Raw genomic sequence first — 57099 nt, forward strand, 5'->3', positions numbered from 1 at the left:
GCGCCAGGCTTCCTGACCCCGGATCTGCTGGCCGTACTGAACGAGAAGTTTGGTCTGCGTTCAGTCACCACCGTTGAAGAAGATATGCAGCAACTGCTGAGCGCGTAAGGAGACAAGCATGACAATGCCAACATCACAGTGTCCGTGGCGGATGCAGGTTCATCACATCACCCAGGAAACCCCGGATGTATGGACGCTGTCGCTGCTGTGTCACGACTACTATCCGTATCGCGCCGGGCAGTATGCGCTGGTGAGTGTCCGCAACTCTGCGGACACCCTGCGCGCTTACACCATCTCGTCCACGCCGGGCGTGAGCGAATACATCACGCTCACCATCCGCCGTATTGACGACGGTGCGGGCTCCCAGTGGCTGACCCGCGACGTAAAACGTGGCGACTATCTCTGGCTGTCTGACGCACAGGGAGAGTTCACCTGCGAAGATAAAGCAGATGACCGCTTCCTGCTGCTGGCGGCAGGCTGCGGCGTGACGCCGATTATGTCGATGCGCCGCTGGCTTGAGAAGTATCGCCCGCATGCTGACGTGCAGGTTATCTTCAACGTGCGTTCACCGCAGGATGTGATCTTTGCCGACGAGTGGCGCAACTACCCGGTAACTCTGGTGGCAGAAAACAACGCCACCGAGGGCTTTGTTGCCGGACGTCTGACCCGTGAACTGCTGGCAAGCGTGCCGGATCTCACTTCTCGCACCGTGATGACCTGCGGCCCGGCGCCATACATGGACATGGTGGAAGAAGAGGTAAAAGCGCTCGGCGTGACCCGCTTCTTTAAAGAGCAGTTCTTTGTACCAGCCGTTGAAGCGGCGACCAGCGGGATCAAGTTCAGCAAACTGCAGCCAGCGCAGGAGTTCTTTGGCCGCGTGGGCACCACGCTGCTGGAAGCGCTCGAAAGCAACAAGGTGCCGGTGGCTGTCGCCTGCCGTGCTGGCGTCTGCGGCTGCTGCAAAACCAAAGTGGTGTCTGGTGAATACACCGTCAGCAGCACCATGACCTTAACGGAACAGGAAATCGCCGACGGCTACGTGCTGGCCTGCTCCTGTCATCCGCAGGGCGACCTGGTTCTCGCCTGATCCTCCAGTGCCCCCGCCCGGGGGCATTTTTTATCGATTGTTGCCATCCCGCCGCTGAAACCTTTCACGCCCTCTCCTGTGGTCTACGCTTTTAAGCAGTGCTTAAAAAAGGAGATGGAAAACCATGAAACAAACCGTGGCCACGTATATCGCAAAAACCCTTGAGCAGGCTGGTGTAAAACGGATCTGGGGCGTCACCGGCGACTCTCTGAACGGCCTGAGCGACAGTCTTAACCGCATGGGCACCATCGACTGGATGGCGACGCGCCATGAAGAGGTGGCCGCGTTCGCCGCCGGAGCCGAAGCCCAGTTGACCGGCGAGCTGGCGGTCTGTGCGGGATCCTGCGGCCCGGGGAACCTGCACCTGATTAATGGACTATTTGACTGCCATCGTAACCACGTGCCGGTACTCGCCATCGCAGCGCATATTCCCTCAAGCGAAATCGGCAGCGGCTATTTCCAGGAAACTCACCCCCAGGAACTGTTCCGCGAGTGCAGCCACTACTGCGAGCTGGTCTCTAACCCGGAGCAAATTCCCCAGGTACTTGCCATCGCCATGCGACAGGCAGTACTCAAACGCGGCGTCGCGGTCGTGGTGCTGCCGGGCGATGTGGCGCTGAAAGCCGCGCCAGAAAATGCCAGCAGCCACTGGTATCATGCCCCACAACCTATTATCACCCCGGAAGAAGAAGAGCTGAGAAAGCTCGCCCAGTTACTGCGGTATTCGAACAATATCGCCCTGATGTGCGGCAGCGGCTGTGCCGGGGCGCATAAAGAGCTGGTCGAATTCGCCGCGAAGCTGAAAGCCCCTATCGTCCACGCCCTGCGCGGTAAAGAACACGTGGAGTACGACAACCCCTACGACGTGGGCATGACCGGGCTTATCGGCTTCTCCTCCGGTTTTCACACCATGATGAATGCCGATACGCTGGTCCTGCTCGGCACGCAGTTCCCGTACCGCCCGTTCTACCCGACCGATGCCAAAATCATCCAGATTGATATTAACCCCGGCAGCATCGGCGCCCACAGCAAAGTGGACATGGCGTTGGTGGGCGATATCAAATCCACCCTCAGCGCCCTGCTACCGCTGCTCGAAGAGAAAACCGATCGCAAATTCCTCGATAAAGCGCTGGCGCACTACCGCGATGCGCGTAAAGGGCTCGACGATCTGGCAAAACCGAGCGAAAACGCCATTCACCCGCAGTATCTGGCGCAGCAAATCAGCCACTTCGCCGATGACGACGCCATTTTCACCTGCGATGTAGGCACGCCAACCGTCTGGGCGGCACGTTATCTGAAGATGAACGGCAAGCGCCGCCTGCTGGGATCGTTCACCCACGGATCAATGGCCAACGCAATGCCGCAGGCGCTGGGCGCGAAGGCAACGGCGCCCGATCGCCAGGTGATAGCGATGTGCGGCGACGGCGGATTCAGCATGCTGATGGGCGATTTTCTCTCGGTGGTGCAGATGAAGCTGCCGCTAAAAATTGTGGTATTTAACAACAGCGTGCTGGGCTTTGTGGCAATGGAAATGAAAGCAGGCGGCTACCTGACCGACGGTACCGAACTGCACGACACCAACTTTGCGCGCATCGCCGAAGCCTGCGGCATTACCGGGATCCGCGTTGAGAAAGCCTCTCAGGTAGACGAAGCCCTACAGCGAACCTTCAGCATTGATGGCCCGGTACTGGTAGACGTGGTCGTTGCCAAAGAGGAGCTCGCTATTCCGCCGCAGATTAAGCTCGAACAAGCCAAAGGATTTAGCCTGTATATGCTGCGCGCGATCATCAGCGGACGCGGCGATGAAGTCATTGAACTGGCGAAAACCAACTGGCTCAGGTAAAAAGGATGGCATTCCCCTGAATCAGATAAGGAAATGCCGTGATCGATTTACGTAGTGATACCGTCACCCGCCCGGGTCGCGCCATGCTTGATGCTATGATGGCCGCCCCGGTCGGGGATGACGTTTATGGTGATGACCCCACCGTTAACGAACTGCAGCGCTACGCCGCCGAGCTGAGCGGCAAAGAAGCGGCGCTGTTCCTGCCTACCGGCACCCAGGCTAACCTGGTGGCTCTGCTCACCCACTGCGAGCGCGGCGAAGAGTATATCGCCGGCCAGGGCGCGCATAACTATCTGTATGAAGCAGGCGGTGCCGCCGTGCTCGGCAGTATTCAGCCGCAGCCGATTGACGCCGCCGCCGACGGCTCCCTGCCCCTCGACAAAGTGGCGGCAAAAATCAAAGCGGACGATATCCACTTCGCCCGCACTAAACTGCTGAGCCTTGAGAACACCCACAACGGCAAAGTGCTGCCGCGCGAGTATTTACAGCAGGCGTGGGAGTTTACCCGCGAGCGCGGTCTGGCGCTGCACGTTGACGGCGCACGCATCTTCAACGCCGTCGTCGCCTATGGCTGCGAGCTCGAAGAGATAACCCGCTACTGCGACTCCTTCACCATTTGCCTGTCGAAAGGGCTGGGCACGCCGGTGGGCTCGCTGCTGGTCGGTAACGCGGACTACATTAAACGTGCCAACCGCTGGCGGAAAATGACCGGCGGCGGCATGCGTCAGTCGGGCATTCTGGCAGCAGCGGGCCTGTATGCGCTGAAAAATAACGTCAAGCGCCTGCAGGAAGACCACGACAACGCCGCGTGGATGGCGGAACAGCTGCGTGAAATCGGTGCCGACGTGATGCGTCATGACACCAACATGCTGTTTGTTCGCGTCGGGGAAGCGCGTGCCGCCGCCTTCGGCGAATTTATGCGCGAGCGCGGTGTACTGGTCAACGCCTCACCGATCGTGCGTCTGGTGATGCACCTCGACGTCAGCCGCGAGCAGCTGGCGCAGGTGGTTAAACACTGGCAAGCCTTTTTAGCGTAGAGGTATGAGCGTGTCGCAACCCATTCTGGTGCTCGGCGCCAGCGGCTATATAGGCCAACATCTGGTGACCGAACTGAGCCAGCGCGGATACGCCGTGCGGGCGGCGGCACGGCGTATTGAGCGCCTGCAAAAACAAAACTTGCCCGGCGTCAGCTGTCACCACGTCGATCTCAACCGCCCCGAAGGTCTGGCGGCGCTGCTGAACGGCGTGGGGACGGTGTATTTTCTCGTTCATGGCATGGGTGAAGGCGGTAACTTCATCGAGCATGAGCGCCAGGTGGCGATAAACGTGCGTGACGCGCTGCGCGACACGCCGGTTGAACAGGTGATCTTCCTGAGTTCACTACAGGCACCGGAAAGCCAGCAGTCCGATCATCTGCGCGCCCGCCAGGTCACGGCCGACGTGCTGCGCGAGAGCGGCTGTCCGGTGACCGAACTGCGCGCGGGCATTATCGTTGGCGCTGGATCCGCCGCTTTCGAAGTGATGCGCGATATGGTCTACAACCTGCCGGTGCTTACCCCGCCACGCTGGGTTCGCTCGCGCACCACGCCAATTGCGCTGGAGAATCTGCTGTTTTACCTGGTGGAACTGCTGAATCACCCGGCCACTCAGCACCGTATTCTGGAAGCTGCCGGGCCAGATGTGCTGAGCTACCAGCAGCAGTTTGAACACTTTATGCAGGTCAGCGGCCGCCACCGGCTGTTGATCCCCATCCCCTTCCCGACAAGCTGGATTTCGGTGTGGTTCCTCAACGTTATCACCTCCGTGCCGCCGACAACCGCCAAAGCCCTGATCCAGGGGCTGAAGCACGATCTACTCGCTGACGATAGCGAACTGCGCGCGCTGATCCCGCAAAAACTTATCGCCTTTGACGATGCGGTACGTCAGACGCTGAAAGAAGAAGAGCAACTGGTGAACTCCAGCGACTGGGGCTACGACCAGCAGGCTTTCGCCCGCTGGCGACCAGAGTATGGCTACTATGCTAAACAGGCAGGCTGCACGGTAAATACGTCTGCCAGCCTCAACGCCCTGTGGCAGGTGGTGAACCGCATCGGCGGCAAGGAGGGCTATTTCTTTGGCAATATGCTGTGGAAGATCCGCGGTGCGATGGATTTACTGGTCGGCCACCGGCTGGCGAAGGGGCGCCCGGCGCACCCGTATCTGCAGACCGGCGACACCGTCGACAGCTGGAAAGTCATCATCGTCGAGCCGGAAAAACAGCTCACGCTGCTGTTTGGCATGAAAGCCCCCGGTCTTGGTCGCCTGAGCTTTACGCTCAGCGATAAAGGCACGCACCGGGAGCTGGACGTTCGCGCCTGGTGGCACCCGCACGGCATGCCTGGCCTGTTCTACTGGCTGCTGATGATCCCGGCGCATCTGTTCATTTTTCGCGGTATGGCGCGGACTATTGCGCGCCTGGCAGAACAAATCACAGGCAAAGTCTCAAAATAGCGAACATTCTGGAACGTTTCCCATTGCATCGGGGTGAGATTCACGGAAGAATGCGCACGAAACTTTTCAAAAACAACGGACAGATATGAAGGTTCTGGTCACCGGCGCCACCAGCGGTTTAGGCCGCAATGCGGTGGAATACCTGCGCAACAAAGGCATTAGCGTAAGAGCAACCGGTCGCAACGAAGCGATGGGCAAACTCTTGACCAAAATGGGCGCGGAATTTATACATGCCGACCTGACCGAACTGGTCTCCTCCCAGGCCAAAATGATGCTGGCGGGCGTAGATACCCTGTGGCACTGCTCCAGTTTTACCTCTCCATGGGGCACTCAACAGGCGTTCGACCTCGCCAACGTGCGCGCCACCCGCCGTCTGGGTGAATGGTCCGTTGCCTGGGGCGTGCGCAACTTTATTCATATCTCGTCGCCATCGCTCTACTTTGATTATCACCATCGTCGTGATATTCAGGAAGACTTTCGCCCGCGGCGCTTTGCCAACGAATTTGCGCGCAGCAAAGCCGCCGGTGAAGAGGTTATCGCCCTGCTGGCACAGGCGAACCCCAATACCCGTTTTACCATCCTGCGCCCGCAAAGCCTGTTCGGGCCGCACGATAAGGTCTTTATTCCCCGCCTGGCGCAGATGATGCACCACTACGGCAGCGTGCTGCTGCCACGCGGCGGCGCGGCAACCGTGGATATGACCTACTACGAAAACGCGGTCCACGCGATGTGGCTCGCAAGCCAGCCGCAGTGCGACGCGCTACCTTCCGGCCGGGCATACAACATCACCAACGGTGAGCACCGCAGCCTGCGCAGTATTGTGCAAAAGCTCATCGACGAGCTGGATATCAAATGCCGTATTCGCTCCGTGCCCTACCCGATGCTCGACATGGTCGCCCGCAGCATGGAGCGCTTTGGCAATAAATCGGCCCGGGAACCGGCGTTTACTCATTACGGAGTCTCGAAGCTGAACTTTGATTTCACCCTCGATATCACTCGCGCCCAGGAAGAGCTCGGCTATCAGCCGGTGGTATCCGTCGATGAAGGGATTGTGCGTACCGCCGCCTGGCTGCGCGACCACGGTAAACTGCATCGCTGAGAAGCCTGCCTGCTATTGCCAAAAAAATACCCGCTGGCACTGCATTTGCACGAGCCTGCAGTTTCACTTTTCCCACGCGGTCTTTATCAGCTTTCAGCCAGCGCCCTACGGGCGCTTATTTGCATTTCTTACCCATCCTGTCAAAGCGAACTAAGCACCCGTTCCTTCACCACTTTTACCTCTTGATTCAATTCTTTAAGTTGTTCGTGTAGCGCATGCACATCGTCATTATCAGGAATAATCGCCATGCAGTCTCCGGCAATTTTGATCGTGATCCCCCTGCCGGTATCGAATCCGACCTCTCTGAGCCATTTACCACTTATATTTATCGCCGGAGCACTGGTATCACCCCAATTTGGCACATATCCCACGGTATAACGGCGCTGGGATTTATTAACAGGTTTTCTGGATGGTACACAAAGATATTACCACTGTGGTTTTAACCAGCCATCGGCAAAGAACAAATCTGGAAATTCGCTCGTAAAAATATAACAAAAATAAAAAATATCAATTACTCAACCAATATCCATCACGTTAATGAATATGGAAAAACATCACAGCACTTAGCATTAATTGCTTAACCACCTCTCAATTAAAGTTATTTAATACTCGAAACAACCGTCATTGAAAAAATAAAACCCACCGTGTATTTATCATTACACCACGAATCATAGGTTGCAATTATGAATACTAATGATATAGCAACACGTATTGCAGACGTCATCATATCTCCGGATGCAGCCATTGGTTTGATTCATGGAGTAATGTCTGTTCCTATAGACATTGGATACCTTGTCTACGGTTATCTTGATACGGACTCTCATTATTCACATCAAACTGAAAGGATAAGAATCGCGCGCGCAATTGAAAGAGGGGTTCTGAATCATGACAGAATTATCGATGCCGTGCAGATAATACTTACCGAATTTAATAAATACATTCCAGAAAGCAAACAAAATATATTGTATAGCCGCAGTCTATTTTCCATTTTTGGAAGGATAATCACTAACTCAATGCTATCATCAAAAATTGCTACAACCATTGCTGAAAGGGCAAGTGTACTGGTTGCAATAAGGGGAGGTGCTGTCGGGAACTTTCTATTAATTGGAGGAATGATTGAACGCTGTATCAGAACCTCCGAACAATTGGGACTCGAGGAACCACAAGTCTATTCCCTTTTGCGAGCCAGAGATTATGACCTTCTCTACTTTTTATTTGAACCCGCGCTCAAACCATTTATTGATGCCTTAGCTGTAAGGCGAAACCAGGGTAATTCATCATTCATGAACATATTGAAGATAGTAGAAGATAAGATCAGCAGCCATCATAAAATCATCCTAGAAAGTTAAATTATGAAGATCTTTATAGGTGGAATCATAGGTGGCCTTGCCGTTTGGGCCGTATTTTTCTTTATTTTTTATTTTGAAACATGGATAACTAGAGCTATCTCCATTTTTGTTCTGTGCGGATGCATTTTAATACTCATAAAAATATTAGATAACCCCCAACAATGAAAGTATGTAGAAATATTATTTTAATGAATTAAAGGATATACCATGTCAAATCCAGCGTATCTATGGTTAGAAGATGATAGTGGCTCCCCAATAATCGGAGAATCTCTCGTATCAGGCAGAATAGGTGCTATTGAACTTAAGTCTGTCACTCATCACATGTTCATTCCCACCGATGGACATACGGGAAGACTAACCGGTACAAGGGTTCACTCCCCAATTGTTTTTCAAAAAGAGTTTGATCGGGTTACCCCCATTTTATATCGAGCCCTGAGTGAAGGCACAACACTCAAAAGCGCTACAATTAAAATGTACAGAATCACTGAGGCTGGACTAGAGAACGAATACTTTAATGTCGCCTTAGATAACGTAAAAATAGTCGCCATCTCACCAAGCTTATACCCTAGTGGGGCAACAGGTACCCATATAGAGACTATCCAAATCCGTTATGAAGTCATTACATGGAAACACTGTGATGGAAATATCCAATATAAGGATGCATGGAACCATAGAGTCACAGCTTGATGAGACAGAAGGCTACTATTTTTTGTAGCCTTCCTTATTTCAGCCCTGCCCATACTTCTCGAGCAGCGCTTCGGCGATGGCCTGCGTTTCGGCATCGGCGATACCATCCCAGCGCGTCGGGCGGAAGTGCATCTGGAATGCCATGATCACCCGTTTCTGCTGGGCCTCACTCATCTCTGGCGTCACTTCATAGCCATAGCGAGAGAGCAGATCGAGCACCGAGGCGGTATCCACCGGCGCGGAAGGGATGCGTCCGGCAAGGTAAAACGCTACCCGGTCGGCGTTCGGCCAGGCACCAATCCCAAGCTTCGCCAGCTGCTGCCATGGGAACAGCGGCCCGGGATCGTCTTTGCGCTGCGGGGCGACATCGGCATGTGCTACCACGTTCTGCGGTTCAATCTGGTAGCGAGCGATAATGTCTTTCGCCAGCGGGATAAGCGCAGCTATCTGCGCCGGAGCAAACGGAGTAAAACGCTTCACTCCGGCGGTCTTCTGCCAGCCGCGGTTCTCCAGCTCAATGCCTATCGAGGTATCATTAATCCGGGTCGCGCCGCGCCAGTAGCTGATCCCCGCATGCCAGGCAAGCTTATCTTCCGGCACCAGTTGCCAGATTCGCGGTTTACCGTTAAAACGCGGGGGGATCTCCGGGATCAGGTAATGCGCGCTGACGTGCTTATCGGTAAGCGTTGTCAGCGACACGTCGAAATCATCTGCCGTATAGTGGATAACCAGCACCTTCACCCGCGGGTACGCGTTCTGCGCGGGATGACGGGTATCCAGCTGATACCCGTCCTTATCGATAATTCCGGTCTGGTTTGCACAACCGGCAAGCAGCAGCGCAAGCAGGATCAGCAGGCGTTTCATCGGCGAGTTTTCACCGCCGTACCGCTGACGCTGACCATCAGCATACTGGCATCTTTGCCCACCGTTTCGTAGTCGATATCAATACCGACTATCGCATCCGCGCCCAGCGCTTTCGCCTCTTCGCCCATTTCCTGGAAAGCGATTTCACGCGCTTTACGCAATTCTTTCTCATAAGCGCCGGAGCGACCGCCGACGATATCGCGGATCCCGGCGAAAAAATCGCGGAAGATATTGGCGCCCATAATCGCCTCGCCGGTCACCACGCCGCAGTACTCGACAATGGTCTGGCCTTCCAGCGTTGGGGTAGTAGAAAATTGCATACTATTTCTCCTTCAATACCTTAGCTCTGTTAATCAAACACAACATTGTACCGATACGCTATGCTTGAAAACACTAATACCGTAGTCCGTTTATAAGGAAATCACCATGCGCTACTCCATTGCAGCCCTGTTAGTTCCCTGTGCGCTTCTGCTCAGCGCCTGCACCACCGTTACCCCAGCCTTCAAGGATATTGGTACCCGTAGCGGTCCTTGCGTGGATGGTGGCCCGGATACTGTGGCACAGAACTTTTATGACTACCGCATTCAGCATAAAAATAACGATCTGACCGCACTGCGCCCGTACCTGAGCGACGGACTGGCGAAACTGCTGAATGATGCCAGCCGCGACAACGCTAACCGCGCGCTGCTGCAGTCAGATCCGTTCTCCAGCCAGAGCACCGTGCCGGATAGCGCTTCAGTCGCCAGCGCCTCCACGATACCGAATACCGATGCGCGCAATATCCCGCTGCGTGTTGACCTGAAACAGGGTAGCCAGAGCTGGCAGGATGAGGTGCTGATGATCCGTGAAGGCCAGTGCTGGGCCGTTGACGATGTGCGCTACCTTGGCATCAACTCCCACGCCCCGGCAGGCACGCTGCGCCAGTCGCTGGAAAACCGCTGATTATCCCGCAGCATCGGGGCGCTGAAACGATAACCCCGGTAAAATGTCTGGCATTCTGCGAGGAATGCCGACATTTGTTCCCCTCCCCCCTCGCAGTCGCTATTTTGTGCTAAGTTTAATAAAGAATGTGGTTTATATTTAAGTTTTAACGCATAAATATTGCATAACTATTCTGTGAACGTTACTATTTGCCACCTCAATATCTGCCTTTTCAGTGAAGTACGAAGAGTATCGATGAGCATTAAACTAAACGGCATTAACTGCTTCTACGGCGCGCACCAGGCGCTGTTCGACATTACGCTTGATTGCCCGCAGGGCGAGACTTTGGTTCTGCTTGGCCCAAGCGGCGCCGGGAAAAGCTCTCTGCTGCGCGTACTGAATCTGCTGGAAATGCCGCGTTCCGGAACGCTTTCTATCGCCGGTAATCATTTTGATTTTGCTAAAGCGCCATCGGACAAAGCGATTCGCGATCTGCGCCAGAACGTTGGCATGGTCTTTCAACAGTACAACCTGTGGCCGCACCTCACCGTTTTGCAAAACCTGATTGAGGCACCCTGCCGCGTGCTGGGCCTGAGTAAAGATCAGGCGCTGGCGCGTGCTGATAAGCTTCTGGAACGTCTGCGCCTTAAACCTTACAGCGATCGTTACCCGCTGCATCTCTCCGGCGGCCAGCAACAGCGTGTAGCCATTGCCCGTGCGCTGATGATGGAGCCGCAGGTTCTGCTGTTCGACGAGCCGACCGCGGCCCTCGACCCGGAAATCACCGCCCAGATCGTCAGCATTATTCGCGAACTGGCGGAAACCAACATTACCCAGGTGATCGTCACCCATGAAGTGGAAGTGGCGCGTAAAACCGCCAGCCGTGTGGTGTATATGGAAAACGGTCATATTGTGGAACAAGGGGATGCCAGCTGCTTCGCAACCCCGCAAACCGAAGCCTTTAAAAACTATCTTTCTCACTGATGTTTTCGGGACAATGACAATGAAAAAAGTACTGATTGCCGCGCTGCTCGCCAGCGTCAGCCTTTCCGCTACCGCCGCACAGACCATTCGTTTCGCCACCGAAGCGTCTTATCCTCCGTTTGAATCCATTGACGCGAACAATAAAATTGTTGGCTTCGACGTGGATCTGGCCAACGCGCTGTGTAAAGAGATTGATGCCACCTGTACCTTCACCAATCAGTCCTTCGACAGCCTGATCCCAAGCCTGAAATTCCGCCGCATCGATGCAGTGATGGCCGGGATGGATATCACTCCGGAGCGTGAGAAGCAGGTACTGTTCACGACGCCGTACTACGACAATTCTGCGCTGTTTATCGGCCAGCAGGGCAAGTACACCACTATCGATCAGCTGAAAGGCAAGAAAGTGGGCGTGCAGAACGGTACAACGCACCAGAAATACATCATGGATAAACATCCGGAAATCACTACCGTGCCTTACGACAGCTACCAGAACGCTAAACTGGATCTGCAGAATGGCCGTATTGATGCCGTCTTTGGTGACACCGCGGTCGTGACCGAGTGGCTGAAAGCGAATCCGAAACTCTCCCCGGTCGGCGATAAAGTGACGGACAAAGACTACTTCGGTACCGGTCTGGGTATCGCCGTGCGTCAGGGCAACACCGAGCTGCAGCAGAAATTTGATGCAGCCCTGGAAAAAGTGAAGAAAGATGGCACTTACGAAACCATCTACAAAAAATGGTTCCAGAAGTAATTCCTGAATGAACGATATGTTTCCTTTAGCAAGCGCCGCCGGCATGACCGTCGGCCTTGCCCTTTGCGCTTTGATAATCGGCCTGGTACTGGCGATGTTCTTTGCGGTGTGGGAGTCAGCCAAATGGCGCCCCGTCGCATGGACAGGCTCCGCCGTGGTAACGATTTTACGCGGGCTACCGGAAATTCTGGTGGTCCTGTTTATCTATTTCGGCTCTTCGCAGCTGTTGCTGATGCTCTCCGATGGTTTCAACATCAACCTCGGGTTCGTGCAAATTCCGGTACAGATGCAGATTGAGAACTTCGACGTCAGCCCGTTCCTGTGCGGGGTTATCGCCCTGTCGCTGCTGTACTCGGCGTATGCTTCACAGACCCTGCGCGGTGCGCTGAAAGCGGTCCCCCAGGGGCAGTGGGAATCTGGCCAGGCGCTGGGGCTTTCCAAAGCGGCGATTTTCTTCCGTCTGGTGATGCCGCAGATGTGGCGCCATGCCCTGCCGGGGCTTGGTAACCAGTGGCTGGTACTGCTGAAAGATACGGCGCTGGTCTCACTGATTAGCGTGAACGATCTGATGCTGCAAACCAAAAGCATTGCTACCCGTACCCAGGAGCCATTTACCTGGTACATTGTGGCGGCCGCGATTTACCTGGTTATCACCCTGTTCAGCCAGTACATCCTCAAACGCATTGACCTGCGCGCGACTCGCTTTGAACGGAGACCAGGCTGATGCTTGATTACTTACCTGAACTGCTGAAAGGCCTGCATACCAGCCTGACGCTGACCGTGGCTTCCATTGTGGTTGCGCTGATCCTGGCACTGATTTTCACCATCATCCTGACGCTGAAAACGCCGGTGCTGGTGTGGATTGTCCGCGCTTATATCACGCTCTTTACCGGTACGCCGCTGCTGGTGCAGATCTTCCTCATTTACTACGGTCCGGGCCAGTTCCCGTCGCTGCAGGAGTATCCGGTGCTGTGGCACCTGCTCTCTGAGCCGTGGTTATGCGCGCTGATTGCCCTGTCGCTGAACAGCGCTGCCTACACGACTCAACTGTTTTACGGTGCCATCCGTGCGATTCCGGACGGACAGTGGCAGTCGTGCAGTGCGCTGGGGATGAGTAAGAAAGACACGCTGGCTATTCTGCTGCCTTATGCCTTCAAACGTGCGCTCTCTTCTTACTCCAACGAAGTGGTGCTGGTCTTCAAGAGTACGTCGCTTGCCTATACCATCACGCTGATGGAAGTGATGGGCTACAGCCAGCTCCAGTATGGCCGTACTTACGACGTGATGGTGTTTGGTGCCGCCGGTGTCATCTACCTCATCGTTAACGGTCTCCTGACGCTCCTGATGCGTATGGTTGAACGCAAAGCGCTGGCGTTTGAACGCCGCAACTAATACTGCATAAACATCTTTTTTAAAGGCGGGCAATCTTTTTGATTGTTCGCCTTTTTTATTATCAAATAAAAATATTTATCCATATTTGTTGCATATAAATTCATTAAATGGCATGGTTAATCCACGCCTGATAGACGGCACAACACATCATAAGATTGACAGACGGGAGCTACACCATGAAAAAAATACTGCTGGCGGCACTGCTCGCAACCTTCACCACAGGCGCTATCGCCGCAGAAAAAATCAGCTTCGGGGTGTCAGCTACCTACCCACCGTTTGAATCGCTGGATGCCAGTAACCAGATCGTCGGTTTTGATATCGATCTCGCTAAAGCGCTGTGTAAAAAGATGCAGGCCGATTGTACTTTCACCAACCATGCGTTCGACAGTCTGATCCCGTCGCTGAAATTTAAGAAATATGATGCGGTGATTTCCGGTATGGACATTACCCCGGAACGTAGCAAACAGGTCACCTTCACCGACCCGTACTACGCCAACTCGGCCGTAGTGATTGCGAAGAAAGATAAGTATAAAACCTTTGACGATCTGAAAGGCAAACGCATCGGGATGGAAAACGGTACTACCCACCAGAAGTACCTGCAGGATAAGCACCCGGAAGTGAAAACCGTCGCCTACGACAGCTACCAGAACGCCATTATCGACCTTAAAAATGGCCGTATCGACGGTGTATTTGGTGATACCGCGGTAGTCAACGAATGGCTAAAAACCAATCCGCAGCTGGGCGTTGCCACACCGAAAGTGACCGATCCGCAGTACTTCGGCACCGGATTAGGCATTGCGGTACGTCCGGATAACAAAGCATTGCTGGAAAAACTGAACGCCGCGCTGAAAGCGATTAAAGCCGACGGCACGTACCAGAAAATCAGCACCCAGTGGTTCCCTGAATAAGCTTCCCTCTGCATCAGCAGGCCAGCCATTGCGCTGGCCTTTATTTTTTCTGAAAAATTTTACCCCCCTTCTTACTATCCCCATTATGGGTATAGTATACTTTCTTTTCGCTGCTGGACGATGCCGATATGGATGCCATTTTTGTCGAGCTTCCCTCTTTCGAACGGTCACGAGCCCTTTATCTTAGTGACGAACGCTTCCGTGAACTGCAGATTGTATTACTGCAAAATCCACATGCAGGAGAAGTCATACAACACACGGGAGGGTTAAGGAAACTAAGATTTAAAGACGTGATGCGTGGAAAAGGTACTCAGGGTGGATTGCGAATTATCTATTACTGGTGGCAGCAACGGATGCAATTTTTACTTTTTACGTTATACAACAAGAACGAAATGACCGATTTAACTAAAGAACAGTGTCAGGTACTCGCACAACTGCTACGACAGCGTGTCAGGGGGTTATGATGAAACGTGATCTTTTTCGTGAGCTGACTGAAGGAATGACGTCATGGCAGGAAGTCAACGAAGGGAAGCGGACACTGAAAACGCATCGACTCAGTGCGAATGATATTGAACTCTCGCCTGCTGAGATCCGCGCTATTCGCAACAAACTCAACCTTTCTCAGGCTTTGTTTGCCCAATATCTGCACACGGCTGTGAAAACATATCAGAACTGGGAACAAGGTCTTGCTCGTCCAAATAAACAAGCTATTTTGCTGTTACGTATCGTTGAGCAAAGCCCGTCAACGCTGAATCTACTGGCGACTTTACGCTAGAGAGGCACAATATTGACCCAACGAATGCAGGCCTAATCGGTAGATTTCGTTATTTTTACCCCAGTTTGACTTATTTCTACCCCTTCCGATCCAGGTAATCCTTCTATTGTTCCTTTTGCAGCAATCATGCTGAGATAATAATTAAAATCAATAAGTTAAATTATTACCTTATGAATATTCAATGACTGATTCTATCAGTACGATCTTGCTCCCGGCTCTGGCAACGAGATTATTCCAGTGAATTTTTGGGCGCGACAGTGCTTGATAATAGTGATACTGACGATATGTACTTTAACCGCCTGGAATATATCGCGGAAACCAACCAACTGATGGTCAATTCTCTTTCCAACTGCACAATCATTGGGCTCAATATTGATAGTAATGAAAGAAAAATAAATGGAGTAAATAATAAGGAATACAAGAATAATATTTATATATATAAATACAGTATGAATGAATCGAATTAATAATAACTATATATTGGTTGCCGCCTTACAGCGGCAACGAAAACTGGAAACAGGCTCCTGAATTTCCTTCCAGAAGACGAATGTCGCCGCCGTGCAGCTGCAGCATCCGGCGGACAATCATCAACCCCAGACCACCACGGGATTCCCCGGTTTTTTGCTGCTGCAGTACGGACGGGCGCTCAAACAGCGAGGCTCGCAGCTCTCCCGGGATCCCCGGCCCGTTGTCCTGCACCTCCACGACCACGTTATTGCCTTCCACACGGGTACGAAGCGTGATGTTGCCCCCTCTCGGGGTATGGCGAACCGCGTTGTCCAGCAGGTTGGTCAACACCCGTTCCATCATCGACAGATCGGCGAACACCTGCGGCAGGCCGCGCGGTAGATCTATGTTGATGGTCAACTGACGCGTTTCTATTGCGAGATCAAACTTTTGCGCCACATCCTGCACCAGCTCAGCCATGGAAAATGTTTCACGCTGGGGCTTGATGCCACCGTGTTCAAGACGCGCCAGCTCAAACAGCTGCTGCGACAGATGGCGAACCTTATTCCCCTGGCGCAGAGCGATATTCAGGTACTGCTTGGACTCTTCCGCCGTCAGGTTTCCGGCTTTCACCGATAGCGTTTCCAGATACCCCAGCAGCGAAGTGAGCGGCGTGCGTAAATCATGTGAAATGTTGGCAACAAATTCGCGGCGCTGGCGATCGCTGTCGGCCAGCTGATCCCACTGCTGCACCACCTGCTGCGCCAGTTCGATAAACGCATTGCGCAGCAGCGCCACTTCGTTAGCCGGATGACGTTCCGGCTCAAGCGTCGCCAGGCGTTTGATCGTGCTGATGCTGTCCTGATCGAGCCCCCCCACTTGCGCGGTTAGCCTTTTCACCGGACGGGTCACCCAGTACCACAGCAAAAGCCCGGTCAGTACGCCAAAAATCGCCACCAGCAGCAGTGTCCACATCACCGTATTCCAGAACGTTTGCTGCCAGGCGGTTTCCGCCAGCGCGTTCAGCTCCTCCCCCTGCAGGATGATATACAGGTAGCCCTGCAGCTCACCGTTGAGGCGGATAGGCGCAACGCTGAAGACTTTTTCTCGATCGACACTGCGCGGATCGTCGCCATACACCGGCCTTTGCGTAGTGTTGAGTACGGTTTGTAACGGCGCGATGTTGATCTGCTGGCGTTTGATATGCCCCGCCGGAGCCGCATCGGCAAGCAGATCGCCCTGCGGCGATACCAGGTACAGCTCAACGCTGGGGTTGAGGGTCATTAAGCGATCAAAGAGCGTTTTCAGCGCCGCACGGTTGACCTTCCCTTCGCTATCCAGCAAAGGTTCGCTCTTCACAATTTGCTGCGCCAGCCCCGCCGACAGCCGTTGCACCATTGCGTTGCCGTACTGATTGCTGCTGTAGAGCTGCACCCCGCAGGCGGCTACCGCGCAAAGCAGCAGTACCGCAGTAAACACCAGCGTCAGCCGCTGGCTGAGGCTTAACCGGCGGATCATGATTTGTGCTCCGCCGACTGACTGGCAAATTTGTAGCCTTTGCCCCATACGGTCAGGATGATTTCAGGTTCTGCGGGATCGTGTTCTATTTTGGTTCGCAGACGATTGATATGGGTGTTAACGGTGTGCTCATAGCCTTCATGCTGGTAGCCCCAGACGCGGTCAAGCAGCGACAGACGAGAGAATACTTCTCCGGGATGGCGGGCAAACCAGTAAAGCAGATCGAACTCCCTCGGTGTGAGTTCAATAAGCTCGCCGCGCAGGCGTACCTCCCGCGCCAGCGGGTCGATTTCCAGCCCGTGGCAGGCAATCAGCCCCCCTTCCATACGGATGTTTTGTCCCATTGCCTCCTGGCGACGAAACAGCGCCTTCACCCGGGCAATCAGCTCCAGAACGGAGAACGGTTTTGGCAGGTAATCGTCAGCGCCCATTTCAAGGCCCAGCACCCGGTGCGTTTCGCTGGTGCGGGCGCTGATAATGATCACCGGTAGATAGCGGGTCATCTGGCGAATACGGCGGCAAATTTCCAGCCCGTCAACGCCGGGCAGCATCAAATCGAGGATCACCGCGTCCCAGACGTGTTTCTCCAGCTGAACCAGCGCCTGCACGCCGTCAGCTTCATGCACTATCTGGTAGCCTTCATCCTGCAGATTGAGCTGCAGCAGCGTGGCGATATCGCCATCGTCTTCCACCAGCAGAATTTTTTTCGCGTTGCTCATCGTCTTTCACCCGCCATGTCTTTACTACCAAGAGTAACCCAGCATGGCGCGGCAAGTTATCACATTTTATTTAAACTTCCGTGAGGAAGTGGGGACCGTTTCTGCGCCATGCTCTGAATTAGTGAAACACGGAGAAACGTTGATGAACGCCCCCCATAGTGAAACTGTCCATCCCCTCTGGCTGCGCTGCTGTCACTGGGTTAATGCCATCGCCCTTGCCGGCATGTTGTTCAGCGGCTGGCGCATCTACAACGCTTCTCCGCTGTTCGATTTTTCATTTCCTGCCTCGCTGACCCTGGGCGGGTGGCTGGGCGGTGCCCTGCAGTGGCATTTCGCCATGATGTGGGTGTGGGGCATCAACGGTGCGGTTTATCTTCTGCTCGGCGTAGTCAGCGGCCGCTTTCGGTATAAATTTCTGCCGCTCTCCCTGCGGGCGCTGTTCAACGATGTTGTGCAGGCGCTGCGCGGCAGGCTCACCCATAACAATCTCTCTCAATACAACATGGTGCAGAAAATCGCTTACCTGGGGGTGATTCTGCTCGGCGTCGGGCAGTTGCTCTCTGGTCTGGTGCTATGGAAGTCGGTGCAATTCCCCCTGCTGCGCACGCTTCTGGGCGGTTACGAAGCCGCACGCTACATCCATTTTTTCTGCATGAGCGCCATTGTGCTGTTCATCGTCGTGCACCTCGTGATGGTGCTGCTGGTGCCGCGCACGCTGCTGGCGATGTTTCGCGGACGCTAAGGATAACTGATGAAAAAGCCGACCTTTCTCTCTCACAGCGATAAAACTTACCTCCTGAAGGAGGCTGAGAAAACACTAAACCCTGCGCGTCGCCGCCTGTTACGCCAGGGCCTGACGCTGGGTGGCATTATGCTGCTCACCGGCTGCGATATCAGCGATAACGAGGATGTCGAAAAGGTGTTATCACGCATGTCGCGCTTTAACGACCGGGTTCAGGGGTTTCTCCTGAGCGACCGCCACTTAGCCCCGGAATACAGCGCGGCGGACATTACCCGTCCATTTCCGTTCAACGCCTTTTACGGCCCGGAGGATATTCCGCAGATAGATGGCGAGCATTACGCCCTGGAGGTCCGGGGGCTGGTGCGGGATACCCATCGCTGGACGTTACCGGAGCTGTATCGCATGCAGCAGGTGAGCCAGATAACCCGCCATATCTGCGTGGAAGGCTGGAGCGCAATTGGCAAGTGGGGCGGCGTTCCTTTCGGCCATTTTTTGACGCTGATTGGCGCCGATCTTCACGCGAAGTACGTCAGTTTTCATTGTGCCGACGGGTACTACACCAGTATCGATATGGCCACCGCGCTGCACCCGCAGACTCTGCTGGCCCTGACCTGGGACAACCAGATCCTGCCTGCGAAATACGGTTTTCCAATGAAAATCCGTATCCCAACCAAGCTGGGGTACAAAAACCCAAAACACGTTCTCTCTATTGAAGTCACCAATCGTTTCCCGGGCGGTTACTGGGAAGATCAGGGTTACAACTGGTTTGGTGGCAGTTAACCCCCCAAAAAAAGTAACGAGGAAATACCATGAAAAAGATGATGATCGCCGCTGCTGCTCTCTCTGCTCTGCTGATGGCTAACGTTCAGGCTGCCGACAATATGAGCAAAGATAATATGGCGAAACCCCACGACAGCATGTGCAAAGACAAGATGTGCAAAGAGGGGATGAAAAAGGACCACATGGGCAAAATGGACAACATGAAGAAGGACGAAATGAAAAAAGAGGGCATGAAGAAGGATGAGATGGGCAAGAAAGACGCCATGAGCAACTAATTGCCATCAAATGTCGGGGAGAGAGGCATCTCTCCCCGGATTCAGCGCCTGATAAGCAGCGTCAACACTTCATAATGAGCGGTATGGGGGAACAGATCGAACAGTTGTACGCGTTCAACGCGGTAGCCCGGTAAATGGGCGATATCTTTCGCCATCGTCTGCGCGTTGCAGCTGGAATAGATAATATACGGCGGCGCCATTTCGCTCAGATAATCGCACAACGCTTTGCCAATCCCGCGACGCGGCGGGTTAACCAGCACCAGTTCCGGTACTTCGCCCTGCCCGGTCGCAAACTGAGTCGAATCCAGCGCCTGAAAATGCAGATTAGTCAAACCCAGCCCGGCGGCAGACTGCTTCGCGCAGGCAATCGCCTCCGGGGCTATCTCTATGCCGGTGAGCTTCATCTCGGGCGTAGCGCAGTGCAGGCCAAAGCCCCCCACACCGCAGAATAAATCCCACATATGCTGAACCGGCAAGCCACGCACCCACTCCCGTGCGGTGGCGTACAACCGTGCGGCAACCGTCGGGTTGGTCTGGAAGAAGCTTTGCGGGCGGATCCACAGCGGGACGTCGTTTAAGGTTTCCCCCAGCGCCTGCTGCCCGGTGAAGTAGACTTCCTCTTCGCCTTCCATAATTGCCATATGTACCGGCTGAATATTGGCAGTGATGACTTTTAGCTGCGGCAGCTGTGCCTGCAGCCAGGGGAGTGCCGCACGCAGCTGTTCTATTTTACTGTGCGAGCGCAGGACAAAGCGCAGCATCATACCGCCGTCGCGCTGGCTTTCAGTGAGTAACACATATTTAAGCTCACCGCGCTTGCGCGCCACGCTGTAGGGCGTTAACCCGGCGCGGGCGATAAACGGCTTCAGGACGGCAAATACCGGTGCGAACGAGTCCGGGTACAGCGGGCAGTCGGTTAAATCTTCCGGCGTACCGTCACGATGCAGCATGCCGAGCAGCGGTTTTTCAACGCTGCCGCTGACCACCATTTTGGCTTTGTTGCGAAACCCCTGTTCCGGGCCACTGACGGGCGCGCACCACTCACCTACGGGCATCTCCGCCAGCAGCTGGCGTAAATCGTCCATTTTGGCGGAGAGTTGGTCGCTGACCGGTCGGGTTATCCACTGACAGGAGCGACAGCGGTCGGCGTCATAGAGTGCGCACTGCATACAAAAACCTTCAAAATTCCAGGGGCGGGGATTGTATCACCGTTATTGCAGACGGAAAAACCGTCGGCTGGCGGCGGGCACGAAAAGCAGGAACAGCACCAGCATATCGGGTAATTTCTGCATCATCAGCGAGCGCAGGATTTCCCGCTTTGAGCCTCCGGCAATGCTGAACAGCTCAGGATAACCATAGCCAAGCGAGGCGGCCCACAGATAACCCGCGGCTATCACCTGGGTCATCAGGTAGATCCAGCGCGCCCAGTTGCGTCCCTTAATCAGCGAGAAAGCACACCAGATCTCAACGAACACCAGCACCAGGCTTGAGAGAAACACCAGCGTCAGGCTCCAGGTCTGTACGCTGCGATGAATAAACTCACCGGCCCCGCGAACGCCCAGCAGGTTGAAAATCATTATCAGATCGAGAGCACGAATAAGAATAATGGCGAGCGCCGCCACCTGCACAATGGCAGGAACGTTCAGGCGAGCATGTGACGCAGGTGTTTTACTAAAAAATCTCAATGTCTTACTTCCCTGAAAAACAGTGCCGCGTCATGCGCGGCACGTTGCAAGATTTTAATTCCTTCAGCCGCGTCTTGCACGCTGGATATCACGCACTCGCTGTTTTTCCGCTCGCGCCATCAGATACCAGGCGATAAAACCAATCACCCCGACCACCCCGAGAATAATGGTCGCCAGCGCGTTGATCTCCGGGTTAACCCCCATGCGTACGCTGGAGAACACCAGCATCGGCAGCGTCGTCGCCCCGGGGCCCGAGACAAAGCTTGCAATCACCAGGTCGTCGAGCGAGAGCGTAAACGCCAGCAGCCAGCCGGAAATGACCGCGGGCATGATCATCGGCAGCGTGATGATAAAGAACACCTTCAGCGGCGTAGCGCCAAGATCCATCGCAGCCTCTTCGATAGAGCGATCGAGTTCGCGCAGTCGGGAAGAGATAACCACGGCCACATAGGCGGTACAGAAGGTCACATGTGCCAGCCAGATGGTGAGCATTCCACGGTCAGAGGGCCAGCCAATCGCGTGCCCCAGCGCCACAAACAGCAGCAGCAGCGACAGCCCGGTGATGACATCCGGCATAACCAGCGGCGCGGTTATCATAAACGCAAAGCCGTTCGAACCCCTGAAGCGACCAAAGCGCACCATCACCACCGCCGCAATAGTGCCGAGGATAGCCGCCATGGTCGCCGCCGCCGCGGCAATGGTCAGGCTCAGGCCCACCGCACTCATCATCGCATCGTCGTGGAACAGCTCAACGTACCAGCGGGTCGACCACCCTGCCCATACCGTTACCAGCTTCGAGCTGTTAAACGAGTAGATAACCAGCATCAGCATTGGCGCATAGAGGAAAGTAAACCCGAGCACCAGAATAACAATTCGCCACGGGGAGCGTACTACCGGCAACGTATTCATCCGTGATCCCCCATCTGTTTCTGCTGATATTTGTGGAACCACATGATCGGCACAATCAACAGCAGCAGCATGACAATCGCCACCGCCGAAGCCACCGGCCAGTCACGGTTATTGAAGAACTCCTGCCACAGCACGCGGCCAATCATGATGCTGTCCGGCCCGCCGAGCAGTTCCGGGATAACGAACTCCCCCACCGCCGGAATGAACACCAGCATCGACCCGGCGATAATTCCCCCTTTCGTCAGCGGAACAATCACCTTAAAGAAGGTCTTCAGCGGACGAGCGCCAAGATCCAGCGACGCCTCTACCAGCGAGTAGTCAATACGCGTCAGGGCGGTATAAATCGGCAGCACCATAAACGGCATATAGGCATACACAATGCCGATATAGACCGCGAGATTGGTATGCAGAATGGTTAACGGCTGATCGATAACCCCCAACCACATCAGGAAATTATTGAGAATACCGTTGTTTTTCAGGATCCCCATCCACGCATAAACGCGGATAAGGAACGAAGTCCACGACGGCAGGATCACCAGCAGCAGTAGAATGTTTCGCGTTGAAGGCTTACTGTGCGCCACCGCCCACGCCAGCGGATAACCCAGCAGAAGGCAGAAAAAGGTCGAGATCGCCGCAACCTGCAATGACTGCAAATACGCTTCAAAATAGAGCGGATCGTCGGTCAATTGCAGGAAGTTGCCGATATTAAGGGTTAACGTTAGCTGGTCATCCACCCAATCAAACAGGTTGGTGTAGGGGGGAATGGTACGCGCCATATCCGCGAGGCTGATTTTAAAAACGATCAGGAATGGCAGCATAAACAGCAGGATAAGCCAGATATACGGCAGCGCGATCACCAGCTTACGCCCGTGCTTCATCTGCATTCTGGCAAGCCAGGGCACAGCACTTTCCTGCCGGGTGGCACGTGATGGAGAATCTAATGTCGTCATCGCTCCTCCTTACACCGTCAACACCACGCAGCTATCCGCATCCCAGCACAGACGCACCTCATCGCCCCAGGTCGGCAGACCTTTGCGATAGCGGTGTTCGTTCTGCAGCTGGGCGCTGATCATCTGCCCGCTTTTGAGGCGGACGTGGTAGATAGAGAGATCGCCAAGGTAGGCAATATGCGTCACTTCTCCGACGGCAAAGTTATAACCGTTTTCCGGCGGCGCTTCACAGAGCATGATTTTTTCCGGTCGCAGCGCCACGTACACCGGCACGTTGTCGACCACCGATGCTTCCACATCAACCTTCAGCGGATGCACAAGCCCCGGCGATTCAATCACCAGACCATCGTCGTGGCGTTCTTTGAGCAAGCCTTCAAAGACGTTGACCGAGCCGATAAACTCCGCGCTGTAGCGGGTCGTCGGGTGCTCGTAGATCTCCTCCGGTTCACCAATCTGCACGAACTTGCCGCGGTTCATAATGGCAATACGCCCGGCCATGGTCATCGCTTCTTCCTGGTCGTGGGTGACCATCACGCAGGTCACCCCTACCCGCTCGAGAATATCGGCCACTTCGAGCTGCATCCGGTCGCGCAGCTTTTTATCCAGCGCGCCCATCGGCTCATCAAGCAGCAGCAGCTTCGGGCGCTTGGCAAGGCTTCGGGCCAGGGCCACACGCTGGCGCTGGCCGCCGGAGAGCTGATGCGGTTTGCGCTTTGCAAACTCCTGCATATGCACCAGCGTCAGCATCTCCTGCACGCGGCTGTCTATTTCGGCTTTCGGCAGTTTGTCCTGCTTCAGGCCAAAGGCAATGTTCTGCTCGACGGTCATGTGCGGGAACAGTGCGTAAGACTGGAACATCATGTTAATCGGCCGCTGGTACGGCGGCACATGGGAAAGATCGACACCATCGAGCACAATCTGCCCGGCGGTCGGTGGCTCGAAGCCCGCCAGCATGCGCAGCAGCGTCGACTTCCCGCAGCCGGAGGCACCGAGCAGAGCAAAGATTTCACCTTTATAAATAGTCAGGCTCACGTCATCGACGGCATGCTGCCCGTCGAAAGACTTGGTGAGATTGCGGATTTCCAGCAGCGGGGTCAGCGCTTTACGAATTTTCGCCTGTGGGCGTGGGGTCGCGTCGTTCACTTGAGTGCTCTCCGGCAAAAGCTAACAACTGTATGGACCGGTGCCATACAAAATAGTCTCACCGGGCGAGCACAATGCCCGCCCGGCGCTGGGGTTATTTCCCGCTTTTCACCTTGGTCCATGCACGCGTACGTACACGGTCAATCTTCGGATCCTGAACCTTCAACGTGAACAGTTTGGCGCGCACGTCTGCCGGTGGGTAGATCCCCGGATTATCACGTACCGCCTCGCTCACCAGCGGTGTTGCCGCTTTGTTAACGTTGGCATAGAACACGTGATCGGAGATGTGAGCAATCACGTCCGGACGCAGCAGATAGTTGAGGAACTGATACGCTTCGTCTTTGTTTTTGGCATCAGCCGGCATTGCGAAGACGTCAAAGAAGGCCAGCGCCCCCTCTTTCGGGATGGAATAAGAAATATTCACCCCATTTTTGGCTTCTTTTGCCCGGTTAGCGGCCTGCCAGACGTCGCCTGCCCAGCCAATTGCCACGCAGATATCGCCGTTTGCCAGATCGTTTATGTACTGCGAGGAGTGGAAGTAGCGAATGTTCGGACGCAGCTTCAGCAGCAGGTCGGTTGCCGGGCCGGTATAGTCATCCGCTTTGGTGCTGTTCGGATCTTTGCCGAGGTAGTTCAGCACGGTAGCAAACACTTCTTCAGGCGCATCGAGGAAGGAAACTCCGCAGCTTTTCAGCTTCTCGAGGTTTTCTGGCTTCAGGATCAGATCCCAGCTGTTAACCGGCGCGTCTTTGCCGAGGACCGCCTTCACTTTATCCACGTTATAACCAATACCGGTGGTCGCCCACATATACGGCATCGCATATTTATTATCAGGATCGTGACGGGCAATAAGTTTCAGCAATTCCGGATCAAGGTTCTTCCAGTTCGGTAATTTACTTTTATCGAGCGGCTGAAATACCCCCGCCGTTAATTGACGCTCCAGAAAACTTGCGGATGGCACGACCAGATCAAACCCGGTGCTGCCCGCCATTAATTTACCTTCGAGTACTTCGTTGGAATCAAATACGTCGTAAACAACTTTAATACCGGTCTCTTTTTCAAAATTGGCTACCGTATCCGGCGCAATATAATCAGACCAGTTATAAACATGCAGCGTTTTTTGTTCAGCGGCTAGCGTGCCTGCAGAGACCACCATCAGCGCACCGGTCACCAGACCCGTTAACCATTTTTTACTCAATGCAGCCATATCACTTTTCCTTCTATACGAAATACAAGGTATGCAATAAATGCATATTTAATCAGTCAGCACAGGCAGTTACTGCCGGATTTTATTGTGTCGCAAGAATAACCATAGCCCGTGTCTGAGACCATAGCCCAGGTTAAAAAACGCCTTTTATCAATTTTTTACGCGGGATCACTGTATGGCGTAATCCAACCACGGCGGAATGGTGGTGAATAATGCTTAGCTGAATGGTGACAAGCAGAATAAATGCGTGGATCGTACAGCCGCTGTGGCAGCGGCTGCCTTTAAGTCAGGTGGGGTCAGTGGAGAAAATGGTATTGAATTTCTTCTTTCGGCTGCTCTTCTTCCTCTTCCGGTTTATAGAGCAATTCGTGAGCAGAAGCCTCAAGAATAACCATTGAGATCTGCTCTTCGCTCTGACGGAAGAACCAGGCAAACTGCTCAAGCGCCACGCCGGCACCCACTGCGAGCGACTGGCAGACCACCAGTTTCGGCAGGTTATCGTCCTGAATGTCGAGGAACGCTTTAACCGTCAGCGAACTGGCGTTGATTGAGGAGAGATCCGCCGACAGCGCCAGCAGCCCGGAAGGCTTCACTTCGGCAAGCGCGGAAAACAGGATGACGTTATCGAGAAGATCGATTTTCGCATCGAAGATCCCATCGAAATTCTGCATATGTGGCAGATGCAACGCCTGACAGGTGTCGCACTCAAAAAAACTGATGCCAAGTTCGTCGAGCCATTGACGCAACGTATCCAGACCCGGGACGACGAGTGTATGCATATGCCTGAGACCTCTTGCTTAAAAAATACCGGGGCATAGCTTACGCAAAAAGTCCGGCACATACCATGCGTGCTGTCGAAAATGACATTATCCGCCCATTTTCAGGCAAAATCCTGGGTGAGCCTGGCGCTCCACCCACTCAATCATCCGCCCGGCGATATCGAGACCCGTCGTTTTTTCAATCCCTTCAAGCCCCGGAGACGCGTTCACTTCCATCACCAGCGGGCCGCGATCGGCACGAAGAATATCAACACCCGCCACGTCCAGCCCCAGGGTTCGGGTCGCCATGATGGCAATTTCCCGCTCGCGTTCGGTGATGTTGATAACCGTCGCCACCCCGCCGCGATGCAGGTTGGAACGAAAATCACCGTTCTTGGCCTGGCGCTCTATCGCGGCCACCACTTCATCACCCACTACCAGACAGCGAATATCACGTCCTTTTGACTCGGCAATATACTCCTGTACCAGGATATGAGCGTTCAGACCGCGAAAGGCATCAATAACGCTTTCTGCCGCCTGGCGGGTTTCCGCGAGCACCACGCCGATGCCCTGCGTTCCCTCCACCAGCTTGACCACCAGCGGTGCGCCACCAACCATATCGATAAGGTCGCTGGTGTCGTCTGGCGAATGGGCGATGCCGGTGATCGGTAGATCAATCCCCTGACGCGCCAGCAGCTGTAGCGAGCGCAGCTTGTCCCGCGCCCGGGTAATCGCCACCGATTCATTCAGCGGATAACTGCCCAGCATTTCAAACTGACGCAACGCCGCCATGCCGTAGAAGGTGATGGCCGAACCGATACGCGGGATCACCGCATCATAATGGGGAAGCTGGCGGCCTTTATAGTGGATAGAAGAGGCCGCCGGGCTGATATTCATGTAGCAGGAGAGCGGGTCGAGGATCTCAACCACGTGACCGCGTTTCATCGCGGCATCACGCAGACGCTTACAGGACCAGAGCGTTCCGTCCCGGGACAATATGGCAATTTTCATCCTGCAACCTCTTCTGAAAAAGTTCTGGGAAAACAGCCGTATCATACCTCGTGTGTAGCCCGACCAGAACGGAAAAGTAGCGTCGACCCTGCGCGATATTTAGCGGGTTGCCCAGCCCTGCTTATGCAGATAGTCGAGAATAAACGGGCGGTTCTCTTTGATGATGGTCCGGCGAATGTGATCGGTCCAGGTATCGCGACGGTTATTACTGCCGCGGTTCAGATAATACGCCGCAAGCGCTTCGTCATAGCGCGCCAGCACGTCGTTATCTACCGGCTGATAGCGATTTTCATGCACCAGCATCTCGGCGGGCATACGCGGTTTCACATCCGGGTTATCGGCAGGCCAGCCGAGGCACAGACCAAACAGCGGCAGCACGTGCTGCGGCAGGCCGAGTAACTCAGTCACAGCGGCAATGCTGTTGCGGATCCCGCCAATAAAGACGCCGCCGAGTCCGAGCGACTCCCCGGCGAGCATCGCGTTTTGCGCCATCATGGCGGTATCCACCACGCCGAGCAGCAGCTGTTCTGCAAGCCCCAGCTGTGCCTCCGGGCAGATTTGCAGATGGCGGTTGAAGTCGGCGCAGAACACCCAGAACTCCGCCGCCTGAGCCACGTGCTTTTGCCCGCCGGTCAGCGTGGCCAACTGTTCCCGCAGCGCCGGGTCAGTAATGCGGATGATGGAAGTGCACTGCAAAAAGCTCGAACTGGAGGTGCCCTGCGCGGCGGCAATGATAGAGGCGCGCTGTTCGTCGGTGATGGGCTCATCGGTAAAGTGGCGGATGGAGCGGTGGCTGCGTTGCAGCTCAATGGTTGCTGTCATCGTGGTTTCCTGTCTCATTATTTGAACATTTCACCCACCTTGCGGGAGGGTGTCGCCTTAGTATAACGAGGTCCATGACAAGGGTGATTAGCAAAAAGAATCAGAACAACAGGCAAAACCTTCTTTAACTCTCCTGCGGCTGGCGGCATTATAATCGCCATTCGCCGTCTGGCTTCGTCCGGAATTGGCAGTTTTTTTCAGTTTAAGGAGAGAAGCAATGTTCACCGTAATTTTTGGCCGTCCGGGTTGCCCTTACTGCGTTCGTGCAAAAGAGCTGGCAGAAAAACTGAGCACCGAGCGTGACGATTTTAACTATCGCTACATCGACATCCACGCGGAAGGTATCACCAAAGCTGACCTGGAAAAAACCGTCGGCAAACCGGTTGAAACCGTGCCGCAGATTTTTGTCGATCAGAAGCACATCGGCGGCTGCACAGATTTCGAAGCCTGGGCGAAAGAGAACCTCGGTCTCTTCGCGTAAGTCTTCACGACGCCCCGCCCTGGGGCGTCATCGCTGTGCGCGTCTGACCTGAAGTAAATGCCCCACGCACATGACGCAAAGCGCCCCCAGCGCGCACCAGAACACCGCACTAAAAACCCACGCCATCTCCTGCCACGCTGAACGCGTAGCCGTTGCCTGTAGCTTCATGAAAAAGAGACATACGGGTGCCGCCAGCGCAGCGCCGACGACGGCACTAAACACGCGGCGCTGATGGGAAAACATGCTGACGGTAGCGCCAGGAATGATGAAAAACAGCAGTCCCAGATCGGAGTTGCCTGTCGCCGGGATGATGCCCCTCAGATGGCGCGACACCAAAAACCATACCGCAATGAAAAGTAAGAAGCAGCAGGCGGCACTCACCCAACCGTGATTAGTTTTCAAAGGTTCCTCCTGACATTCTCTCTATCAAACTGATGTTTTGCCTCAAAAAGGCGGCGGTCAGATAAAGTTTGCTGGCATTCCATGCCAATGAATGGCGTCGTATTAATACGATTGTCCTGGCCTCGCGGAACGATTAAACTAACGCACTTCATATAATGATTATTGAGTGAGAAGTGCAGCCAGAGAACGGCTTTGCTTACGCTTCGGCACGACGTAAACAGTAGACCAAATAATCATTTCTTTCAACAACTTACTAGTAAACAAGAAGTTAGCTTCCGTGAATATAAACGTCGCAGATTTGTTAAACGGCAATTACATCCTGTTATTATTTGTGGTGTTGGCTCTGGGGCTGTGCCTCGGAAAATTACGCCTGGGATCGGTCCAACTCGGTAATTCCATTGGCGTTTTAGTGGTCTCTCTGTTATTAGGCCAGCAGCATTTCAGTATCAACACAGATGCATTAAATCTGGGCTTTATGCTGTTTATTTTCTGCGTAGGCGTGGAAGCCGGACCTAACTTTTTTTCAATTTTCTTCCGTGACGGCAAAAATTATCTGATGCTGGCCTCGGTGATGGTCGGCAGTGCAATGCTGATTGCCTTAGGGCTCGGCAAACTGTTCGGCTGGGACATCGGCCTGACCGCCGGTATGCTCGCCGGATCGATGACCTCAACGCCGGTACTGGTTGGCGCAGGCGACACGCTGAGACACTCGGGGATGAGCGGCGCTTCGCTCACCAGTGCGCTCGACCATCTGAGTCTTGGCTATGCCCTGACCTACCTGATTGGTCTGGTGAGCCTGATTGTCGGTGCCCGCTATATGCCGAAACTGCAGCATCAGGATCTGCAGACCAGTGCGCAGCAGATTGCCCGTGAGCGCGGTCTGGACACCGACGCAAACCGCAAGGTCTTCCTCCCGGTTATCCGCGCCTACCGCGTGGGGCCGGAGTTGGTCGCCTGGGCCGACGGTAAAAATCTGCGCGAGCTGGGCATTTATCGCCAGACCGGCTGCTACATTGAGCGTCTGCGTCGCAACGGCATTCTGGCAACCCCGGACGGCGACGCGGTACTGCAGCTGGGCGATGATATCGCACTGGTAGGCTACCCGGATGCTCACTCTCGCCTCGACCCGAGCTTCCGTAACGGTAAAGAAGTGTTCGACCGCGATCTGCTCGATATGCGCATCGTCACCGAAGAAATTGTGGTGAAGAATCACAATGCCGTTGGCCGCCGTCTGGCGCAGTTGAAGCTGACCGATCACGGCTGCTTCCTCAACCGCGTCATTCGCAGCCAGATTGAGATGCCTATCGATGATAACGTGGTGCTCAATAAAGGTGATGTACTGCAGGTGAGCGGCGACGCCCGCCGTGTGAAAACCATCGCTGACCGCATCGGCTTTATTTCGATTCACAGCCAGGTAACCGACCTCCTCGCCTTCTGCTCGTTCTTCATCATCGGTCTGATGATTGGAATGATTAGCTTCCAGTTCAGCAACTTTAGCTTCGGTATTGGTAACGCTGCCGGGCTGTTGTTCGCCGGGATCATGCTCGGCTTCCTGCGAGCCAACCACCCGACGTTCGGTTATATCCCGCAGGGCGCGCTGAACATGGTGAAAGAGTTTGGCCTGATGGTGTTTATGGCCGGCGTAGGCCTGAGCGCGGGTAGCGGCCTGCAATATGGCCTGGGCGCAGTAGGCGGCCAGATGCTGGTGGCGGGTCTGATAGTCAGCCTGGTGCCGGTGGTGATTTGCTTCCTGTTCGGCGCCTACGTTTTACGTATGAACCGCGCGATGCTGTTTGGCGCGATGATGGGCGCACGTACCTGCGCCCCGGCAATGGAAATCATCAGCGATACCGCCCGCAGCAACATCCCGGCGCTGGGCTATGCTGGCACCTACGCTATCGCCAACGTGCTGCTGACTCTCGCCGGTACCCTGATAGTGATCATCTGGCCGGGATTAGGATAAAACCGAAGTTTGCAAGCAGCAGAAAAAATTTTTGTGAACTACGAAACTTTTTCCTAAGGCATCAGTCATAAGTAATGCCACTGCTTTTCTTTGATGTCCCCATTTTGTGGAGCCCATCAACCCCGCCGTTTCGGTTCAAGGTTGATGGGTTTTTTGTTGCCTCGCATTTACCCCTCTTCAACCTACAGACTCTCATCCCCCATCTAAAACCGATCACTCAAGAGTCTGCCGTTGGCAATGTTTTCTCTTTCTTTATCTCAGTAAACTTTGTTAACCCTTTTAGTCTCATTGTATATAAAAAAACTAGTCGCCTCGTAAGGATTGTTTTACAATGCATTTATAATCAACTATTTATATTTAAACTATGACTACCAAAAACTATAGCATAGACGCGCTAAGAGTCATCATGGCTGTACTTGTCATTATGATTCATTCAACCCTGGTAATATATGATAAAAAAATCGGCATATTCATTCTTGTTGAAGGCTTTGGCAGAATAGCTGTACCATTCTTTTTTGTAGTCAGTGGTTTTTATCTTGAGCAAACGTTACAAAAAGACAAATTGTCCTCATGGTTATCCAAAATAGTAAAAATGTATGTAGTGTGGAATATCGTATACCTTCCATTTCAGATTCATTTAATTGATGCGATTTTTGACAGAAACATCGAAGACCTCAACATAAACAATCTGGCCTTCGATATGATATTCGGATACTGGCAATTATGGTTCCTACCGGCGATTATCATTGGCGCACTATTAATTAATGCTTGTACATCATTCTCAAGCCGTAAACTGCTTTCGCTGGCAATCGTCACTTTCATCTCAGCCACCACCCTCTGGTATCTTGCGATGAACAAAATCATTAACATGCCAGGGTTCTGGGCAAATCCTGTGTCGCTAAGAAACGGTGTTTTTCTTGGTTTCCCATTGATGGCTATTGGTTATGTCCTGGCGAGAGAAAAGAAAAATCATGTTGTCACCAATTACCTGGCGTCAAATAAAGCCCTGATCTTATCAATTTTATTTGTAATCTGCGAGGGAGTATTCGGATATTATACCCATAAAGGTTTTTACGACTTCACTTTCTCTTCGGCAATCCTTTCAACATGCCTGTTGGCATTTTGCCTAAAAAACCCAAAAAAGATAGAGATTAATATCGATGGCTCCAGTCTATCAACTTATTTATACATGGTTCACGTCATATTTTATCTTATCTACGTACGTTTCACGCAAAATGCACTAATATTATTTGCCGCTGTTCTGGCTTCATCCTGGCTTACGGCACATATCATCATGAAAGCCAAAAATACCAAATAAAAAATACTCGCAGAACTTATTAATACTTCCTGTGGGGTAACATATACCCCACAGGCTTTATCGTTAAATCTAATCTCCCCCACCTTGCATCCCCCCTAATCTCACACATACTTTCGAAGGGTTTCGACCATAACGAGGGGGCGAGCATGCTGGCAGGTAAGGTCGTGGTGATTTTCGGCGGTAGCGGGGCTATCGGTAGTGCAGTAGCGCGAGCAATGGCACGAAACGGCGCGCAGGTGTATCTGGGCGCCCGCCGTTCGGAAAAGCTGGAAGGTGTTGCTGAGCACATCCGGGCGACAGGCGGTGTGGCGGACACGTTTATCGTTGACGTGCTTGACGAGCGCGCCACCCGCGAGCAAATCGAAAGGCTCGCGCAGAAGACCGGCGGATTTGATGTGGTGGTGAATGCTACCGGGTTCGTTCACGATCAGGGTAAAGGAATTGCGGAGCTTACCCTCGGTGAATTTATGCAGGGCATTACCCCTTTCCTCTCCTCTTTTTTTACGCTCTCTCAGGCCGTGGTGCCGCATATGGGCGGTGAGCGGGCCGGAGCCATTCTTACCGTTGTCGCTCCCGCTGGCCCGCTGGCGGTGCCCGGGCACCTCGGTCATATCGTGGGCTGCGCCGGAACGGAGGCCTTCGTGAAAGCCCTTGCCAGCGAACTGGGGCCGAAGAATATTCGCGTCGTCGGTGTGCGCTCGCACGCGATCGCCGATGCGGTACAGGCCGGCTCGTATACCGGAGAAGTATTTACGCCCAAAGCGCAGGCAATGGGGCTAACGGTCGAACAATGGGTCGGTGGGGCCGCGCATAGTACCATGCTGAATCGCCTGCCGACGCTTGCGCAGGTCGCCGAGGTGATGACCTTTCTGGCATCGGATAACGCCAGCGCGATGACGGCCACCATGGTGAACGTGACGGCGGGCACCACGACCAGTTAACGTCACCCCGCCAGCCGCCCTACCATCTCGCGGATAACCGTGCGGGAAAGCGGTGCCCGGTCGGTGACAAAATGCAGAGTCATCCCTTCGATAAACGCATCCAGCGCCCGCGCGGTGGGCGCATCAAACCACTGCTCCAGCGTCTGCTGGCTACGCTCCATCCACTCCTGCATCACCACTTTTAAAGAGGGCTGGCAGCCAATCCAGGCGTACAGCTGGTACATCAGGTTCATGTTGCGGGTGGTGGTCACCTGGGCGCTGAAAATCAGGTCGGTGATGGCTTCACAGGCTTCATCCGGGGTAGTCACCGCAGCAAAGAAGTCCTGATACTGCTGCGACATCGTAGTGGTGAAGTGATTAAACGCTTCGTCCAGCAGGGCATCTATTCCGCTGAAATAATAGGTAAGCGAACCCAGCGGCACGTCTGCACAACTGGCGATTTTACGGTGCGTCACGGCCTGGATGCCATGATTTGCAATGGTGTCCAGCGTGGCGTGGAGAATGCGTTCCCGACGCAAAGGGTCGTTCGGTCGACGGGCCATATTTTTCCTCATCCAGTTTATGTACAAATGTACACAACCTTGTTAGTGTTGTCTCTACTCCTCTCTTTTTAGTGATCGCCCATGACCGTACTCTCGCCGCGAAAAGCCCTGCAACTGCGCCTGTGGGCGCTCTTTATGTTCTTCTTCCTTCCGGGCCTTTTAATGGCGTCATGGGCCACGCGCACCCCGGCTATTCGCGATATTCTGTCCGTCTCTACCGCTGAGATGGGCGTGGTGCTGTTTGGCCTTTCCGTCGGTTCAATGAGCGGGATCCTCTGCTCCGCGTGGCTAGTGAAGCGCTACGGTGCCAGAAGCGTTATCCGCACCACTATGTCCTGCGCGGTAATCGGAATGATTATTCTGAGTATCGCGCTGTGGCTCGCCTCTCCGCTGGTATTTGCCTTTGGCCTGTGCGTGTTTGGCGGCAGCTTCGGGGCGGCGGAAGTCGCCATTAACGTCGAAGGCGCGGCAATTGAGCGTGAGATGAAAAAAACCGTACTGCCGATGATGCACGGTTTTTACAGCTTCGGGACGCTGGTGGGTGCAGGCGTCGGGATGGCGGTGACCGGTTTTGGTCTGCATGCGCCGCTGCACATTCTGCTCGCCGCGCTGGTGGGTATTGCACCCATTTTTATCGCCATTCGCGCTATTCCGGAAGGTACCGGGAAAAACCCGGTGCAGGAGTCGCACCATCAGCATAAAGGCGTGCCGTTTTACCGTGACATACAGCTGATGCTGATTGGCGTAGTGGTGCTGGCGATGGCGTTTGCCGAAGGCTCCGCCAACGACTGGCTGCCGCTCCTGATGGTGGACGGTCACGGCTTTAGCCCAACGTCAGGCTCACTGATTTACGCAGGCTTCACCCTTGGCATGACCCTCGGGCGCTTCACCGGCGGCTGGTTTATCGACCGCTATAGCCGGGTGACGGTGGTACGCGCCAGCGCTCTGATGGGCGCGCTGGGGATCGCGCTGATTATCTTTGTCGACAGCGCCTGGGTGGCGGGCGTGTCTGTCATTCTGTGGGGACTTGGCGCATCGCTTGGCTTCCCGCTGACGATTTCTGCTGCCAGCGACACCGGCCCGGATGCTCCTGGCCGCGTCAGCGTGGTGGCGACCACCGGCTATCTCGCCTTCCTCGTAGGCCCACCGCTGCTGGGCTTCCTTGGTGAAAATTATGGTCTGCGTAGCGCCATGCTGGTGGTACTGGCCCTGGTTCTGGTCGCCGCCCTGGTGGCGCGCGCCGTTGCTAAACCCGAAGCTGAACTTGTGATGGAGAATAGCTGATGAGCATTAAACTTATCGCCGTCGATATGGATGGCACGTTCCTGAGCGATGCCAAAACCTACAACCGCGAGCGATTTTTACAGCAGTACCAGCGCATGAAACAGCAGGGTATTCGCTTTGCCGTGGCCAGCGGCAACCAGTACTACCAGCTCAAATCCTTCTTCCCGGAGATCGCGAGCGAAATTGCCTTTGTTGCCGAGAACGGCGGCTGGGTAGTGAACGCCGGAGAGGACGTCTACCACTGCGACCTACCGCAAGCGCATTTCGAGCGGGTCGTCAGCTGGCTGCAGACGCTGCCGGAAATTGAAATTATCGCCTGCGGCAAAAACAGCGCCTACACCCTGCGCCGCTACGATGATGATTTTAAAACCATGGCCGCCCGCTACTATCATCGTCTGGAGGCCGTCGACAGCTTTGATAATCTCAATGACACCTTCCTGAAGTTTGGCCTTAACGTCGATGACCGCAAGGTGCCGGAGATGCAGAAAATTATCCATGCCGAGCTCTGCGACATCATGACCGCCGTGACCACCGGGCACGGTAGCATCGACCTCATCATTCCGGGCGTTCACAAGGCTCATGGTCTGGGTCTGCTGCAGAAGCGTTGGGGCATTGCCGATAGCGAAGTATTAGCCTTTGGCGACAGCGGTAACGATATTGAGATGCTGCGTCAGGCCGGATTCAGTTTCGCCATGGCCAACGCCGCGGAGCCGGTAAAGGCCGTCGCGCGCTATTCGGCGCCGCATAACAATCAGGAAGGGGTTCTGGAAATAATAGAAAAGGCGCTCAACCAGCAAGCGCCTTTTGCCTGAATCTGAACAGAGCCCGACGCAGGTCGGGCTTTTTTTCGGCTTGAGCTAGTCAGGCTTTGTGGAAGCCCCCACCGTTTTGTCTTTCAGGAAATAGACAATCAGCACCAGCCAGACGAGCCCCCCCGCCAGATTGAACAGGCTGAAAAGGCCGTTGCCGCCAAGCAGGTACGCATGCTTGCTGACCTCAATCCCGACGGTAAAAATCATCATCTGCAGCATGCCCATCGCCGCCGCTACCGTGCCTTTACTCATGTCGCTGGCAAAGAGGGTCAGGCGCACCAGTCCGGCGTTCGCCAGACCGATACCAAAAGCATACACGCTGAGCCCCGCCGTCATCCACAGGTAGGCGTGGCTTGAAACCACCGTTGCGGCAGCCGCAAGGATAAGCCCTGCCACAATCGGCCAACCGCCCATAATAATCAGCGAGCGCACCGAACGGCGGGAAGTGAGACGCGCCAGCACCAGGTTACCGATAATCAGTGCACCAAAAATCGGCACCTGCAGCATACCGTACTCGTAGCTGCTGGCATGTTCACCGCTCATGATAATAACCGGAGACTGGGCAATCCACGCCAGAAGCGGCAGGCTGACAAAGCCCGTTGCCAGCGCGCCGGCAACGAAGCGCAGGTTTTTCAGCACCGCACTGTAGTCACGCCCCAACTCTTTGAGCGACAGCTTTTCGCCTATGCGGGTCGCCGTTTCCGGCATTGCACGCTGCAGGCCGAAGAACGAAATCGCGGCCAGCGCGGCAAACAGCACGAACATAGTCTCCCACGGCGCGAAGTGGATCCAGGCCGCGCCCACCAGCGGACCGAGCAGCGGCGCAATCAACGCCACGTTCGCCATCAGCGCGGTGATTTTGATACACACCGCCTCCTCAAACGACTCCTGGATGGCGGCGTAGCCCACAGCACCAATGAAGCACAGGCTCACCCCCTGCAGGAAACGCAGGAACGTGAACTGCTCAATATTCTGCGCCAGCAGCGTCGCGAGGCAGGTCACAATGAACCAGACCACCCCGGTTAACATCACCGGACGACGGCCAATACGATCCGACAGCGGCCCCAGGAGCCACTGCAGAAATATCCCGCCCGCCAGATAAGCGGTCATGGAAGTAGGAACCCACTCAATACCTGCCTGATACTGCTCCACCACCGCGAGCATGCCCGGCTGGATCATGTCGTTTCCGATATAGGTGGAGAATTCATACAGTACGAGGCAAAGCGGGAAAAGTAACGCCTGACGTCCCAGACGTTTGCCGGAAAGGGTATGATTTTGCATGCCATCTCTTATTCTAAAAAATCGTGCAGAGTGTAATGAAACCCGGCCTGTGGCGATACTAAATTGTGGCCGAAAATCCGAAATTCAGCACGTTGCCTGTTCGTTTAAGGTTCGCTTAAGTTACACCACCTATACTGCCGATTATTGGCTGTACAACCCATTTTTGCCGACTTCAGATTGTTCGCAAACTACGGACAACTAAGACAAAGTCCGTTTACCGCGGCAGCAGAGGCTTTTAGGGTGATGGTCAACGACGTCCGAACTACGCGGATAATTCTGCCCCCAATGTAATGAGTCTGGAAAGTATGCTGGAAAATCTGAATTACACCCTGTTTGAGCTGGTTAACGCGACCCCGGCTTCGCCGCAGTGGGCCATTTCGCTCGCCACTTTCCTGGCTAAAGATCTCATTATGGCCGTTCCACTGCTGGCCGTGGTGATGTGGCTGTGGGGACCGCGCGCGCAGGTGAGCGAGCAGCGTAAACTGGTGATTAAAATTGCCCTTGCAATGGCGGTCAGCATGGCGCTGTCGGTGTCCATCGGCTATCTCTTCCCTCACGACAGACCGTTCATGGATAACGTGGGCTACAACTTCCTGCACCATGCGCCGGACAGTTCGTTCCCGAGCGATCACGGTACGGTGAGCTTTACCTTCGCCCTGGCGTTCCTGTTCTGGCACCGCCTGTGGACCGGCGTTGCCCTGCTGGCTGGCGCCTGTGCCATTGCCTGGTCACGCGTTTACCTTGGCGTACACTGGCCGCTGGATATGTTCGGCGCGTTCATTGTCGGCCTCTGCGGTTGCCTGGCGGCACAACTCCTGTGGCAACGTTTTGGCACCGCGCTGTACCAGCGTATGCAACAGCTTTACCGTCTGTGCTTCTCCGTGCCTATCCGTAAAGGTTGGGTGCGTGACTAAGCCCCATCAGCCGGGTAAAATAAACGACGACGCCCTGCCTGTGCAGGGCGCGTTTTTCTCTGGCGGGGACATATGGAAACACGGCGGGACGCGAGGATAAACCAGCTTATCCAGGCGCTAAAGCGTAGCGATAAGCTCCATCTTAAAGAAGCCGCAACGCTGCTCGGCGTGTCAGAAATGACCATTCGCCGCGATCTCAATAGCCACAGTGGTCCGGTGGTTCTGCTGGGGGGTTACATCGTCCTGGAGCCACGCGCGGCCAGCCATTACCTGCTAAGCGATCAGCAAACGCGCCTGGTCGATGAAAAACGTCTTGCAGCACGCCATGCGGCGAGCCTTTTAGAAGCCCATCAGATGGCTTTTTTCGACTGTGGCACCACCACGCCGTGGATTATTGACGCCATCGATAATGAGCTACCCTTCACCGGTGTTTGCTACTCGCTGAATACCTTTCTGGCACTGCAGGAAAAACCGCTGTGCCGCGTTATTCTCTGCGGCGGCGAGTTTTACGCCAGCAACGGCATCTTCAAGCCCATTGACGGCTACGACACCCTGAACCACCTCTGTCCGGACATTGCCTTCTACTCGGCGGCTGGTGTGCATCCGCAGCAGGGCGCTACCTGTTTTAATCTGGAAGAGTTACCGGTGAAGCACTGGGCGATGCGCCAGGCGCGCTATCACGTGCTGGTGGTTGATCACAGTAAGTTTGGCAAAATTCGCCCGGCGAAAATGGGCGAACTGAGTGCGTTTGACGCGATGGCCTGCGATCGTCGTCCGGATGACGAAATGCTCACACTGGCAAAAGCGCAAAAAATGACGCTGCTGTACTGATCCACACGGACCAGTACAGCGCTAAAGATTAAGAGAACCAGCTACCGAACCAGGCGTGGAACTTCATCAACACGAAGTCCACCATCCGGCTGAAGAATCCACCCTCTTTCACTTCTTCCATCACCACCAGCGGGCGCTGCTCAATGGTTTTATCATTGAGTTTGAAGTCGATGGTACCCACGACCTGTCCTTTCGCCAGCGGCGCGGTCAGCTGTGGCTCATTGAGCGCGAAGCTGGCCTTCAGGTTTTTCAACTGGCCCCGCGGAATGGTGACCGACCCCGCCTCGCCGGCGCCGAGCTTCACGTTGCTGCTATCGCCGTACCAGACGCGCTGCTCAACAAACGTCGCATCCGGTTTGATAGGCGTCACGGTTTCGTAGAAGCGGAAGCCCCAGGCCAGCAATTTCTCAGATTCGTTAAAGCGGATACGGTCGGTTTTGGTGCCCAGCACCACGGCAATCAGACGCATATCCCCCTGGGTCGCCGAGGAAACCAGGTTGTAGCCCGCTCCGGCGGTGGTGCCAGTCTTCACGCCGTCGGCGTTAATGTTGGTGCTCCACAGCAGGCGGTTGCGGTTCGGCTGGCGAATTTTATTGAAGGTAAACTCTTTTTCCTTGTGAATGGCGTACTCTTCCGGCACGTCGTGGATCATCGCTTTCGTCAGCAAGGCCATGTCACGTGCGGTACTGAACTGCCCCGGCGCATCCAGGCCGTGTACGGTTTTGAACGTGGTGTTGGTGAGCCCAAGCTTCGCGCCGTAGCTGTTCATCAGGTCAACGAAGGAGTCCTGACTGCCCGCAACGTAATCAGCGATGGCAATACTGGCGTCGTTACCAGACTGGATGATGACCCCTTTATTGAGATCCTCAACCGAGACCTGATCGCCAGGTTTCAGGAACATCACAGAAGAGCCGCGCAGTGCCGGGTTTCCGGTCGCCCAGGCATCTTTGCCAACGGTTACCATATCCGTTAGCTTGATTTTCCCTGCCTTCAGCGCCTGCCCAACCACGTAGCTGGTCATGATTTTAGTCAGGCTCGCCGGATCCAGTTTTTCATCGGCGTTGCCTTCCGCCAGCACCTTGCCGCTGGCGTAATCCATCAGGATCCACGCTCGCGCATCAACCGGCGGTGCGGCGATGGTCTGTTCTTCCGCATGCAAAGACGGAGCGACGAGAAGTAAAAGTACGGAGCCTGCAGCCAGGCTGCGAAGAGAGAAAGCAGTACGCGTCATAAGAGCCACCCAAGTATCCTTTCCAAAAAACACACCATTACGCAACAAACGCTGAGTAATAACGTAGAAATGATCTTAAAGAAACAGTGAGTTGGTAAAGTTTTTAAAGTTTACGCAATAACGAGACGACTTGCTGAAAACAACACGTTTTTTTTGATCGTGATTGCTTAACGGTTTACTTTCCCTCAACATATTTACATTCGCATCGTCACAAAAAGCCGGAGTTTTTTATGATTACGCTGTGGGGCAGAAATAACTCAACCAACGTTAAGAAGGTTCGCTGGACGCTGGAAGAGCTGGAATTACCGTATGAGCAAATCCTGGCAGGCATGCATTTTGGCCTGAACCACGATGCAGCCTATCTGGCAATGAACCCGAATGGCCTGGTGCCGCTGCTGCGCGATGCCGAAACGGACCTGGTGCTGTGGGAATCAAACACCATCGTGCGTTACCTGATAGCCCAGTATGGTCAGGGTCGTCTGTGGGTCGATTCACCGGCACTGCGCGCGCAGGGTGAAAAGTGGATGGACTGGGCTAACAGCACGCTGACCCCGGCGCATCGTGGGATCCTGATGGGGCTGGTGAGAACGCCGCCTGAGCAGCGTGATATGCCAGCCATTGAAAAAGCGATCCTCGACTGTGAACCGATGCTCGCGATCCTCGATGAAGAGCTGTCGAAGCACACCTGGCTTTCCGGTGAGCACTTCGGCGCAGGCGATATCGCCGTCGGGCCGTTCGTCTACAACCTGTTAGAAACCGTCCATACCTGGCAACCGCGTCCGCATCTGCAGCGCTGGTACCAGCAGCTGAAGGCGCGTCCGGCGTTCCAACAGGTGGTGGGGATCCCGGTTAGCTAAGTGTTTTAGATATATAGCTTTCGAGCAGGGGGAGATAACTCCCCCTGATTTCAGACATGCGCGGGCGAAGAGAATGCATTCAATTTATGAATGCTATTTGTCAGATTATTCAGACAGCGTTCGAGCGTATCTACGTTTACGGCGATATATAGCGGGCAATCATGATGCCCGGATAGCAGGCAAACCGCAGCCGATGCGATCGCCTCACCGGCCTGACGCAGGTTTTCCTGCTCCTCCGGAAGCAAAGCCTGTTTCAGTAAACCGGCGTTGTGACGCATTTCGTCACAGAGTTCAAACAAGTTCTCACGCAGATGGTCATTCTCGCTGACCGACATATATCCCTTCGCTTTCCGGAGCTGCAGATAAGCGGCAAGATCGATTCGCGCATTGATGAGCTTATTCATCAGGTTACGTCTCAGTCTGTCAACGTTCATACTATTTTCCTCCTCTGTCATCCATTGACACGATCATAGTATGGTCATTTTTTGTACAGAATGATGCGCGAGGTCAACTTTTCTACGTTTTTTAACATCATTTACAATGTTACAACACCCGGGACTCCGCTCCCGGGTGTCGACGTTGTATTACGATTTTAAAGCATGATGAATGGAGTCGAGTATTGGCTGGTAACCCGTGCAGCGGCAGATGTTGCCTTCCAGCACGTCTTTGAGCTGCTCATCCGTTGGCTGCGGCACTTTCTCGATGAGCGCGGTGGCGCTGACCAGTACGCCTGGAGTACAAAAGCCGCACTGTACGCCGCCTTTCTCAACAAACGCGTCCTGCAGTTTTTGTGTGACCGGATGGCTGTTCAACCCTTCGAGGGTGGTGATTTCCGCGTCATCACACTGGGCCGCCAGCACCAGGCAGGAGCAGACCGCATTGCCGTTCATGATAACGGTGCAGGCACCGCATTCACCGATGGAGCAGCCCTCTTTGGTAGCCTTCAGCTGCAGCGTGTCGCGAACTAAATCCAGAAGGCGCATATTGCCTTCAATTTTGGCCTCAACCAGTGTGCCATTCACTTTGACTTTAATTGTGCTCATAACGCTATCCTGTATGCAGGGCGCCTGGCGCCCTGTCTGCTGTATTTTTTATTTCCCTGACGACTGTTGTGCTTGCGCCATCATGTCGCGGAACATACTGACAAAGACCGGCTGTTTGTACGCCGCCGACCAGCGCTTGCCGATGGCGGCGTAGATCAGGCTGTCGAGTATTTCGCAGGCGCTGTCGATGGTCTCAGCGCTCAAACGATGCCCCAGCAGGCAGCGTTCAACGTCGAGCAGACGCTGCGGCTTGCTGAACAGCGCGCCGTCGACCAGGCGGCAGTACTCCACCACCCCGTTGGCATCGAATTTCATCAACGCGGTCAGGCTCTGGCGGGTAATGTTCAGGGCGTTACGTCGGCCAAGCTGATGGTAGAAACCTTTCGCTTCCGGCACCGCCGGCGGCGGCAGGATAACTTTCGTCAGCAGCTCGTCCGGCTGGCGCTGGGTCTTGTAGCCTGAGAGTAAGAACTCGCCCAACGACATGTTGCGTACGCCGTTTGCTGAGCGCAGTTCGATGCGCGCGTCGTAAATAATGGCCGGGGGAATAGAGTCACCGCAGGGCGCCGCGTTGACGATGTTGCCGCCAATCGTCGCGCGGTTACGGATCTGATGCGACCCCACCGTGTGGCAGGCTTCCACCAGCAGCGGATAACGTTCACGCAGCAGCGGGTGGTCGGTGATACGGTTGAAGGTCACCGCGGCACCAATGATCATCTCGTGCGTTTGTGGGTCTTCGCTAATCTGGGTTAGCTCCTCCAGATGCGAGATATCCACCAGCTTCACCGGGCGGGTCTGCAGGCGGCCCTGCACGATAACGTCGGTGCCCCCGGCAATGGCGGAAACGCCCTCCACCGCCAGTAATCCCAGCGCTTCGTCGAGGTTTTTCGGCCGGGTCACGGAGACATCGGTCAGACGCAGCACCTGTTTTTTGTTGTCCTGCTCAATCATCAGCTCGCTTTGACGCGCCGGTTTCTTCAGGTTGTAGCCCAGAATCACCTGCTCAAGCGTCAGCGGCAGTTTATTAAAGCGGGTATCGAGGGCGAAACTCACCGCGTTATTGATGGCGGCTGCGGCCAGTTCGGTGGCCGGTTCACCAATCCCTTTAGCGCCCAGCGGCCCGGCAATATCCGGGTTCTCAACGCCAATCACGGTAATGGAGGGAATATCTTTGATGGTCGGGAGCAGATAGCTGTCGAAGTTTTCCGACTTCACCTGGCCGTGTTCGATGTTGAAATCTTCCAGCAATGCGTAGCCAAACCCTTGTGCCACGCCGCCGCATACTTGTCCTTCGAAACCGACCGGGTTAAGCACGTGTCCGACATCGTGGGCCGCGGTAACATGCAGAAGATCGGTTTTGCCGGTACTGGTATTCACCCGGACTTCGGCCACCTGGCAACCATAGACCCAGGTGAAATACGGGCTGCCGCAGCCCTTCTCTTCGTCCCAGTGGATCGGCGGTGGAACGTACCACCCGTATTCGGTCAGGCTGATACTCGCCCATTTGGTCTGATGAACCGCTGCTTTGAAATCCAGACGTCGGCTTTCATCATTCTTGTTGATGATGAAGTTGTCCTGCCACAGCGTATCAGCAAGATTTTTGGTACCAATGCTGTCGCCCACTACGCTCAGAATACGCTGTTTGATTTTATCAGCGGCGTCAAGGATAGCGCCACCACCGACCATGGTGCCGCGCGTTGCCGCCGTCGAGCCACCGTCGCCAATCACCGAGGTCGGCGGTTCGCAGAAGTGGATCTCCTTCATGTCGATACCGAAGGCTTCCGCCGCAATCAATGACATGGTGGTTTGCAGGCCCTGACCATTCTCGGATACCGATGTGGCAAGGTTGACGCTGCCGTCTTCGTTGACCTGAATCAGCGCCGTGGAGGTATCTACCCCTTCCGCACCGATAGAGCAGCCGCGATAGCTCAGCGCCAGACCAATGCCGTAGCGCCAGACGCCGCCTTTCTGGTTCAGTTCGCGATAGTGTTCGCGTTTTGCCATGTATTCAGACGAAGTGGCCGCCTTTTCCAGCACTTCTACCGCCGAAACGGTGTGTTTATCAAATACCTGCCCGGTAACAGAGGCATCCCCCTGACGCAGGGCGTTGATGTTTCGCAGCTCAACCGGCGACATCTTCAGCGTTTCGGCAATTTCATCCATAAAGGATTCGTTGGCGTACACCACCTGCGGAGAGCCAAACCCGCGCATCGCGGAGGTATAGCTGTTGTTGGTGTAGACCGCGGTAACATCGATGTACACGTTAGGGATGTTGTACGGGCCCGCGGCCTGTACCGATGAACGCCAGGTCACGAACGGTGAGGAGGCCGCATAGCCGCCGCTGTCGGCGAGGATATCGATTTTTATCGCCAGAATGCGACCGTTCTCGTCGAGACCCGCTTTGTACTTCATTTTATACGGATGACGTTTGCAGCTTTCGATGATCGACTGCTCGCGGGTGTAGTTGAATTTCACCGGACGCCCGGTCAGGCGGGTCAGCAGCGCTGAACGGCAGGCCAGGTGATCGATAACGTCATCTTTACCACCAAACGAACCGCCCATCACCGCACGTTTGACGTTGATCTGGCTTTGCGGACAGCCCATGAACTTCGCCACAAAGCTACGCACGCGGTGCGCGTTCTGTATCGAGCCGGAAATGATGAGGCTACTGTCGGAAGGGTCAAGCCAGGTCAGCACCACTTCGGTTTCAATATAAGCGTGTTCCTGGAACCCGACTTCATATTCACGCTCCACCACGTGGGTCGCTTTCGCGAAGCCTTCGTCGATGTTGCCCTTAATGGTGTGGTGATGCGCGGCAATGTTGTCACTACGTTCGGGATGGATACAGCGGGCGTCCGGCGCCAGCGCGGCTTCCACATCCGTTAATGGAGTATACGCCGTGTACTGCACGCGAATTTTATCGGCAGCTTCACAGGCGGCAGCATAAGTGGTCGCGGCCACCACGGCGATAACGTCACCGTGGAACACCACTTCATCTTTGACGATAGGGAGGTAGTCTTTAACAATAATGCCCACTACCGGCGTACCGGGGATATCTTCCCAGGTGGCGATTTTCACCACCCCTTCTACCGCCAGCGCTTCGCTCAAATCGATATTTTCGATTTTCCCGGCTGGAATATCGGCATAGCGGCAAACCCCATAGAGCATTCCCGGCATGGTGATGTCATCACCGTAAACCGCTTTCCCCTTTACTTTTGCGAGTCCATCCACGCGTCCTGGCGACGCTGAACGTATGGCACACATAATATTTCCCTTCTTGCAGTCCGTTAATGGAGAGCCAGACGTTGCTTATGAGTTGTTATCCATAAGCCCTGACATCGTAATTAATTGCTCTACGCCCACATGGAACGGCGCTTTTACTCGTTCTCTTTGCCTTTCACTTTGCGCAGCAGCAGCCACATTCGAACGGTTCTCACCGCCACGCGTCGTGCCGCCGTACTTGAAGGCGGCAAATCTGGTTCACTGGTTTCATGGTTGGTGCTCAGCACCGAGCTGCCTTTGCCGTTCAGCGTCAGGTTGGCGAGAATGGCCACGACCGTTCCGATGGTGATACCGCTATGCAAAAACATCTTCAGCAGCGGCGGGAACTGTTCGAACAGGTTAGGGACCAGCACCGGCATCAGGCCCAGACCAATCGTCAGCGCCACCACCATCCCGTTATTGTTATTGCGATAATTGACGCTACCCAACGTGCGAATACCGGCCACAACTACCATGCCGAACATCACCACACCCGCACCGCCTAACACGGGTTTCGGGATAACCACTACGAGGGCTGCCATTTTTGAGAACATGCCCATCAGCATCAAAATGATGCCGGAAATGGAGACCACAAAGCGGCTGCGTACCCCGGTCAGGCCAATCAGACCCACGTTCTGGGCGAAGGCGGAATAAGGAAAGAGGTTGAAGAACCCGGCGATGGCGGTCGTAAGACCGCAGGCGGTCAGGCCGTTGCGCAGGGTGTCGGCATTGGCTTTTTTACCGACGATATCGCCGGTGGCCATGATGGACGACATGGTTTCCAGCATCACCACCACCATGGTCATCGACAACAAGGCGATAGGGATAATGTGAAACTCCGGCGTCGCCATGCGCATCACGTGCGGGAAACTAATCCAGGCAGTAGTGCCAACAATCGTGAAGTCGATGGGTTTAAACATCCACCAGATAAACGACCCGATAATCAGGCCAATCAGCACGGCGGTGTTTTTGATGGTCCCGCTGCCAAAGGTATAGATATTGAGGATGATAAACAGGGTAACAGCGGCAATCGCCAGCGAAGTCAGATCGCCAAAAGCCGCGCCGCCACCTCCGCCCTCGCCTATCCAGTTTCCCGCCACCGGCATAATCGAAAGGCCGATCAGGGTCACAATGGAGCCCATCACCGCTTTGGGGAAAAAACGCACCAGACGGCTTATCCACGGTGCGCATATCAGAGTAAAGATGCCGCAGCAGATAACCGCTCCGGAGATCCCTCCAATGCCATACTGCTTTCCTATCAGGATCATTGGCACCATGGCCGCAAAGGTACATCCCTGAACCAAAGGCAGGCGGCACCCCAGCCAGTTTCCGACACCCAGCGACTGGATAATCGTCGCCGCGCCGCAGATAAAGAGATCGGCGCTAATAAGCAAGATTATCTGTTCTAACGGTAAACCGACGGCATTCCCCACCACCAGCGGCACGGCAACGGCACCGGCATACATGACCAGTACATGCTGCAAGCCATACAGAACCATTTGCCCTAGTGGGAGAATTTCATCTACGGGTGAGTGGGAGGTGCCTGCATGTTGATTGATTAAAGCTGATTCATTCATAAGAGACATTTTCCTTTGCGGCCAGGATGCTGACATCCCGATGACAACCTGAGGGCCAAAAGCTGGCTAAAGTACTCAACAATGATTCAAACCAGGCTAGCTATGCTTGATGTGTGCCAACATTGCCGTGAGACCGTCCGACAGTTAAATAATCGTGATGTGATTCATAAAAAGACGTAAAGAGAAACGCGGTTTCGTGGGGATATGTGGCGGTTATATAAGGGAAAGAACGGGGTGATAATGATAAATTATCACATTGATAAATAGTTTCTCCGTGGTTGGGTCGTCTCTATCCGGTATGATAAAACGCCGTCTCGCCGTCAGTACGGGGCTGCAAACTTCAGTACAATTTCTCCGCCAATCTCTGTAGAATCCCTGCCCTGACCATTCCAATAATTGAACACTTTTTAAGCTATGAGCAATGTTATGCAGCAGCCGAAAATCGGCTTTGTCTCTCTGGGTTGCCCGAAGAACCTGGTAGACTCCGAACGCATCCTCACCGAACTGCGTACCGAAGGTTATGATGTGGTGCCTCGCTACGATGATGCCGATATGGTTATCGTCAACACCTGCGGCTTTATCGATAGCGCAGTACAGGAATCGCTCGAAGCTATCGGCGAAGCGCTGAATGAAAACGGCAAGGTCATTGTCACCGGCTGCCTCGGCGCGAAAGTCGACCAGATCCGTGAAGTGCACCCGAAGGTGCTGGAAATCACCGGCCCACACAGCTACGAGCAGGTGCTCGAGCACGTGCATCACTATGTGCCAAAACCACAGCACAACCCCTTTACCAGCCTGGTACCGGCACAGGGCGTGAAACTGACGCCGCGTCATTATGCCTACTTAAAAATTTCCGAAGGCTGCAACCATCGCTGCACCTTCTGCATTATCCCGTCCATGCGTGGCGATCTCGACAGCCGCCCGATTGGCGATGTGCTTTCTGAAGCCAAGCGTCTGGTCGATGCGGGCGTGAAAGAGATGCTGGTTATCTCGCAGGATACGTCAGCCTACGGCGTGGACGTGAAGCACCGCACCGGTTTTTACAACGGCGAACCGGTCAAAACCAGCATGGTCAGCCTGTGTGAACAACTGGCCAAACTCGGCGTCTGGGTCCGCCTGCACTATGTTTATCCGTACCCGCACGTTGATGACGTGATCCCCCTGATGGCGGAAGGCAAAATTCTGCCGTATCTCGATATCCCGCTGCAGCACGCCAGCCCGCGTATCCTCAAGCTGATGAAGCGCCCGGGCTCCGTTGACCGCCAGCTGGCGCGCATCAAACAGTGGCGTGAGATTTGCCCGGAGCTGACCCTGCGCTCCACCTTTATCGTGGGCTTCCCGGGTGAAACTGAAGAAGACTTCGAGATGCTGCTGGAGTTCCTGAAAGAAGCGCGCCTGGATCGTGTCGGTTGCTTCAAATACAGCCCGGTCGAAGGCGCAACCGCCAACGAACTGCCGGACCAGGTACCGGAAGAGGTGAAAGAAGAGCGCTGGAACCGCTTCATGCAGCTGCAACAGCAGATCTCCGCCGAGCGCCTGCAGGAAAAAGTGGGCCGTGAAATCATGGTGATTATCGATGAAGTCGATAAAGAAGGCGCGATTGGTCGAAGTATGGCGGATGCCCCGGAAATCGACGGCGCGGTATACCTGAACGGTGAAACTGCCGTGAAACCGGGCGACGTTATCCGCGTGAAAGTGGACAACGCCGACGAGTACGATCTGTGGGGGACACGGGTTTAATCTTTAGCCCCCACCCTGACCCTCTCCTACCGGGAGAGGGTCAAACTTACCCCTTAATCTTCGGATCCAGCGCGTCGCGCAGTCCATCCCCCAGCAGGTTAAACGCCAGCACCGTCAGGAATATCGCAATGGCCGGGAACATCGCCACGTGCGGGGCGATCACCATGTCTGCCCGCGCTTCGTTGAGCATGGCCCCCCACTCCGGCGTCGGTGGCTGAGCTCCCAGTCCCAGAAACGACAGGCTGGCGGCTGAGATAATCGATACTCCGATTCGCATGGTGAAAAAGACTACAATTGATGACACCGTTCCCGGCAGAATATGGCGGAACAGAATAGTGCTGTCGCTGGCGCCGATGCTGCGCGCGGATTCAATAAAGGTCTGCTGCTTGAGCACCAGCGTGTTACCCCGCACCAGACGCGCAAATGCCGGAATGGAGAATATCGCCACCGCGATAATCACGTTGGTCATCCCGCTGCCCATCACCGCCACCACCGCAATCGCGAGCAGAATACCGGGGAAAGCAAACAGTACGTCGCAGATGCGCATGATAACCCTGTCCCACCAGCCTTCATAGAACCCGGCAAGCAGTCCCAGCACCGTGCCAATAACCGCACCAATCAGTACCGCAAACACGCCTGCGGTGAGCGAGATCCGCGCCCCAACCAGCACCCGGCTGAAGATATCCCGCCCCAGTGAATCGACGCCAAACCAGTGCATCATGGAAGGGCCATCGTTCAGTCGGTCATAGTCGAAATAGTTTTCCGCATCGAAGGGCGCAATCCACGGCGCGACAATCGCGACCACTATCAGCAGCAAAACGAAGATCCCGGCGGTCATCGCCACCGGCTGATGACAAAATTTGCGCCAGAAGATGTGCCATGGCGTACGCACCTGGCCGGGGGTTACCGCAGGCATGGTCGCCATAATGGCCCGTCGGCGCCAGTTTAAGAGTCGCATCTTATTTGTACCTGATTGCCGGGTTAATGGCGGCATACAGCACATCCACCACTAAGTTGATAAGAATAAACTCCAGAGAAAACAGCAGTACTTCCGCCTGGATCACCGGATAATCACGCATCTCTACCGAGTCAACCAGCAGACGCCCGAGCCCCGGCCAGTTAAAGACCTTCTCCACCACAATCGAGCCACCAAGCAGGAAACCAAACTGCAGCCCCATCATGGTGACGACCGGGATCATCGCGTTACGCAGGCCGTGCTTTAACACCACCTTTGTTTCGCTGACCCCTTTCGCCCGCGCGGTACGCATGTAATCCTCGTTCAGTACATCGACAAACGAAGCACGGGTAAAGCGCGCCATGACCGAGGCAACGGCCGCACCGAGCGTAATCGCCGGAAGAATGTAGTGCCGCCAGCTGTCGGCCCCCACGGTCGGCAACCAGCCCAGCTCAACGGAGAAGATTTGCATCAGGAACATCCCCAGCGCGAAAGCCGGGAACGAAATACCGGTCACCGCCAGCGCCATGCCGAGCCTGTCCGGCCAGCGGTTACGCCAGACGGCGGCGACAATCCCCATCGCCATGCCGAAAATGACCGCCCACACCATGCTGGCAAGCGTCAGCCACAGCGTTGGCAGGAAGCGGCTGGCAATCTCTTCCGACACCGGACGCCTTGAGACCATCGAAGTGCCAAAATCGCCCTGCAACACGTTGCTGATGTAGTGCCAGAACTGAACGTACAGCGGTTGATCGAGCCCGAGCTGCTGGCGCACCATCGCCACCACCTGCGCATCGGCCTCCGGCCCGGCAATAAGCCTTGCCGGATCCCCGGGCAACAGGTGCACAAACAGAAACACCAGCACCGCCACGATAAGCAGAGTCGGAATAAGCCCCAGCAATCGTTTGATAATGTAGTTAAACATTACTTCAAATCGGCCTCGTCAAAGCTGAACCCGGTATCCGGCATAATGTAGAACCCGGTCAGGTTTTTGCTGTGCGCGGATACCAGCTTCTCCACCACCAGCGGGATCCACGGCGACTCTTTCCAGATGATGTCCTGCGCGTCTTTATACAGCTTTGTTTTTTCTGCCGTATCGTTGGTTTGCAGGGCCGCGCTCAGATCCTTATCCACCTGCGGATTACTGTAGAACGCGGTATTAAACAGGGTTGGTGGCCAGTTCTGGCTTGCAAACAGCGGTGAAAGTGCCCAGTCGGCTTCGCCGGTAGAGGCGGTCCAGCCGGTATAGAACATCCGTACGCCGCTCTCTTTCTGCCCTTTCCCTTCCACTTCCGCAGCGCGCTGCCCCGCATCCATCGCCGTGACCTGGGCTTTAATGCCCACCTGCGCCAGCTGCTGCTGGGTAAACTGCAGCACCTTCTGGGCGGTACTGTGGTTATGTGATGACCATAGCGTGGTAGTGAATCCGTTCGGGTAACCCGCCTCCTTCAGCAGCGCCTTCGCTTTGGCCGGATCGTACGGCCACGGCTGATACTGCTGTGAATAAGCAATGGTCGGTGGCACCACGCCGGTTGCCGGAGTGGCATAACCGGCAAACGCCACCTTCACCAGCGCCTGACGGTTGATGGCGTAGTTCAGCGCCTCACGAACCTTCGGGTTGTCGAACGGTTTTTGCGTCACGTTCATACTGATATAGCGCTGCATGATAGAAGGGCTCGCCACCAGCTCCAGTTTGCTGTTTTTTTGCAAAATGGCCGCCTGCTCATAGGGGATCGGGAAGGCAAACTGCGCTTCGCCGGTCTGCAGCATCGCCGCGCGGGTGTTGTTATCAACCACCGGACGCCAGGTGATGGTGTCGAGCTTCGGCAGGCCCTGCTGCCAGTAGCCCGGGAATTTCTTCACTTTGACGTAATCGGTTTGATTCCAGGTTTCCAGCTGATACGGGCCGGTGCCGACCGGATGGAAACCAATATCCTTACCGTACTGCTTTAGCGCCGCCGGGGATATCATCGCCGTCGCCGGGTGCGCCAGAGTATTAATGAAGGCCGAGAACGGCTCTTTCAGCGTGATTTTCACCGTCGTCGGATCTACCGCCTCGGTGCTGGCGATATTGCGGTACAGTCCGGAACGCTTGAGATGGCTCTGCGGGCTGCTGGCACGGTCGAGGTTCACCTTCACCGCTTCGGCATTAAAATCGCTACCGTCCTGGAATTTAATGCCGGAGCGCAGCTTAATGGTGTACACCAGGCCATCGGGAGACACGCTATAGCTCTCCGCCAGCACGTTCTGCACCTTCATATCTTTATCAAGGCCAAACAGCCCCTGATAGAACGACTTCGCCACCGCCTGCGACAGCGTGTCGTTCGCATCATACGGATCGAGCGTGGTGAAGTTTGAACCAACCGCCACCACCACGTCTTTCGCCGCGAAGGCGGGAGACGCCGCCAGGGCAGAAGTTACCCCCAGCGCGAGCAGCCATTTTCCTGTCATGCGTTGTGTCATCTTATTCTCCTGTTATCCCTGTCGATTATTGCGTTAGCGGGTTGGTTGCCGGGTCGCGGGCAACAAAATGCCCCGGCCCGACCTGCTGCAACGGCACGCTATCGCGCTCTTCACCGCGCTTATAGATATTGCCCGGCAGTTCGTCCGACAACAGTACGCGCTGCGGTCGACGATGCGCCGGATCGGCAACGGGTACCGCTGCCATCAGTTTGCGGGTGTAAGGGTGCTGCGGGTTTTCAAACACGGCGCGACGAGGGCCAATTTCAACAATACGCCCCCGGTACATCACGGCGATGCGGTGGCTAATTCGCTCCACCACCGCCATATCATGTGAGATGAATAAAAAGGCGATGCCCATTTCGCGCTGCAAATCGAGCAGCAGATTAATTATCTGCGCGCGAATAGAGACATCCAGCGCCGACACCGATTCGTCGGCGATCACCACTTTCGGGTTCAGCGCCAGCGCCCGTGCAATGCAGATACGCTGGCGCTGACCACCGGAAAATTCGTGCGGGTAACGCCCGGCGTAGTCCGCCGACAGCCCGACGCGCTCCAGCAGCCAGCTGACGCGACGGGCAGCGGCGTCTTTATCCATCAGGTTATGTACCAGCAGAGGTTCCATGATGGAGTAGCCCACCGTCTGACGCGGGTCGAGAGAAGCGTAAGGATCCTGAAAAATGAACTGAATATCACGCCGCAGCGCCTGCAGCTTCGTGCCGGAGAGCTTGTCGATACGCTTCCCGAGAAAAGTCATGGTTCCGCCGCTCGCTTCTACCAGCTTCAGCAGCGCCCGCCCGGTGGTCGATTTCCCGCAGCCGGACTCCCCGACCAGCGCCAGCGTTTCGCCGGGCCAGAGGTCAAAGCTCACCTTCTCAACGGCGTGCACTTCACGGGTGATGCGATTGAGAATACCGCTGCGCAGCGGGAAGCGTGCGACCAGGTCGCGAACCTGCAAAATAGGCTCACCGGGCACCACGGTATTCTGCTCCTGCGCAGATTCCGTTACTGATTCTTCATGCGCCTGAGGGAACCGGCGCGGATAGTCGCTGCCCTGCATCGCCCCAAGGCGCGGCACGGCGGAGAGTAACGCCCGGGTATACGGGTGCTGCGGCGCGGTAAATATCTGGCTGACGCTGCCGGTTTCTACCGCTTCCCCCTGGTACATCACCAGCACCCGATCGGCAATTTCAGCCACCACGCCCATATCGTGGGTGATAAAAATCACCCCCATCGACATCTCTTTTTGCAGTACGTCGATAAGCTGCAGGATCTGTGCCTGGATAGTAACATCCAGCGCCGTGGTAGGCTCGTCGGCGATCAGTACCGCCGGACGGCACGACAGCGCCATGGCGATCATCACCCGCTGGCGCATCCCGCCGGAAAGCTGATGCGGATAGCGGCCCAGTACCGCCTGCGACTCAGGAATGCGCACCTGGTCGAGCATCTTACGGGCCTCCACCAGCGCCTGGGCATGGTTCAGGCCCTGATGCAGCCGAATGGACTCTGCAATCTGCTCGCCGATGGTAAACACCGGATTGAGCGACGTCATCGGCTCCTGAAAAATCATCGCGATATCCGCGCCACGCACCCGCCGCATCTGCGTCGGGGTCTGCTCCGTGAGCTCAATAACCTGCCGGTTGCGGCGGCGCAGCAGCATCTGCTGGCTGTGCATCTCGCCGCCCGCCTGCTCAATCAGGCGTAGCAACGACAGCGCGGTAACCGATTTGCCCGAGCCAGACTCGCCGACGATCGCCAGCGTCTCGCCGCGTTTCAGGCGAAAAGAGAGCGAGCGTACCGCAGGATATGTCTGCTGTTCGTGCTGGAAAGCGACGTTCAGATCGCTGACCACCAGGACATCGTCGGCATCGATTTCATGACTGTGTGGCAAGCTGGATCCTTATTCTCGGTAGATGCCAATGCTCGGTGCATCACCGGCAAACGCAAAGGCGCGGTACATTCCTTCGCTGTTGAACGGTAGCGAAACATTGCCTTCGCGATCGACGGCAATCAGCCCCCCGCTACCGCCCAGCGCCGGGAGTTTTTCCATCACGACCCGCTCGCAGGCTTCCTGCAGGCTGAGCCCACCGTACTCCATCAGTGCAGAAATATCGTAGGCGGCAAGGGTGCGCATAAATACTTCACCGGTGCCGGTACAGGAGACCGCGACGCTGGCATTATTGGCATAGCAGCCGGCGCCTGGGATCGGGCTGTCGCCGACGCGGCCCGGCAGTTTGTTGGTCATGCCACCGGTTGACGTTGCCGCCGCGAGATTGCCCATCATATCGAGCGCCACAGCGCCGACGGTGCCGGTTTTGTTCTGCTCATCAAGCGGTGCTGAGGCATGATCAAGACTCACCTCTCCCACTGAGCGCGCCTGCTGTAATTGCTGATAGCGCGCTTCACTGTCAAACAGGCTGTTTTCCACCAGCGGCATGCCTTCGCGTTCAGCAAAATGCTCGGCGCCTTCACCAATCAGCAGAACATGGGGGCTGCGCTCCAGCACCAGCCGTGCTGCCAGCACCGGATTTTGCAGATGACGCACACCTGCTACGGCACCAGCCTGCAGCAGGTTGCCGTCCATTACGCAGGCGTCCAGTTCATGCCGGGCATCGGCGGTATACACCGAGCCGATTCCGGCGTTAAACAGCGGACACTCCTCCAGCAGGCGTACCGCTTCAGTGACTACGTCGAGCGCGCTCTCATTGGCTTCCAGCATCGCCTGAGCCGTTTCGACTATTCCCGCCAGCGCTTCGACGTATTCCCGTTCACGCTCGGGAGAAAGCTGCCCACGAGAAATAGCCCCTGCGCCACCGTGAATGGCAATCACCGCTTTGTTCATGTCGTCATCCTGTGAAAGTCGGGTCCGCTTTTCCTATACATATCATTACTCTGCTTACAATCTTAGATGTTTTTTGAATATAGAAAGCGTAATCCGTGATGTCTACACGAAATACCATGGTGGCATACAGACAGTACCGCTTTTCTGCCATAATGGGCGCATTGTCGTTTTATCAGCAGGAGTTACTCATGGATTTTACCGCCGGACTGATGCCGCTTGACGCCGCTCTGACGCAGATGCTTTCCCAGATTACCCCCCTCGCGGCCTGCGAAAATGTGCCGCTGGTGCAGGCTTTTGGCCGCGTGACGGCGTGCGATGTCACTTCACCGCTGGACGTACCGGGTTTCGATAATTCTGCGATGGATGGTTATGCGCTGCGGCTGGCGGATCTCAAGAGTCACGCCGTGCTGCCGGTTGCCGGTAAAGCCTTCGCCGGGCAGCCCTGGCAGGGGGAATGGCCGGAAGGCACCTGCATTCGCATTATGACCGGCGCGCCGATCCCAACGGGCTGCGACGCGGTGGTGATGCAGGAAGAAACCGAGCTCACCGACGAGGGTGTCAAATTCCTTGCGCCGGTCAGCGCCGGGCAGAATATTCGCTACCGTGGCGAAGATATTGCCAAAGGCGCGGCGGTGTTCACCAAAGGTACCCGCCTGACGGTTGCTGAGCTGCCGGTACTGGCCTCGCTCGGTATTCCGGAAATCAGCGTGGTACGTAAGGTGCGCGTCGCACTATTCTCCACCGGTGATGAGCTGCAGCTGCCGGGCCAGCCGCTGGGCGACGGACAAATTTATGACACCAACCGCCTGGCGGTACATCTGATGCTGGAACAGCTCGGCTGCGAAGTTATCAACCTTGGCATCGTCCGCGACGACCCGGAGCAGCTGCGTAATACCTTTATCGCCGCGGACAGCCAGGCCGACGTCGTCATTAGCTCCGGCGGCGTTTCCGTGGGTGAGGCCGATTACACCAAAGCGATTCTGGAGGAGCTCGGCGAAATCAGCTTCTGGAAGCTGGCGATTAAACCGGGTAAACCTTTCGCCTTCGGTAAGCTCGGACACAGCTGGTTCTGCGGCCTGCCGGGTAACCCGGTGTCTGCCGCTCTGACCTTCTATCAGCTGGTGCAACCGCTGCTGGCCGCCCTTAGCGGTGACCACGCCCCGGCCCTGCCGACCCGCCAGCGCGTGCGTACCGCTTCGCGCCTGAAAAAATCGCCGGGTCGCCTCGATTTCCAGCGCGGTATCCTCGCACGCCACGAAGACGGCAGCCTGAGCGTCACGACTACCGGACACCAGGGTTCGCACATTTTCAGTTCTTTCAGTCAGGGCAACTGCTTTATCGTGCTGGAGCGCGAACGCGGTAACGTTGAAGTGGGCGAATGGGTTGAGGTTGAGCCCTTCACCCATCTGCTGGGAGGACTGTGATGGCCGAGGAGCTCAGCGACAGCGAAATGCTGCGCTACAATCGCCAGATTGTGCTGCGCGGGTTTGATTTCGACGGTCAGGAAGCGCTCAAAGCCGCGCGGGTGCTGGTGGTTGGCCTCGGCGGCCTCGGCTGCGCTGCGGCGCAGTATCTGGCGGCAAGCGGCGTTGGCGAGATGACCCTGCTCGATTTCGATACCGTGTCGCTCTCCAACCTGCAGCGCCAGACATTGCACAGCGATGCCACCCTCGGTGAACCGAAGGTCGATTCTGCCCGCGCCTCACTGGCGCGGATTAATCCGCACGTGCAGCTTCACACCATCAATGCCCTGCTCGATGACGACGCCCTGGCCGCGCAGATTGCTGCCCACAGTCTGGTGCTCGACTGCACCGATAACGTCGCGATCCGCAATCAGCTCAATGCGCACTGCTTCCGGCATAAAATCCCGCTGGTCTCCGGCGCGGCTATCCGTATGGAAGGACAAATCAGCGTCTTTACCTGGCAGCCGGGCGATGCCTGCTACCGTTGCCTGAGCCGCCTGTTCGGCGAGAATGCGCTGACCTGCGTGGAGGCCGGGGTAATGGCGCCGCTAGTGGGGGTGATTGGCTCCCTGCAGGCGATGGAGGCCATCAAGGTGCTGAGCCACTACGGCACACCGGCGGCGGGGAAAATCGTGATGTATGACGCGATGACCTGTCAATTCCGCGAGATGAAGCTGATGCGCAACCCGGGCTGTGAAGTGTGCGGAGGTTAGCCATTAAAATAATCATCAACGGCAGACGGCAAATTGATTAAACGCAGAATATCCGTACCGAATTAACGATAT

57 protein-coding genes and 1 pseudogene (1 of these 58 only partly in view) are annotated in these 57099 nt (G+C 55.2%); 31 read left to right on the top strand and 27 right to left on the bottom strand.

The window, feature by feature from the left end:
• The 6 genes from hcp to C7387_RS09640 form a co-directional block, all read left to right on the top strand.
• On the top strand, positions 1-108 hold the 3' end of the coding sequence (hcp, locus tag C7387_RS09615; RefSeq protein ID WP_040903438.1) for a hydroxylamine reductase. 1545 nt of this gene lie to the left of the window's left edge; the window shows 108 of its 1653 coding nt (coding positions 1546-1653); its start codon lies beyond the left edge, outside the window; its stop codon occupies positions 106-108.
• 10 nt (positions 109-118) lie between these two features.
• On the top strand, positions 119-1087 hold the full coding sequence (gene hcr, locus C7387_RS09620; protein WP_038258649.1) for an NADH oxidoreductase: 969 nt from the start codon (positions 119-121) through the stop codon (positions 1085-1087).
• A gap of 124 nt (positions 1088-1211) precedes the next feature.
• Entirely contained in the window at positions 1212-2930 is a 1719-nt protein-coding gene (poxB, locus tag C7387_RS09625; protein WP_120816570.1) for a ubiquinone-dependent pyruvate dehydrogenase, read from the top strand.
• Positions 2931-2968: 38 nt separating this feature from the next.
• The gene (ltaE, locus tag C7387_RS09630) at positions 2969-3967 is read left to right on the top strand and encodes a low-specificity L-threonine aldolase (protein WP_038258653.1); all 999 of its coding nucleotides are present in this window, start codon (positions 2969-2971) and stop codon (positions 3965-3967) included.
• 10 nt (positions 3968-3977) lie between these two features.
• Positions 3978-5420: an SDR family oxidoreductase gene (locus tag C7387_RS09635; protein ID WP_038258852.1), complete on the top strand. Its 1443-nt coding sequence runs from the start codon at positions 3978-3980 to the stop codon at positions 5418-5420.
• Positions 5421-5505: 85 nt separating this feature from the next.
• The gene (locus tag C7387_RS09640; RefSeq protein WP_006819271.1) at positions 5506-6519 is read left to right on the top strand and encodes an NAD-dependent epimerase/dehydratase family protein; all 1014 of its coding nucleotides are present in this window, start codon (positions 5506-5508) and stop codon (positions 6517-6519) included.
• Positions 6520-6767: 248 nt separating this feature from the next.
• Here C7387_RS09640 and C7387_RS23260 read toward each other — a convergent pair.
• A pseudogene (locus C7387_RS23260) lies at positions 6768-6893 on the bottom strand (SymE family type I addiction module toxin); the annotation flags it as partial.
• 306 nt (positions 6894-7199) lie between these two features.
• Between C7387_RS23260 and C7387_RS09650 the strand changes: the two are divergent.
• Positions 7200-7868, top strand: a complete 669-nt coding sequence (locus tag C7387_RS09650) for a hypothetical protein (protein ID WP_120816572.1) — start codon at positions 7200-7202, stop codon at positions 7866-7868.
• A gap of 207 nt (positions 7869-8075) precedes the next feature.
• Complete coding sequence (locus C7387_RS09655) at positions 8076-8555, top strand: Hcp family type VI secretion system effector (protein WP_120816573.1); 480 nt, start codon at positions 8076-8078, stop codon at positions 8553-8555.
• A 39-nt stretch (positions 8556-8594) separates the two neighbouring features.
• Here C7387_RS09655 and C7387_RS09660 read toward each other — a convergent pair whose 3' ends face one another.
• Positions 8595-9419, bottom strand: a complete 825-nt coding sequence (locus C7387_RS09660; protein ID WP_120816574.1) for an N-acetylmuramoyl-L-alanine amidase — start codon at positions 9417-9419, stop codon at positions 8595-8597.
• Positions 9416-9739: a heavy metal-binding domain-containing protein gene (locus C7387_RS09665; RefSeq protein WP_006819269.1), complete on the bottom strand. Its 324-nt coding sequence runs from the start codon at positions 9737-9739 to the stop codon at positions 9416-9418. Before C7387_RS09665 ends, C7387_RS09660 begins: the two co-directional genes overlap by 4 nt.
• A 106-nt stretch (positions 9740-9845) precedes the next feature.
• Between C7387_RS09665 and C7387_RS09670 the strand changes: the two genes are divergently transcribed.
• The 8 genes from C7387_RS09670 (at position 9846) to C7387_RS09705 (ending at position 15150) form a co-directional block, all read left to right on the top strand.
• On the top strand, positions 9846-10361 hold the full coding sequence (locus tag C7387_RS09670) for a lipoprotein (protein ID WP_006819268.1): 516 nt from the start codon (positions 9846-9848) through the stop codon (positions 10359-10361).
• Between the two features lie 234 nt (positions 10362-10595).
• Positions 10596-11324 carry an arginine ABC transporter ATP-binding protein ArtP gene (gene artP, locus C7387_RS09675; RefSeq protein WP_006819267.1) on the top strand — a complete coding sequence of 243 codons (729 nt, stop codon included), beginning with the start codon at positions 10596-10598 and terminating at the stop codon, positions 11322-11324.
• Positions 11325-11343: 19 nt separating this feature from the next.
• Positions 11344-12075, top strand: a complete 732-nt coding sequence (artI, locus tag C7387_RS09680) for an arginine ABC transporter substrate-binding protein ArtI (RefSeq protein WP_038258661.1) — start codon at positions 11344-11346, stop codon at positions 12073-12075.
• Positions 12076-12082: 7 nt separating this feature from the next.
• The gene (artQ, locus tag C7387_RS09685; protein WP_006819265.1) at positions 12083-12799 is read left to right on the top strand and encodes an arginine ABC transporter permease ArtQ; all 717 of its coding nucleotides are present in this window, start codon (positions 12083-12085) and stop codon (positions 12797-12799) included.
• Positions 12799-13467, top strand: coding sequence for an arginine ABC transporter permease ArtM (gene artM, locus C7387_RS09690; protein ID WP_006819264.1), 669 nt, complete (start codon positions 12799-12801; stop codon positions 13465-13467). Before artQ ends, artM begins: the two co-directional genes overlap by 1 nt.
• 176 nt (positions 13468-13643) lie before the next feature.
• The gene (artJ, locus tag C7387_RS09695; protein WP_120816575.1) at positions 13644-14375 is read left to right on the top strand and encodes an arginine ABC transporter substrate-binding protein ArtJ; all 732 of its coding nucleotides are present in this window, start codon (positions 13644-13646) and stop codon (positions 14373-14375) included.
• Between the two features lie 128 nt (positions 14376-14503).
• Positions 14504-14839, top strand: a complete 336-nt coding sequence (locus C7387_RS09700; RefSeq protein ID WP_120816576.1) for a toxin — start codon at positions 14504-14506, stop codon at positions 14837-14839.
• Positions 14836-15150 (top strand): helix-turn-helix domain-containing protein, encoded by a 315-nt coding sequence (locus C7387_RS09705; protein WP_006819261.1) that lies wholly within the window; start codon positions 14836-14838, stop codon positions 15148-15150. The genes C7387_RS09700 and C7387_RS09705 overlap by 4 nt, the downstream gene beginning before the upstream one ends.
• A gap of 492 nt (positions 15151-15642) precedes the next feature.
• On the opposite strand, the gene C7387_RS09715 is transcribed toward C7387_RS09705, so the two are convergent.
• Together C7387_RS09715 and C7387_RS09720 are read right to left on the bottom strand one after the other, a co-directional pair.
• Entirely contained in the window at positions 15643-17115 is a 1473-nt protein-coding gene (locus tag C7387_RS09715; RefSeq protein ID WP_006819259.1) for a sensor histidine kinase, read from the bottom strand.
• Positions 17112-17834, bottom strand: coding sequence for a response regulator transcription factor (locus C7387_RS09720; RefSeq protein ID WP_120816578.1), 723 nt, complete (start codon positions 17832-17834; stop codon positions 17112-17114). Before C7387_RS09720 ends, C7387_RS09715 begins: the two co-directional genes overlap by 4 nt.
• Before the next feature lie 142 nt (positions 17835-17976).
• Between C7387_RS09720 and C7387_RS09725 the strand changes: the two genes are divergently transcribed.
• The 3 genes from C7387_RS09725 to C7387_RS09735 are packed head-to-tail and all read left to right on the top strand — an operon-like array spanning position 17977 to position 19631.
• Positions 17977-18576, top strand: coding sequence for a cytochrome b/b6 domain-containing protein (locus C7387_RS09725; RefSeq protein WP_120816579.1), 600 nt, complete (start codon positions 17977-17979; stop codon positions 18574-18576).
• Between the two features lie 9 nt (positions 18577-18585).
• On the top strand, positions 18586-19356 hold the full coding sequence (locus C7387_RS09730) for a molybdopterin-dependent oxidoreductase (protein WP_006819256.1): 771 nt from the start codon (positions 18586-18588) through the stop codon (positions 19354-19356).
• A gap of 29 nt (positions 19357-19385) precedes the next feature.
• Positions 19386-19631, top strand: a complete 246-nt coding sequence (locus C7387_RS09735; RefSeq protein WP_006819255.1) for a pentapeptide MXKDX repeat protein — start codon at positions 19386-19388, stop codon at positions 19629-19631.
• A gap of 41 nt (positions 19632-19672) precedes the next feature.
• Here the strand turns inward: C7387_RS09735 and rlmC are convergent, their stop codons facing one another.
• From rlmC to nfsA, 9 genes are all read right to left on the bottom strand, one after another.
• Positions 19673-20800, bottom strand: a complete 1128-nt coding sequence (gene rlmC, locus C7387_RS09740) for a 23S rRNA (uracil(747)-C(5))-methyltransferase RlmC (protein ID WP_120816580.1) — start codon at positions 20798-20800, stop codon at positions 19673-19675.
• A gap of 42 nt (positions 20801-20842) precedes the next feature.
• Positions 20843-21316, bottom strand: a complete 474-nt coding sequence (locus C7387_RS09745) for a YbjO family protein (protein ID WP_038258686.1) — start codon at positions 21314-21316, stop codon at positions 20843-20845.
• A gap of 63 nt (positions 21317-21379) precedes the next feature.
• Positions 21380-22225, bottom strand: a complete 846-nt coding sequence (gene potI, locus C7387_RS09750; protein WP_006819252.1) for a putrescine ABC transporter permease PotI — start codon at positions 22223-22225, stop codon at positions 21380-21382.
• Positions 22222-23175: a putrescine ABC transporter permease PotH gene (gene potH / locus C7387_RS09755; protein WP_038258688.1), complete on the bottom strand. Its 954-nt coding sequence runs from the start codon at positions 23173-23175 to the stop codon at positions 22222-22224. The genes potI and potH overlap by 4 nt, the downstream gene beginning before the upstream one ends.
• Before the next feature lie 9 nt (positions 23176-23184).
• Entirely contained in the window at positions 23185-24318 is a 1134-nt protein-coding gene (gene potG, locus C7387_RS09760) for a putrescine ABC transporter ATP-binding subunit PotG (protein ID WP_040903435.1), read from the bottom strand.
• Between the two features lie 94 nt (positions 24319-24412).
• Entirely contained in the window at positions 24413-25525 is a 1113-nt protein-coding gene (potF, locus tag C7387_RS09765; RefSeq protein ID WP_006819249.1) for a spermidine/putrescine ABC transporter substrate-binding protein PotF, read from the bottom strand.
• Between the two features lie 296 nt (positions 25526-25821).
• A complete protein-coding gene (locus C7387_RS09770; protein WP_006819248.1) occupies positions 25822-26304 on the bottom strand; it encodes a type III secretion system chaperone family protein in 483 nt (160 codons plus the stop codon).
• Between the two features lie 87 nt (positions 26305-26391).
• On the bottom strand, positions 26392-27294 hold the full coding sequence (gene rimK / locus C7387_RS09775) for a 30S ribosomal protein S6--L-glutamate ligase (protein ID WP_038258690.1): 903 nt from the start codon (positions 27292-27294) through the stop codon (positions 26392-26394).
• A gap of 99 nt (positions 27295-27393) precedes the next feature.
• Positions 27394-28116 carry an oxygen-insensitive NADPH nitroreductase gene (gene nfsA, locus C7387_RS09780; protein ID WP_120816581.1) on the bottom strand — a complete coding sequence of 241 codons (723 nt, stop codon included), beginning with the start codon at positions 28114-28116 and terminating at the stop codon, positions 27394-27396.
• 217 nt (positions 28117-28333) lie between these two features.
• Here nfsA and C7387_RS09785 point away from each other — a divergent pair, with 217 nt between their 5' ends.
• Entirely contained in the window at positions 28334-28597 is a 264-nt protein-coding gene (locus tag C7387_RS09785; protein ID WP_006819244.1) for a GrxA family glutaredoxin, read from the top strand.
• Positions 28598-28624: 27 nt separating this feature from the next.
• Here C7387_RS09785 and ybjM read toward each other — a convergent pair whose 3' ends face one another.
• Positions 28625-28999 (bottom strand): inner membrane protein YbjM, encoded by a 375-nt coding sequence (ybjM, locus tag C7387_RS09790; RefSeq protein ID WP_038258698.1) that lies wholly within the window; start codon positions 28997-28999, stop codon positions 28625-28627.
• Positions 29000-29276: 277 nt separating this feature from the next.
• On the opposite strand from ybjM, the gene C7387_RS09795 reads away from it, so the two are divergent.
• From C7387_RS09795 to C7387_RS09805, 3 genes are all read left to right on the top strand, one after another.
• On the top strand, positions 29277-30962 hold the full coding sequence (locus tag C7387_RS09795) for an aspartate:alanine antiporter (protein ID WP_006819242.1): 1686 nt from the start codon (positions 29277-29279) through the stop codon (positions 30960-30962).
• 364 nt (positions 30963-31326) lie between these two features.
• Positions 31327-32280, top strand: coding sequence for an acyltransferase family protein (locus tag C7387_RS09800; RefSeq protein WP_006819200.1), 954 nt, complete (start codon positions 31327-31329; stop codon positions 32278-32280).
• Positions 32281-32426: 146 nt separating this feature from the next.
• Complete coding sequence (locus C7387_RS09805) at positions 32427-33221, top strand: SDR family NAD(P)-dependent oxidoreductase (RefSeq protein WP_006819199.1); 795 nt, start codon at positions 32427-32429, stop codon at positions 33219-33221.
• A gap of 2 nt (positions 33222-33223) precedes the next feature.
• Here the strand turns inward: C7387_RS09805 and C7387_RS09810 are convergent, their stop codons facing one another.
• Positions 33224-33763 carry a TetR/AcrR family transcriptional regulator gene (locus C7387_RS09810; protein WP_040903428.1) on the bottom strand — a complete coding sequence of 180 codons (540 nt, stop codon included), beginning with the start codon at positions 33761-33763 and terminating at the stop codon, positions 33224-33226.
• An 81-nt stretch (positions 33764-33844) separates the two neighbouring features.
• Here C7387_RS09810 and C7387_RS09815 point away from each other — a divergent pair, with 81 nt between their 5' ends.
• The gene (locus C7387_RS09815; protein ID WP_006819197.1) at positions 33845-35047 is read left to right on the top strand and encodes an MFS transporter; all 1203 of its coding nucleotides are present in this window, start codon (positions 33845-33847) and stop codon (positions 35045-35047) included.
• Entirely contained in the window at positions 35047-35859 is an 813-nt protein-coding gene (locus C7387_RS09820; protein ID WP_120816582.1) for a Cof-type HAD-IIB family hydrolase, read from the top strand. Before C7387_RS09815 ends, C7387_RS09820 begins: the two co-directional genes overlap by 1 nt.
• A gap of 45 nt (positions 35860-35904) precedes the next feature.
• Here the strand turns inward: C7387_RS09820 and C7387_RS09825 are convergent, their stop codons facing one another.
• Positions 35905-37140, bottom strand: a complete 1236-nt coding sequence (locus C7387_RS09825) for an MFS transporter (RefSeq protein ID WP_006819195.1) — start codon at positions 37138-37140, stop codon at positions 35905-35907.
• Positions 37141-37445: 305 nt separating this feature from the next.
• Here C7387_RS09825 and ybjG point away from each other — a divergent pair, with 305 nt between their 5' ends.
• Both ybjG and deoR read left to right on the top strand, forming a co-directional pair.
• Complete coding sequence (gene ybjG / locus C7387_RS09830) at positions 37446-38054, top strand: undecaprenyl-diphosphate phosphatase (protein ID WP_120816583.1); 609 nt, start codon at positions 37446-37448, stop codon at positions 38052-38054.
• Between the two features lie 72 nt (positions 38055-38126).
• Positions 38127-38885: a DNA-binding transcriptional repressor DeoR gene (deoR, locus tag C7387_RS09835; RefSeq protein ID WP_006819193.1), complete on the top strand. Its 759-nt coding sequence runs from the start codon at positions 38127-38129 to the stop codon at positions 38883-38885.
• Between the two features lie 28 nt (positions 38886-38913).
• Here deoR and dacC read toward each other — a convergent pair whose 3' ends face one another.
• Positions 38914-40116, bottom strand: a complete 1203-nt coding sequence (dacC, locus tag C7387_RS09840; protein ID WP_120816584.1) for a serine-type D-Ala-D-Ala carboxypeptidase — start codon at positions 40114-40116, stop codon at positions 38914-38916.
• 230 nt (positions 40117-40346) lie between these two features.
• On the opposite strand from dacC, the gene C7387_RS09845 reads away from it, so the two are divergent.
• Positions 40347-40973: a glutathione S-transferase family protein gene (locus C7387_RS09845; RefSeq protein WP_006819191.1), complete on the top strand. Its 627-nt coding sequence runs from the start codon at positions 40347-40349 to the stop codon at positions 40971-40973.
• Between the two features lie 50 nt (positions 40974-41023).
• Here the strand turns inward: C7387_RS09845 and bssR are convergent, their stop codons facing one another.
• The 4 genes from bssR to C7387_RS09865 all read right to left on the bottom strand — a co-directional run bounded on the left by bssR (position 41024) and on the right by C7387_RS09865 (position 46854).
• Complete coding sequence (gene bssR / locus C7387_RS09850) at positions 41024-41407, bottom strand: biofilm formation regulator BssR (RefSeq protein WP_038258720.1); 384 nt, start codon at positions 41405-41407, stop codon at positions 41024-41026.
• Between the two features lie 150 nt (positions 41408-41557).
• Positions 41558-42016 carry a (2Fe-2S)-binding protein gene (locus tag C7387_RS09855; protein WP_006819189.1) on the bottom strand — a complete coding sequence of 153 codons (459 nt, stop codon included), beginning with the start codon at positions 42014-42016 and terminating at the stop codon, positions 41558-41560.
• A 48-nt stretch (positions 42017-42064) separates the two neighbouring features.
• Entirely contained in the window at positions 42065-45280 is a 3216-nt protein-coding gene (locus C7387_RS09860; RefSeq protein WP_038258722.1) for a molybdopterin cofactor-binding domain-containing protein, read from the bottom strand.
• Positions 45281-45393: 113 nt separating this feature from the next.
• The gene (locus tag C7387_RS09865) at positions 45394-46854 is read right to left on the bottom strand and encodes a uracil-xanthine permease family protein (RefSeq protein ID WP_038258725.1); all 1461 of its coding nucleotides are present in this window, start codon (positions 46852-46854) and stop codon (positions 45394-45396) included.
• A gap of 414 nt (positions 46855-47268) precedes the next feature.
• On the opposite strand from C7387_RS09865, the gene rimO reads away from it, so the two are divergent.
• Positions 47269-48594 (top strand): 30S ribosomal protein S12 methylthiotransferase RimO, encoded by a 1326-nt coding sequence (gene rimO, locus C7387_RS09870; RefSeq protein ID WP_120816585.1) that lies wholly within the window; start codon positions 47269-47271, stop codon positions 48592-48594.
• A gap of 46 nt (positions 48595-48640) precedes the next feature.
• On the opposite strand, the gene gsiD is transcribed toward rimO, so the two are convergent.
• The 5 genes from gsiD to iaaA are packed head-to-tail and all read right to left on the bottom strand — an operon-like array spanning position 48641 to position 54851.
• On the bottom strand, positions 48641-49552 hold the full coding sequence (gene gsiD / locus C7387_RS09875) for a glutathione ABC transporter permease GsiD (protein ID WP_040903427.1): 912 nt from the start codon (positions 49550-49552) through the stop codon (positions 48641-48643).
• Position 49553: 1 nt separating this feature from the next.
• Positions 49554-50474, bottom strand: a complete 921-nt coding sequence (gsiC, locus tag C7387_RS09880) for a glutathione ABC transporter permease GsiC (RefSeq protein ID WP_120816586.1) — start codon at positions 50472-50474, stop codon at positions 49554-49556.
• Positions 50474-52012, bottom strand: coding sequence for a glutathione ABC transporter substrate-binding protein GsiB (gene gsiB, locus C7387_RS09885; protein WP_038258739.1), 1539 nt, complete (start codon positions 52010-52012; stop codon positions 50474-50476). Before gsiB ends, gsiC begins: the two co-directional genes overlap by 1 nt.
• Before the next feature lie 25 nt (positions 52013-52037).
• Complete coding sequence (gene gsiA / locus C7387_RS09890; protein ID WP_120816587.1) at positions 52038-53900, bottom strand: glutathione ABC transporter ATP-binding protein GsiA; 1863 nt, start codon at positions 53898-53900, stop codon at positions 52038-52040.
• A gap of 9 nt (positions 53901-53909) precedes the next feature.
• Positions 53910-54851, bottom strand: coding sequence for a beta-aspartyl-peptidase (gene iaaA / locus C7387_RS09895; RefSeq protein ID WP_120816588.1), 942 nt, complete (start codon positions 54849-54851; stop codon positions 53910-53912).
• Between the two features lie 188 nt (positions 54852-55039).
• Between iaaA and moeA the strand changes: the two genes are divergently transcribed.
• Positions 55040-56275, top strand: coding sequence for a molybdopterin molybdotransferase MoeA (gene moeA / locus C7387_RS09900; protein ID WP_038258750.1), 1236 nt, complete (start codon positions 55040-55042; stop codon positions 56273-56275).
• Entirely contained in the window at positions 56275-57027 is a 753-nt protein-coding gene (moeB, locus tag C7387_RS09905; protein WP_120816589.1) for a molybdopterin-synthase adenylyltransferase MoeB, read from the top strand. Before moeA ends, moeB begins: the two co-directional genes overlap by 1 nt.
• The last annotated feature ends 72 nt before the right edge of the window (positions 57028-57099 follow it).

Source organism: Yokenella regensburgei (genome assembly GCF_003634235.1).
Lineage (GTDB): Bacteria > Pseudomonadota > Gammaproteobacteria > Enterobacterales > Enterobacteriaceae > Yokenella > Yokenella regensburgei.

Excerpts from the sequence above, each read along its gene's own strand:
- C7387_RS09640 (WP_006819271.1), top strand. The coding sequence starts at position 5,506 with ATGAAGGTTCTGGTCACCGGCGCCACCAGCGGTTTAGGCCGCAATGCG.
- moeA (WP_038258750.1), top strand. The coding sequence starts at position 55,040 with ATGGATTTTACCGCCGGACTGATGCCGCTTGACGCCGCTCTGACGCAG.
- moeB (WP_120816589.1), top strand. The coding sequence starts at position 56,275 with ATGGCCGAGGAGCTCAGCGACAGCGAAATGCTGCGCTACAATCGCCAG.
- C7387_RS09800 (WP_006819200.1), top strand. The coding sequence starts at position 31,327 with ATGACTACCAAAAACTATAGCATAGACGCGCTAAGAGTCATCATGGCT.
- C7387_RS09705 (WP_006819261.1), top strand. The coding sequence starts at position 14,836 with ATGATGAAACGTGATCTTTTTCGTGAGCTGACTGAAGGAATGACGTCA.
- potH (WP_038258688.1), bottom strand. The coding sequence starts at position 23,175 with ATGACGACATTAGATTCTCCATCACGTGCCACCCGGCAGGAAAGTGCT.
- potF (WP_006819249.1), bottom strand. The coding sequence starts at position 25,525 with ATGGCTGCATTGAGTAAAAAATGGTTAACGGGTCTGGTGACCGGTGCG.
- C7387_RS09725 (WP_120816579.1), top strand. The coding sequence starts at position 17,977 with ATGAACGCCCCCCATAGTGAAACTGTCCATCCCCTCTGGCTGCGCTGC.
- C7387_RS09735 (WP_006819255.1), top strand. The coding sequence starts at position 19,386 with ATGAAAAAGATGATGATCGCCGCTGCTGCTCTCTCTGCTCTGCTGATG.
- C7387_RS09865 (WP_038258725.1), bottom strand. The coding sequence starts at position 46,854 with ATGAATGAATCAGCTTTAATCAATCAACATGCAGGCACCTCCCACTCA.
- artQ (WP_006819265.1), top strand. The coding sequence starts at position 12,083 with ATGAACGATATGTTTCCTTTAGCAAGCGCCGCCGGCATGACCGTCGGC.
- C7387_RS09820 (WP_120816582.1), top strand. The coding sequence starts at position 35,047 with ATGAGCATTAAACTTATCGCCGTCGATATGGATGGCACGTTCCTGAGC.
- potI (WP_006819252.1), bottom strand. The coding sequence starts at position 22,225 with ATGAATACGTTGCCGGTAGTACGCTCCCCGTGGCGAATTGTTATTCTG.
- C7387_RS09665 (WP_006819269.1), bottom strand. The coding sequence starts at position 9,739 with ATGCAATTTTCTACTACCCCAACGCTGGAAGGCCAGACCATTGTCGAG.
- artP (WP_006819267.1), top strand. The coding sequence starts at position 10,596 with ATGAGCATTAAACTAAACGGCATTAACTGCTTCTACGGCGCGCACCAG.
- C7387_RS09720 (WP_120816578.1), bottom strand. The coding sequence starts at position 17,834 with ATGAGCAACGCGAAAAAAATTCTGCTGGTGGAAGACGATGGCGATATC.
- rlmC (WP_120816580.1), bottom strand. The coding sequence starts at position 20,800 with ATGCAGTGCGCACTCTATGACGCCGACCGCTGTCGCTCCTGTCAGTGG.
- artJ (WP_120816575.1), top strand. The coding sequence starts at position 13,644 with ATGAAAAAAATACTGCTGGCGGCACTGCTCGCAACCTTCACCACAGGC.
- rimO (WP_120816585.1), top strand. The coding sequence starts at position 47,269 with ATGAGCAATGTTATGCAGCAGCCGAAAATCGGCTTTGTCTCTCTGGGT.
- dacC (WP_120816584.1), bottom strand. The coding sequence starts at position 40,116 with ATGACGCGTACTGCTTTCTCTCTTCGCAGCCTGGCTGCAGGCTCCGTA.
- rimK (WP_038258690.1), bottom strand. The coding sequence starts at position 27,294 with ATGAAAATTGCCATATTGTCCCGGGACGGAACGCTCTGGTCCTGTAAG.
- deoR (WP_006819193.1), top strand. The coding sequence starts at position 38,127 with ATGGAAACACGGCGGGACGCGAGGATAAACCAGCTTATCCAGGCGCTA.
- ybjG (WP_120816583.1), top strand. The coding sequence starts at position 37,446 with ATGCTGGAAAATCTGAATTACACCCTGTTTGAGCTGGTTAACGCGACC.
- poxB (WP_120816570.1), top strand. The coding sequence starts at position 1,212 with ATGAAACAAACCGTGGCCACGTATATCGCAAAAACCCTTGAGCAGGCT.
- bssR (WP_038258720.1), bottom strand. The coding sequence starts at position 41,407 with ATGAACGTTGACAGACTGAGACGTAACCTGATGAATAAGCTCATCAAT.
- artI (WP_038258661.1), top strand. The coding sequence starts at position 11,344 with ATGAAAAAAGTACTGATTGCCGCGCTGCTCGCCAGCGTCAGCCTTTCC.
- artM (WP_006819264.1), top strand. The coding sequence starts at position 12,799 with ATGCTTGATTACTTACCTGAACTGCTGAAAGGCCTGCATACCAGCCTG.
- C7387_RS09845 (WP_006819191.1), top strand. The coding sequence starts at position 40,347 with ATGATTACGCTGTGGGGCAGAAATAACTCAACCAACGTTAAGAAGGTT.
- C7387_RS09770 (WP_006819248.1), bottom strand. The coding sequence starts at position 26,304 with ATGCATACACTCGTCGTCCCGGGTCTGGATACGTTGCGTCAATGGCTC.
- gsiB (WP_038258739.1), bottom strand. The coding sequence starts at position 52,012 with ATGACACAACGCATGACAGGAAAATGGCTGCTCGCGCTGGGGGTAACT.
- gsiD (WP_040903427.1), bottom strand. The coding sequence starts at position 49,552 with ATGCGACTCTTAAACTGGCGCCGACGGGCCATTATGGCGACCATGCCT.
- C7387_RS09655 (WP_120816573.1), top strand. The coding sequence starts at position 8,076 with ATGTCAAATCCAGCGTATCTATGGTTAGAAGATGATAGTGGCTCCCCA.
- C7387_RS09825 (WP_006819195.1), bottom strand. The coding sequence starts at position 37,140 with ATGCAAAATCATACCCTTTCCGGCAAACGTCTGGGACGTCAGGCGTTA.
- C7387_RS09805 (WP_006819199.1), top strand. The coding sequence starts at position 32,427 with ATGCTGGCAGGTAAGGTCGTGGTGATTTTCGGCGGTAGCGGGGCTATC.
- C7387_RS09815 (WP_006819197.1), top strand. The coding sequence starts at position 33,845 with ATGACCGTACTCTCGCCGCGAAAAGCCCTGCAACTGCGCCTGTGGGCG.
- C7387_RS09730 (WP_006819256.1), top strand. The coding sequence starts at position 18,586 with ATGAAAAAGCCGACCTTTCTCTCTCACAGCGATAAAACTTACCTCCTG.
- C7387_RS09660 (WP_120816574.1), bottom strand. The coding sequence starts at position 9,419 with ATGAAACGCCTGCTGATCCTGCTTGCGCTGCTGCTTGCCGGTTGTGCA.
- C7387_RS09810 (WP_040903428.1), bottom strand. The coding sequence starts at position 33,763 with ATGGCCCGTCGACCGAACGACCCTTTGCGTCGGGAACGCATTCTCCAC.
- C7387_RS09785 (WP_006819244.1), top strand. The coding sequence starts at position 28,334 with ATGTTCACCGTAATTTTTGGCCGTCCGGGTTGCCCTTACTGCGTTCGT.
- C7387_RS09860 (WP_038258722.1), bottom strand. The coding sequence starts at position 45,280 with ATGTGTGCCATACGTTCAGCGTCGCCAGGACGCGTGGATGGACTCGCA.
- hcr (WP_038258649.1), top strand. The coding sequence starts at position 119 with ATGACAATGCCAACATCACAGTGTCCGTGGCGGATGCAGGTTCATCAC.
- C7387_RS09855 (WP_006819189.1), bottom strand. The coding sequence starts at position 42,016 with ATGAGCACAATTAAAGTCAAAGTGAATGGCACACTGGTTGAGGCCAAA.
- gsiC (WP_120816586.1), bottom strand. The coding sequence starts at position 50,474 with ATGTTTAACTACATTATCAAACGATTGCTGGGGCTTATTCCGACTCTG.
- C7387_RS09670 (WP_006819268.1), top strand. The coding sequence starts at position 9,846 with ATGCGCTACTCCATTGCAGCCCTGTTAGTTCCCTGTGCGCTTCTGCTC.
- nfsA (WP_120816581.1), bottom strand. The coding sequence starts at position 28,116 with ATGACAGCAACCATTGAGCTGCAACGCAGCCACCGCTCCATCCGCCAC.
- C7387_RS09700 (WP_120816576.1), top strand. The coding sequence starts at position 14,504 with ATGGATGCCATTTTTGTCGAGCTTCCCTCTTTCGAACGGTCACGAGCC.
- iaaA (WP_120816588.1), bottom strand. The coding sequence starts at position 54,851 with ATGAACAAAGCGGTGATTGCCATTCACGGTGGCGCAGGGGCTATTTCT.
- C7387_RS09715 (WP_006819259.1), bottom strand. The coding sequence starts at position 17,115 with ATGATCCGCCGGTTAAGCCTCAGCCAGCGGCTGACGCTGGTGTTTACT.